Source organism: Frankia sp. CgMI4 (genome assembly GCF_001756285.1).
Lineage (GTDB): Bacteria > Actinomycetota > Actinomycetes > Frankiales > Frankiaceae > Frankia > Frankia casuarinae.
The window spans coordinates 57672-111000 of sequence record NZ_MAQZ01000061.1; the positions used below are offsets into that span (position 1 = coordinate 57672).

Genomic DNA, 53329 nt, shown 5'->3' on the forward strand with positions numbered 1-53329 from the left:
ATAGCCGCGATCGACCCGCATCGACGCGTGTTCGCGCTGGCGAACGGGACCCGTCCGCGGATCCCAGCGGCAGCCTGCTCGTGTTCGTCCAGGTTAGCGACCTGCGCCACTCTGCCGAGGAGCGTCCAAGCAGTGACGGCAAAGCAGAACCTGGCCATCGCCTGTGCCGACCATCTGCTAGGCGGAAGTCCGCGTACCCACCTGCCCCACCTGCCCCAGCTCGCCGGCCGCGGCGCACTGGTCACCGGTGCCTCCAGCGGGATCGGGCGCGCCGTCGCCCTTCGGTTGGCGCGGGCCGGCGCATTTGTCATCGCGACCGGTCGCGATGAGGAGGTGCTGGCGAGGATGGTCAAGGAGGCCGACGAGGTCGGTCTGACCATCCATCACCAGGCTGCGGACATCACCGATCCCGCGGACCGCGGCTGTCTGGTCGACATGGTCCGTGATCAGCCCACGGACCTGAAGATCCTGGTGCACTCGGCAGGGGCCTACCACCGCGGCGCGATCGCCGACGCCCCACTGACCGACCTTGACGAACAGCTGGACATCAATGTACGCGCGCCCTATGTGCTCACCCAGATGCTGATTCCGGACCTCGTCCGGACCGGTGGCGACGTGGTGTTCATCAACTCCACCCAGGGCTTGTCCGCCGGCGCCGGCGTCGGCCAGTACGCCGCGGCCAAGCACGCCCTGCGGGCGATCGCCGACAGCCTGCGGGCGGAGGTCTCGGCTGCCGGGGTGCGKGTGTGCACGGTCTTCCCGGGCCGCACGGCGACCCCCATGCAGCAAAAAATCTTCCAGGCCGAGGGGCGGGCGTGGAATGCCGACCTGCTCATCGCGCCCGACGACATCGCCGACGTCGTGACCGGGGCAGTGGCACTTCCCGACCGCGCGAGTATCACCGAGATCGTGATACGCCCCACCTATGGACCCGGACCAGTGGACTCGTTCGTAGCTCGTCCGCAGACGGGCTAGACCTCACAACGCTGTGCGGCGACTGCCGCCCAGGTCCCAGGTTCGCCCGCTAGCCGGCTGCCGGCGCCACGATGTTCACCCGATCGGGGGCGCGATGGGCAATTCAACACCTACGTTAGTGTTTGTTCCTCCGAGGTATCGCCGTGGCCTCGCCTGGGACGGCAYGCACGGCTGACGATCAAGGGGGCGCGTTGACCCGGAGGACCTCGCCAGAATCYGCCCAGCAGGAGAGCTTCCGTCCCTCGCGGCAGCTCCCAGCACCTCAGACCGGGCTGGAGCTGCCCACGTTGACCGGCTTGCGGGGAGTCGCCGCCACTCTGGTGTTCCTCCGCCACATCCACGCGGACGTCCAGGGGACCCTGCCGGTGGTCGCGGTGCTGGGCAACATCGGTTACGTGGGCGTCACGTTCTTCTTCGTGCTGTCGGGGTTCGTCCTCACCTGGGCGACCAGGCCRATCACCGCGGGGCAGTTCTACTGGCGCCGGTTCGCCCGGGTCTATCCCCTGTACTTCGCCGCCATCTGGATCTGGCTCGCGATCGCGTGGCCGCTGGGGACATTGGGGGACTTCGGCTCGAAGCCCCTCTCCATCCTGCCGAGTCTGCTCCTCGTCCAGGCATGGGTTCCAACCCAGTCGATCTATTTCGGCTGGGGTGGTGCCGTGCTGTGGTCGTTGTCCTGCGAGGCGTTCTTCTACCTGGTCTTCCCCCACGTGTACCGCAGGTTCGCGACCCGCACCAACCCCGAACGCATCCGCGCCGCGCTCCTGTTCGTTCTCCCTGCCGCGGCCGTGGCATGTGCGGCGAGCACCGCGGGCTCTCGGTTCGATCTTGCCGCGTACGCGAACCCGGCGGTGCGGCTCGGCGAGTTCGTCCTTGGCGTGGTCCTTGGGTTGCTGGCTCGTGAGGGTGCCCGCGCAACGCCGTGGCAGCGTCGGATGCTCACCGCCTTCTCCTGCGCCTGGCTGGTCGTCCCGATACTCCTGGGCTACCGCTACGGCCATCTACAGGGATTCATGGACACGCTCACACTGCCGGCGTTTGCCATCATCATCTTCCTGGCCGGCACCCGTGAGGCGGACGGCCGCCGGATTCCGGTGTTCAGCTCCCGCCCACTCGTCTATTTCGGCGAGATCTCCTACGCCTTCTATCTCATTCACCCCGCCACACTCACGATCAGCGGGGAACTCGGCTGGGTCGACGCCACCACCGCGGCCGGGACGGCGCTCRCCATCCTCGCCGACTTCGCCCTGTCCTTCGCCTTCGCCGCGGCCCTGCATCACACGGTGGAAGGCCCGGCCCGCCGATGGCTGATGGGGGTACTCCGGTCACGATCGTCCCCCCGTCATGCCTACCGGAGTCTGCTGCCCGATGTGCGACCGCGGATCCCACCGGAGTCCGCAAGCGCGGATCATGTCGTACCTGTCGCTCGTCCGTGACCACCGGCCCATCYCGCCCGGACGGAGGTCGGACGACGCATCGCCCTGTGAACGGCCATCACCCGCCCCCCGCGTGACGGAGCCGGGAAGGCCCGGTTCACGATGGTGGCCGGTCCCGACTTCGGACCGGCCCCGGACCGCGGCCATCGGTCCCGGCAGACGGAGGTGCCCATGGGCTCGCCCGTTGGTAAGTCCTCGGCCTGGCGCAACTGGGCGGGCAACGAGACCGTCCGGTCGGTGCGCCTCGCCCGCCCCCGCGACGCGGAGGAGATCTCCGCCCTGGTCGGTACCGCCATCCGGGACGGCCATCAGATCCGGGCGATCGGATCGTCCCATTCCATGAGCGCCATCGGCCGCCCGGACCCGGGCTCCGTCCAGGTCCGCCTGGACAGGTGCGCCGACCTCGTCGCTCTGGACGGCGGCAGCGGCCTGGTGACGGTGCGCGGTGGGATGACCATGCGCCGGCTGAACCGGCTGCTCGCGGAGGCCGGGCTCGCCCTGACCAACCAGGGCGACGTCGACGAGGTGACCATCGYGGGTGCCATCTCGACCGGCACCCACGGCACCGGGAGCCGCTTCGGCGGCCTGTGCACCCAGGTCCGGGCACTCGAGGTGGTACTCGGCGACGGCAGTGTGGTCACCTGTTCACGCGGCGAACGTCCCGAGTTGTTCGCCGCCGCCCGGCTGGGCCTGGGTGCCGTCGGCGTCGTCACGTCGGTCACCCTGCAGGCGGTGCCGCTGTTCGCCCTGCAGGTCCAGGAGGGTCCGATGCGCCTGGACGAGGTCCTCGACACCTACGACGAGCTCGTCGACCAGACCGACCACCTCCGCTTCTCGTGGTTTCCGCACACCACGACGGCCCTGGTCAGACGCGGGCAGCGGCGTCCGCTCGACGACGGCCTGGCGCCGCTGCCCCGGCTGCGCTGCTGGGTTGACGACGAACTGGTGTCGAACACCCTCTTCGGCGCGCTGATGACGACGGGCCGGCGGATGCCCGCGGCGGTGCGGCCCATCGCGCACGTCAGCGCGCGGGCCTCGGGCAGCCGCACGTTCCGCGACCTGTCCTACCGGGTGTTCACCTCCCACCGCCGGGTCCGGTTCAAGGAGATGGAGTACGCCCTCCCCCGTGCCGATCTCGCCGCGACGCTGCGTGAGCTGGTCTACGCCATGGGGAGCGCGGACGTGCGTGCCGTCTTCCCGGTGGAGGTCCGATGTGCCGCCGCGGACGAGATCCCGATATCGACGGCGTACGGCCGCGACACCGCCTACATCGCCGTGCACGTGGATCATCGCGGTGCGCACGGCGACTACTTCGGCCTCGCCGAGAAAATCATGTTGTCGGTCGGCGGCCGGCCGCACTGGGGCAAACTGCATTCACTGGACGCGGCGACGCTGCGTGGGCTCTATCCCCGTTTCGACGACTTCCTGGCCGTGCGCGACGCCGCCGACCCGACCGGGGTGTTCGCGAACGCGTATCTCGACCGCGTCCTCGGCTCACCGGCCTGCGCCACCAACGCTCGGTGACCCGACCGCGGCACGCCACGGCGGTTTCTCGCCGATGTGGCGACGGGCGGAGCAGCGGTCGCGGGCGGTTCAGCCTGCGGTGGTCCGGCCGCCGACGTCCTCCCCGAGGTAGGCCTGCCGGACCCGGTCGTCGGCCAGCAGACTCGCGGCGGTACCCGCCAGCACGACCTCGCCGGTCTCCAGCACGTAGCCGCGGCCCGCGATCCGCAGCGCCGAGGCCGCGTTCTGCTCGACCAGCAGTACCGCGACCCCCTCCCGGTTGATCTCCGCGATCACCTCGAAGATGGTCTGAACGATCATTGGGGCCAGCCCCATCGACGGCTCGTCGAGGAGCATCAGCCGGGGACGGCTCATCAGCGCGCGTCCGATCGCGAGCATCTGCTGCTCGCCGCCGGACAACGTGCCTCCCGGCTGCGCGATCCGCTCGGCCAGCCGGGGGAAGAGCGCGAGCACCCGGCCGAGGTCGGTCCGCACATGCCGGCGATCGTGGTAGGCGCCCATCAGGAGGTTCTCTCGGACACTCATGCTCGGGAAGATTCGCCGGCCCTCGGGCACGTGGCTCACCCCCCGGCCGACGAGTTCGTGCGCCGGAATTGACGACAATGGGCGACCGTCCAGCCACGTCTGTCCCGCCCGGGGCCGCAGCAGTCCGGAGACCGTCCGCAGCGTGGTTGTCTTGCCGGCGCCGTTGGCCCCGAGCAGGGTGACGATCTCGCCCTCGGCCACCTCCAGGCTGACGCCGCGCAGGGCGGTGACGGCGCCGTAGGCGACCTCGACATTGGCCAGGGTCAGCAGCATCAGCGCAGTTCCTTCCACCCGGYGGGGCCGGCCGCGCCGGGATCCACCACATCGGGATCCACCACATCGGGATCCACCGCGCCGGCGTCGGCCAGGCCCAGGTAYGCCTCGATGACCGCCGGGTCCCGCTGGACCTCCACCGGCGTGCCGGACGCGATGATCCGGCCGAAGTTGAGCACCACCACCGAGGTCGCCACCGACATGACCAGCCGCATGTCATGCTCGATGAGCAGGACCGACACCCCGGTGCCCGCGATCCGGATGATCAACTCTGCCAGGTCACGCTTCTCCGCCGGGTTCGTGCCGGCCGCGGGCTCGTCGAGCAGCAGCAGGCGCGGCTCGGTACCGAGCGCCCGGGCGATCTCCAACCGGCGTTGCTCGCCGTAGGGCAGCGACGAGGCGAGCTCGTGCGCCCGGTGCGGCAGGCCCACGAGCTCAAGCAGCTCCAGCGCGTGCCGCACGCCGTCACGCTCGGCCCGCCGGGCGCCCGGCAGCCCCAGCACCGCGGCCAGCGGCCCGTACCGCTGCCGCACCTCGGTCCCGATCTGGACGTTCTCCAGCGCCGACAGGGCGGGGAAGAGCCGGATGTTCTGGAAGGTCCGGGCGACGCCGAGCCGGGTGATGGCGTGCGGGCTGCGCCCCACCAGCTCGGCCTGCCGGCCGGGCCGGGGCCAGAAGGTGACCGATCCCTGCTGCGGGCGGTATGCCCCGGTGAGGCAGTTGAACAGCGAGGTCTTGCCGGCCCCGTTCGGTCCGATCACCGCCAGGATCTCGCCCCGGCGCTGGCGCAGTGAGACGCCGTCGAGGCTGGTCACACCCCCGAACCGCAGCGCCAGGTCGCGGGCCTCCACCACTAGGTCCTCCGGGCCTCCGCCGCGCCCGGCTTCCCCCGGGCCCTGGCTGTCCCCGCGGCCCTGGCTGCTCCCGCGGCCCTGGCTGCTCCCGCGCTGCCGGTCCCGGGAGCGCCGGTGTCCCGGCGGGGAGACGCGGTGCGCTCCGCCCCTGGTCACGGCTTGCCCCCCGTGGGCGCGGCGCCCAGGGAGTCCGCCGCGCCGATGCCGGCCTCCGCGAGCTGGATCTCCSGACGCCGCCGGCGCGACGGCACGAGTCCCTGCGGACGGAAGATCATCATGATCACGATGACAGCGCCGAAGTAGATGTACCGGTCCGCGGGCGGGACCTTGTCGCGCAGGTAGAAGGCGATGCCCTGGAGGACGACGGCACCGACCACCACCCCGAGCCGGGAACCCATCCCGCCGAAGATGACGACGGCGACGACGAAGAACGACGCCTGCAGGCTGAAGCTCTGCGGGTTGAAGAACTGTTTGGAGGCGAAGAGCACGCCGGCGAAGCCCGACACCGAGGCGCCGATAGCGAAGGCGAGCAGCTTCATCCGCAGGGTCGCGACCCCGGTCGCCTCGGCTGCGATCTCGTCCTCGCGGATCGCCGCCCAGGCCCGGCCGATCCTGGACCGTTCCAGCCGACCGAAGGCGATCATGACTCCGACGATGATGGCCAGGAGCAGGTAGTAATACGGCAGCGGATCGATGCCCCACTCGTAGCCGAGGCCGAGCAGGTTGATCGACAGGTGCGGAACGCCGAAGGCCCCCCGGGCACCGTTCGTGATGTTGTCGGCGTTGTTCGCGATCAAATGGATGATCTCACCGAAACCGAGCGTGACGATCGCCAGGTAGTCACCCCGCAGCCGCAGCGTCGGCGCGCCCAGGACGACGCCGGCGAGCGCGGCAAGGACCAGCGCGATCGGGAAGACGAAGAACGGGTTGAGCACGAAGGGCGCGTGCCACGGCATCGCGGTCTGTGAGGTGAAGTAGGCCGTCGCGTAGGCACCGATGGCGAAGAAGGCGATGTAGCCGAGGTCGAGCAGGCCGGCGTAGCCGACCACGACGTTCAGGCCCAGTGCGAGCAGCGCGTAGATGCCGATGTCGTTGACCATCGACTGCTGCGCGGCGGTCGAGACGACCAGCGGGGCGATGATCGCGACCGCCAGAAGCGCCAGGTTCAGCGCGATCGGGCCGCCCCGGGTGGCGTAGGCCGCGCTCACCGGCCCCCGGATGCCGGCCGTCAGCCGGCCCGCCGCGCCCCGCAGTTCGACGCCGAGCGCCAGGACGATCCACAACGCGACGGCGAGCCCCAGGTAGGGCAGGATCCGCGCGTCCAGCACCGAATCCTGAAATGCCTTCAGCGGTTTGTCGGAGCCCCCGGCCGGACCGGTCACCACCGCGGCGAGCACACCCACCAGCAGCAGCACCCCGAGCTGGCGCAGCCGGGCCGGGGAGAACAGCACGGCCGGACGCAGCGATGCGCCCGCCGGGTCGCCACCAGACCCGCCACCCGGCCCGGCGGGTGGGAGCGGCGCCCCGGCCCTCGGCGGGCGGGCGGACGACGTCGCAGCGCTCACGCTGCCCTCCCTAGACGTTCCCCGAGCAGGCCGGACGGTCGGATCATCAGGATGCCGACCAGGACCAGGAAAGCGATCACGTCCTTGTAGGACGCCTGGAAGATATATCCGCCATAGCTTTCCACCAATCCGAGGAGCAGGCCGCCGAGCATCGCCCCGCGCACGTTGCCGATGCCGCCGAGGACCGCGGCGGTGAACGCCTTCACCCCGGGGACGAACCCCATGCTGTACGAGGCGTTGAACGTCATCGCGTACAGGAAGCCACCGGCCCCGGCCAACAGGCCGCCGAGCACGAACGTGACGATGATGATGCGTTCGACGTTCACGCCCATGAGAACCGCGGTGTCGGCGTCCTGGGCCACCGCGCGGATGCCCTGCCCGAGCCGGGTCCCCGCGACCAGCCGGTCCAGTCCGACCAATATCGCGATCGCGACCGCGAAGATGACCAGCGACTGGGTGGAGACGTCCGCTCCGAACAGCGTGAACACCGTTCCGTCGGTGAACAGGTCGGGCAGGGCCACATTCTGCCGGCCGAACTCCTTGCCGGCAAGGTTCACCGCGAACAGCGAGGCCCCGATGGCGCTGATGAGATAGGCCAGCCGGGGGGCGGAACGGCGCCGCAGCGGCCGGTACGCCACCCGTTCGAGCGTGAAGGCGGCGAGCCCGCCGCAGATCGCGCCGGCGCCGAGGCCCATGGTCACCAGGCCCACCGATTCGAGGCCGCCCGGGACCGAGCCGTCCCCGGGCAGCAGGGCGCGGGCGGCGAACAGCCCGCCGAAGGATCCCAGCATGAAGACCTCGCTGTGCGCGAAGTTGATGAGCTGGAGGACCCCGTAGACGAGGGTGTACCCGAGCGCGATGACCGCGTACAGGGAGCCGACCGTCAGACCGTCGACGGTCAGCTGCCAGAACTGGTCGAGGAAACCCATCCGTGTGCCTCGTTCACCACCAGGCGAAGCGGTGGCCGGACGTCCCACCCCCGGCCACCGCCCGCACCGACATCAGGCCTTGACCAGGTTCGCGATGTTGCCGAGAACGGTGATCTGTCCACCCTTCACCTGGTAGACGAACACGTTGGAGCCCTTGACCTCGCCGTTGGGCTCGAACACCACGGTCTTGGTGATGCCGGGGAAGTTCACGGAACCGAACGCGCCGGTCACGGACTCCCGGGTGACGTCCTTGCCGAGCTTCTTGAAGACGTCCGCGAGGGCGAGCGTGGCGTCGTAGGCCTCACCGGAGTAGGTGCCGGGCTTCGTCCCGTTGTTGACCTTCTTGTAGGACGCGACGAAGGACGCGGCCTTCGGGTCGGTGTTGGCGTCGCCGCAGGGGCAGGTGAGGTAGRCACCCTCGGCCGCGGCGGCCCCGGCCTGCGCGACGTACTGCGGGTCGAGCGAGCCGTCACCGCTGATGATCTTTCCGGTGAAGCCCTTGCCCTTCAGCGCCTTCGACAGCAGCGCGAACTCGGGGTAGTAGCCGGAGTAGTAGAGGACCTCGGGCGCGGCAGCGATGATCTTCGTTGCCTCGGAGGTGTAGTCCTTGGTCGGGTTGATGCCGTCGTGGGTCGCGTTGACACCCTTGGCCTTGAGCTCGGCCTCCAGCGCACCCGACAGGCCCGTGCCGTACTCGCTCTTGTCGTCCAGCGAGTACACCTTCGTCGCCTTGAGCACCGTGGCGATGTAGTCGGCCGCGGCCTTGCCCTGCACGGTGTCCGGGGCGATGACCCGGTAGAAGGTCTTGAAGCCCAGGGTGGTGAGCGCGGGGTTCGTCGCCGACGGGCTCACCGACAGCAGCCCGGCCTGGGTGTAGGCCGGCTCGCTCGCCTTGGTGGCGCCGGAGAACATCGGGCCGACCACCGCGACGACCTTGGAGTCATCGATCAGCTTCTGGGCTGCCGTCGGGCCCTGATCCGGCGAGCCGCCATCGTCGGATTCGACGAGCTTGAGCTGGAACGGCGCGCTCGCATCCGCGTTGACCTCGGCGATCGCCGTCCGGACGCCGTAGAGGGCGTTCAGACCGAGCTGCTGGCTGTCGCCCGAGAGAACTCCCTGGAAGCCGATCGTGATGGTCTGCTTCCCGTTCGAGGACGAACCACTGTCACTTCCACAGGCCGCCGCGGTCAACGCCACGGTCGCGGCAAGGGCTATCGCTCCCAGGAGYGGGCGCCTACCCATGCAATTCCTCCTCCGGTCCCGCCAGACCCGACTCCGATGCCATGGCCCGGCCCAGTCACCCCGACGCGCCCGGCCCGCGAGCCGGTGCGCCACCGCCTAGAGAATGACGTGCTAACCAGCATCAATTCGCACCACCCCCCGGATGGACGGGGCGGCGCACGGTTACACACCGGCACGATCCCGCGGAACCCGGCACCTCAGCATGGCTATGCCCAGACCGCCGGGCTGGTGCCCAGCTGTGCCGGCGGGGAGCTCCAGCTCGGCGCGACGCCGGCCACGGTGGCGGCCGGGCGGATGTACGACAGGGGTCCGAACTCGCTGTTCATCGTGGCGCAGAACTCCTCGGCCTCCTCCCGGGTCGGGTCGGGGAGCGCGAGCGTGTCGTGGTGTCCCAGCCCCTGCAGCCAACGACCGGTCCGGGTCAGGGACACACCGACGTGCCAGCTGCCCCCCTCGGTCGCCCGGCGCGCCAGCGCGTCCAGCACCCCGTAGACGGTGAGGTAGCCAGTCGAATGATCAAGGGCCTGTGCCGGCAGCGGCACGGGGCGGTCGGACCGGGTCACCGCCGCGGCGGCGGTCGCGATGCCGGACGCGGTCTGGACCAGACTGTCGAACCCGCGCAGACCGCTCCAGGGGCCCTGCCGTCCATACGCGGTGATGGTCGCGCAGACGATGCCCGGCCGGATCCTGGCGACCGCCTCCGGGCCGAAGCCGAGCCGGTCGAGGGCCATCGGCCGGTAAGCCTGGAGCACCACGTCCGCCGAGGCGATCAGCTCGCGCAGCCGGCGGGCGTCCGCGGTCACCCGCAGGTTGAGGAAGGCGTTGCGCTTGCCGAACCCGGTGTCGACGAGCACCGTGTGCACCTCCGGCAGGTGGGCGGCGCCGACCCGCAGGACGTCGGCTCCGTAGGCGGCCAGCGTGCGACCGGCGACGGGACCGGCAATGACCCGGGTCAGGTCGAGCACCCGCAGACCCGCGGCCGGCGTCTCGGCCGGGGGCGCGGCGAGCGCCGGGCCGTCGCCGAGCCGGCGCACCTCGACGAGGGGAAGCTCGTCAACCGCCCGGGCCTGCCGGTGCTCGCGCCACTCCCGCTCGCTACGGGCCATGCTGGCGCACAGACCCATGGCGTGCAGCTCGAGTTCCAGCGGCTCGGCCTCGAAACGGCGGATGACCCGTTCGACGGCGGCGCGCTCGCCCGGCGTCCCAAGAAGATCCAGGATCCCGTTGCGGTGGTGCGGGAAGTTGCAGTGCAGCTGGATCCACCGGTCGTCCCCGGTGCGGTAGTACCCGGAGATCGGGTCCCACGGGCTCGGCGGTGGCTTGCCGGCCACTCGCAGGTACCGTTCGCTGCGGAAGACCGCACTCGCGTGACGAGTGTCCACGGTGACCTCCGGCGGGGCCCCGCCGCCGCGGGCCGCGAGCAGGCGGCTAGCCCCGACGGCCGCGGCCGCCACCGACGCGGTCGCCACCGTCGTCACCCGGTAGAGGCTGGGCAGGACGTCGGCGGGTCCGGTCACGGTCAGCCGCTCGGCGATGTCCGGATCCTGTACCAGCGACGCGACCTCGGTGACAATCTCCGAGTTCTGCCGTTGCCCCATCCACCCATCCTGTCCCACCCTGGTGTGCACGCGGCGCCCCGAGCGCGCCGTCGGCCGAACCGGAATGAGGCCGGCACGCCCGATAAGACGATCCTGAGAGCCAAGAGCCACAACGCACAGAAAATCCTATTTTGCCGCTGTCCCGGCCTCCCGACTCGCGCTCGCCCCGGGCCGTCCAAGGCCCATTCTGGTCATGTGTAGGTACTTTCGCCATGACACCGGGCTCGCGGCCGCCCGGTCGGGTGGTCGGCAATGGCAGGAGACACCCCGATGCGCGTGCAACGCTCGCTGTACGAGGTGCTGGACGTACCGCCCAGCGCCACCGCCGAGCAGATCCGGYATGCCTACCGCGTGGCCGCCCGCCRCACCCATCCCGACGCCGGTGGTTCGTCACCGGCCTTCGATCGGGTCACCCTCGCCTACCGCGTTCTCGGCGACCCCGACCGGCGGCGCCGCTACGACCTGCGCCTCGCCGCCGGCACGCCTCACCCGTCCGCGCCGCGCCGATCATCACCGGGCCCGTCCGCGCCGCGCCGATCATCACCGGGCCCATCCGCGCCGGGCCCATCCGCACCGGGCCCGGGTGCACCGGGCCCGGGTGCCGATCCGATGGTCCGTCGCCGCTACCTCGCCCTGATGCTGGTGGCGCTGACCCTGTTCATCTCGGCAGRCACCGTGGTGCGGCTGTACTCCGTGACCGCCGCCATGATCATGATGGTGGTCGCGGCGATGATCCCGCCCGTCGCGGTCACCGTGGCGAGCCGTCCCCGTCGGGCKCCTTCCGACCCCCGTCCCCGAGCAGGCGAGGACCGGGGCGTCCGCGCCGACCGCACTCCCCCGCCCGGATCAGACCGGTAGCCGCACGCGTAGGGAACCGGCCGGGCGCCCGCCGCCGAGCACCGTGGGCGCCCCGAGCACGGCGAGCTGGGCGAAGTCGAGCTCCTGGTGCCCGGGGGCGTCCGGACCGGGAAGAGCACCCAGGCGGGTCAGCACGGCCAGCGCGACCGGGACGCCGGGCCGCCCGCTCCCATCCGCGATCTTGACCGCGACCGCGTGACCCTCGGACGTCGCCACCACCGTGACACCCTCGGCGCCGTTCTTCGCGACGACGCCGGGTACCGCCCGCATCAGGTCGGTGTCGGACCGGCCAACACCCCCGATCAGCTCGGGATGCGCCCGCATGGCGTTGATGACCCGCCGCTCGGGGCCGCCCGGCGCGGCCCGGACCATCGCCCGCAGCCCGCGAGCCAGGCCCGTGAGCGAGAACGCGAACAACGGGGCCCCGCACCCGTCCACGCTGGTCGCGACGATCTCCTCGCCGATCAGCTCCTCGATCGTGCGCCGGATCACCTGCTGCAACGGATGATCGGGGTCGGTGTAGTTCTCGATCGGCCAGCCGGCCGCCACGCAGCAGGCGATCATCCCCGCATGCTTGCCGGAGCAGTTCATCAGCACCGGCTCCGCGCGGCCCCCGGCGCGAAGGTGCGCCTGGGCCGCGGCCGGGCCCAACGGAAGATCGGCGGGACAGCGCAGGGTGTCGACGGAGACGCCCGCTACCGAGAGGATCTCCAGCACCCGCGCGAGATGCACCGGCTCGCCGCTGTGGGAACTGGACACGATGGCAAGCAGGTCACCGGGGATCTCCCGGCTCAGGAAGATGCCGTCCAGCCCGGCACGAAGMATCGCGGCGGCCTGAAGGGGCTTGACCGCCGATCGGGGGAAGATCGGGTGGTCGGGCACGCCGACGGTGAGCGCGCTGTCCCCATCCCGACCGAGGCCGATGACGGTGCCGTGATGGCAACTCTCCACGAACGGCGCACCGCCGCGCAGCCCCCGGACAACCTCGGCGACCACCTGCGGGCCCTCCGGCGGCTGCATACAGCCAGCGTACGTCGGGCCTTCTCCCGCTCACCCGTTCTCGCCATCCGCCGAATCCGACGCTCGCCTCACGGCGGCCGCATATCCTGGTGCCGTGCCTGCCTACGACTACCGCTGCCGGGTATGTGACGCATCGTTCGAGGTTCGCCGCAGCATGCACGAGTCCGTGCCGGACAGCGCGGTGAGCTGCCCCTCCGGACACACCGAGACCTCGCGGATCTTCTCTGCGATCGCCGTCAGCCGCGGCTCGGCCACGCCGGCTCCGGCTATGGCCTCGCCGTCCGCCGGCGGGGGCGCGTGCTGCGGCGGCGGCTGCTGCGGCTGACGCCACCGTTCATCCTGACGCCACCGTTCATCCGCGGTGACGATGGATGCCCGCGGCCTGCGATTTCGTCGGCCCACGCGCCGCCCGGGTCCGCGGGCCGACATCCACCTGACGGTCCCGCTGGCCGCCGCACGCGGCGGCCMGGTCCTCCACCAGCCGCCGTCGCAACAGCCGCAGGGTATCTTCCCGCTCCGTCTGATCCAGACCGGCTACGAGGGTCTGCAGCAGATCACCTGATCCGGGTCGTTGGTCGCCATAGCCGAACCCACTCGTACCCATGGGCGTGTCCTACCCAGGCCACCGGCGTGTCACGCAGTCCCGGGCCCACGGGAACAAGGCACCGGGCCACCGGAGTCTCCGCCGCACCCCCCGCAGCGCCTCCCGCAGCCGAGCGCGGACGACCCGGCGATCGATGGCCCGCGGGCCGAGCACCATGATCCATGCGATACCCAACGCCCACAGGCCGGCGAGGGCACCGAAGGCAAAAACGTTGAACGCTCCGATCATCGCGAAGCCGACGAGCAGCAGAACGCTCGCGGCGAGCCCGCCACCCACGGGTGTTTCCGTACCCCGCCGGCTACGGCGTCATACCGACTACTTCATGATGTTGGTCATATTATGGATCATCGGACGGATTCAGTGACGCCGTGACTCCACGTGAGGAGGGCCGGGTCGCAGTACCCGCCACAGCGCGCCCAACGAGGTGAACTGGATGTCGGGCGGCGCACCGGCGACCTCGTCAACCACCCGGTCCGGGGCGTGCTGATGACGCAGATGATCCATGATCTCGTCACGGTTGGCGGGGAAGACCGCCCGGCCGAGCCAGCGGGCGAGCTCGGAGCGTTCCTCGACGTCCACCGGCGTCATCCCAGCCGGCACACCGACCCGCGACCCAGYGGCATCCAGGTTCTGCGGGCCACCGGTCGCTTCCTCGGGGAACGGTTCAGCGGAGCGCCATTCCTCCGCCCGCGTGTCCCGCCCGGCCCGCACAAGCCCCTCGACCTCGTGCGYCAAGATGTCGTCGCGCACAGGGCCGTGCTTGGTGCTTCCGCGATCCACTGCCATGTTCTCGTTCCTTTCCGCTGTTTCAGTGGTGCGCGCTGACGGACGAAGYAAACCCGCGATCGGGCCACCCGGCTTCTCCGGTCAGCAGATGTTCACGGYCAGCGATGGGCGGGAACACCGGCATCCATGGTGCGGATACCCCACAACGTGTTGGTCAGACCCGCCGAACGCCTGGAGCGGGCCGAAGCTCTCGACCCGGTGGCAGTGAAGATCCGTGACATGGTCCGCCGCTCCCTGCACGACGGGACCATCCGGGACACCCTGCACGGCGTGCCGCTCGGTCACCCGCTGCATCCGGCGCTCGCTGCGCTCCCCATCGGAACCTGGATCTCCGCGGGAATCGTGGACCTGCTCGCGGGACGTCACGAGGGGTCCGAACGGGCGGCCCGGGTACTGATCGCCACGGGGTTGCTCGCGGCGGTCTCGGCCGCCGCCAGCGGCCTCGCCGACTACTCCGAGCTGCATGAGCGCCAACTGCGGGTCGGGGTGGCGCACGCCGCGACGAACAGTCTGGCGGCCTGCTGCTACGCCGCCTCGCTCGGCATCCGATGGCGTGGCAACGGCCGCCTCGGCCGTCGTCTCGCGCTGCTCGGCCTCGCCACGGCCAGCACGTCGGCCTACCTCGGCGGTCATCTGGCCCACCGGCAGGCGTCGGGAGCCAACCACACCGAGGAGGTACCCCACCTGCTGCCGCCCGGTTGGCATCCGCTCGCCCTTCTGGACGAACTGGCGGACGGCCGACCMGAGGCGCGGCTGTTGCGGGATGTGCCGGTCGTCCTCCTCCGGAAGGGAGACCACGTCGACGTACTGGCCGGCCGGTGCAGCCACCTGTCCGGACCACTGCACAAGGGAGAGATCATCCGAAGGGACGGCTTCACCTGCCTGCGCTGCCCCTGGCACGGCAGCACCTTCCGGGTGACGGACGGYGCGGTGGTGCATGGTCCCGCGACCGCGCCCCAGCCGCGGTTCGATGTGTGGATCTCCGATGGTGAGGTCCGGGTACGGCTGCCTGGGGCGGGATAGCTACCGCGGAATAGCTAACTGGGGCGGGACAGCGTCGAGGGGCTGTCCGCCGCGGAGCGGGGCGTCCCGGCTGCCGGACCGGTTGGCGGGACGGCTGGCGGGACGACGGCCGGGCTGGCGGCGCCAGCCGAGCRCTGTAGGCCCGCGCGGTCCGAGCCCGGGCGCCCGGTGGTGGCCATCTCGCCCACCCCGTAAAGCGCATAGGCTTTCCTGATCACCGGCCGGGCCACGTTACGGACCGGCACCCCACCGGCCGTCATCCCGTGCTCCGAACCGGCATGGGCGTGACCGTGCAGCGCAAGGCAGGCGGCCCCCGCGTCCACCGCCTCGGCAAGGTGGTAGCTGCCGAGAAACGGGAAGATCTCGGTTCGCTCGCCGATGAGCGTGTCCGGTACCGGAGCATAGTGCATCAAAGCCACACGGATTTCGCAATCCAGACTTTCCAGCGCACCGCGCAGCCGGGATCCGGCGTCCTTCGTGTGCCGGATGAACGCCTTCATCAGTGGTTCGCCGAAGTCGCTTCCGCTGGCCCCGGCGAACCCCCCGCCAAATCCCTTGACGCCGGCGATTCCGAGACGGCGGCCGTCGATGTCGAGGACCGTGCCGCCGCCTTCGAGGACGGTCACGCCAGCATCGGCCAGCATTTCGATGATCTCGTTCTCGGCACCGCCGTGGTAGTCGTGATTACCCAGGACGGCGACGACGGGCACCTCGGCGTCCGCCACCTCGGCCGCGACGATCTCGGCCTCGGCCGGCAGCCCCCGCTGGGTGAGATCACCGGCCAGCAGCAGCACGTCCGCCCGACCGGCGAGTCCACGCAGCAGCGGTGCGAAGGTTCCGCGGCTGTCCACGCCCAGGTGGATGTCGCCGACGGCGGCAATTCTGATCATGAGATGGTCTCCACGTTCGGCGGCGCCTCGGTCGGCATCCCCCGATCCGCGATGGTGACCTCGTTACTCACCAGGCGTCCGGGAAGCGCCTCGGCGAGCACATCCGCGACGGCCCGGCGGCGGGCGTCCGTGGCGACCTCGCCCTCGACCAGGATCTGCTGGCCATCCACCACCACCTCCAGCCCGAGCTCGGCCACCCTTGGATCCTCGGCGAGGCGTTCGTGCAGGTCACCGGCAAGATACTCATYGGCCTCGGTGAGGTTCAGTGCCCCGTACCCGGCGGTGTCGGCGATCCGCTTCGCGGTCCCGGCCTGCTCCGCCGCACCCGCTGGCACCGCCCCACCCGCTGGCACCGCCCCACCCGCTGGCACCGCCCCACCCGCTGGCACCAACGGGCCGTGCGGACGTGAACCCGTGGGGGTGCCCCCGGCCGACGGAGCACCTTCGGTAGACGGAGCACCTTCGGCCGACACTGCACGACCGGCGGCCGGGATCAGGTTGAGCCGGGTGGCCACGAGCAGGGCCGCCTCGGCGAAGGGGGAGGTGGCCGTCGCGCGACGTACCTGATCCCAGTCSACCTGCTCCCGCATCGCTCTGATCATCGGTATCACGCGAGCGAGGTCACAGTACCGTTCCTCCAGGGCCAACAGGGTCATCTCGAACCAGTCGGTGGCATCCAGCACGGGCATGCGCACCGAGTCCACCGACATCTCACTGGACCGCTCCAGCGTTTGCTGGGTCACCGCCCGACCCACCGGATGGTGGATGAGATCGACCAGCACCTCGCCGTCGAACACCTTGGTGAGCCAGTCCTCGGGTGAGTCGACCGGGCGCAGGCCGKCGTTCGCAAGCACCTCGACCGCCCGCGGCACGTCGTCCTCGCGCAGCATGAAATCGACGTCGTGGACCGGCTCGGGGCCGCCCCGGGCCCAGCAGGCGTAGCTGCCCCCGAGAGCGAACGGGATGCCCGCCTCCTTCAGGGTCACAGCCACGCGTTTCAGACTCTCCCGCAGGCCTCTGGGCGCATCCTCCATACCGCTGCCCGTACCCGCGGGAACCATGTGATGCACCTCGCGTACCCCACCGGAGTCGGGCGGCAGGTGGCTGTCGCGATTGCGACACCTCTAAATGACTACCTCGAAGCGGTGACAGGACTACTACAGAAGCATGGCGCCGTCCGGCTATCCGTAGTTATAATTTCACTACATGCCACAAGAGTTACCACTTCGACGCCTGATAGACACCTGAATCTCACGGCTTGACRACACCGAGCGTCGACATGAGCGATGATGACCTTCGCGGCAAACCTGTCGCCCGCCTACTTCGACACCGGATTGGAAGCGAACCCTGAACACGCGCACACGATCCGACCAGTTGGCCAGGGCCCTCGGAGGGGAAACAGCCGCACCGGAGAACTCCGGCGAACGCCTCCCTGAACAACGCGCCACTGGRCCGGCCACCCTGACCTCGCGGCCGGCCGCCCCGGGCGGCCACGGCGTGGTCGACCYGTCCAGCCATCCCGGCCAGCTGGCCCGCCGGCTCCAGCAGGTGACCTATCAGCTCTGGACCACCACCGTCTCGACCGAGACGACACCTCCGCAGTTCGTGGTCCTCAACAGCCTGCTCGCTGATCCCGATATTGATCAGCGCACGCTCGGAGAACGAGCCTCCCTGGATCGGTCGACGGTGGCCGATGTGGTGGCGAGGCTCGTGCAGCGTGGGCTCATCCGCCGRGTCCGTGACCCGCGTGATGGCCGGCGCAACGTCCTGCGGCTGACCAAGCGGGGAGAGTCGACCCACGGTCAGGTGGCGGACCGCATCGACCAGATGAACGACAAGCTGCTGGCGCCGCTGTCCGAGGAGGAACAGACCGCCCTGTTGTCGATGTTGGCCCGCATCGTCGACCAGGATAGGCCCCATTAACACGATGCGGGGTCGCTACGTATCGCCCGAGGTCGATGACGGTCGGCATCTTCGGTATCGCCGCCTCTTGACGTCCTCTCCGCCCTGAAGGGTGGAGATTCCCGCCTGCTACGCCGCTGTTCGCATCCCGGTCGTGGACGACCCCGCAGGCCGGGCACGTCCACGGCCGGACGGTCAGTGGTTTCGGCCCGTCCTTCACCCCGCACGCCGAACAGACCTGCGACAACGCAAACCACCGGTCGACCTTCACCACGGTCCGGCCGTACCGGGCGGCCTTGTACTCCAGCATCCCGACGAACCGCGACCAGCCAGCGTGGGACGGCTCCGCCTAGCATGGCCAGGCATCACCGACCAGAAGCAGCCCGATGCCTGTCCAGATCACGAAGGTGAAAATGTGACTTCACGAATCTCTCGTGGGGCATCCACGCCGCGAATCCGGTGAACGTCGCCGGTCTGCTGCTCGCTGCCGGGGCAGGACGGCGGATGGGACGCCCCAAGGCTCTGGTCGAGTTGGGCGGTGTGACGCTGGTCGAGCGGGGTGTCCGCCTGCTCACGGCGGGGGGCTGCCGGCCGGTCGTGGTCGTCACCGGCGCCGCCGCGGACGAGGTGGGCATCGTCGTGCGACGCCTCGCCACCCGCCGGGTCGCCGGGCCGGCGCCCGCGGGCTGGGATGCGCCCGAGATCGGCCTGGAACCCACGGCCGGCCTGATACCGGAGGTTCGCCTGGTATCGGCCGCGCGGTGGACCGAGGGTGTCGGCGCGTCGCTGCGGGCCGGTCTCGCCGCCCTGGTCGGCACCGACACCGACGCCGTGGTTGTCACCCTGGTGGACCAACCTTCCCTCGGCGCGGCGGCGGTGCAACGTCTGATCTCCGCCGCGGCCGACCCGGGGTCGGCCCATCCGGCGATGACCGCCACCTACGGAGGCCGGCCRGCCCATCCCGTCCTGCTACGCCGCTCGGTCTGGCCCGAGGTGGCGGCTCTCGCGCGCGGCGAGGCCGGCGCCCGGGCGTGGCTGCGGGCCCACCCGGGAGAGGTCACCGGCGTGCCCTGCGACGGCACCGGCTCACCCGCCGACGTCAACACCCCCGCCGACCTCGAAACCCCCGCCGACCTCGAAACCCCCGCCGACCTCGCCAGCGGCGACACGCACACCCAGCCCGGGTAGAACGCTAAGGACCCATGAGTAGGAACACCGCCGCAACGACGTGAGAAACGGAAGAACAACAGCGAACCCCGGTATTCCAAGAAAGGATGACGCCCAACCGGGCCACCGGCAGTATCGGCGGCACGGGAACCGGCGCGGGGCACCATACCATCACCATCTGAGGCTGGCCGGACACCCGGGGATGGTGTCGGGCGCTGCGCGATGGGCTCGGCGGGAAACGTTACGCAGACCATCGTGCTGGTGGCGGGTCAGGGACGGACACGACGCTCGCTCGCGGAAAGGACGTCTCCGTGTCCGACGCCCGCCATCGATCCCGCCGCAACAGATTTCGTGGTGGCGCGTCCCATCACGGCGCGTCCCGGTATGGCGGGTCCCGGGCCGGTGGCCGCGGCCGTGCCGTCACCGTCGGCCTGGGCATCGTCAGCGGCGCGGCGCTGCTTGTACTGGGCGCGTTGACCGCCACCGGGATCGGGTTCGCGGCCCGCGCCGCCTGGGATGCCGGATCGGCCGGGGAATGCGCGGACGGCGGCGAACGGGCCACCCTGACCATCACCACCGCGCCGGCACTCGCGGCGCCGATCAGCCGGCTCGCCGCCGACTTCGATCGTCAGCGCGCCGGTGCCGAGGGCTCGGCGGGCCCGTGCGTGACCCTCGCCGTGTCGGTGGTCGCCTCCGACCGGGTGCTCGACACGCTGTCCCGGCCRGAGTCGCCGGACTCCCCCGGGCCGCCCGACGTCTGGATCCCGGAGTCGGCCGACTGGCTGGAGCTGGGCCAGGAATCGGACCCGGTCACGGCGAAACTGCCGGCGAAGGCCACGACGATCGCGGGATCGCCCGTCGTCATCGCCATGCCGAGACTCATGGCACAGCGCCTCGGTTGGCCCGAACATCATGTGACCTGGGCCGAACTGGCCGCGGCCGCGGGCGAGGCCGATTTCTGGACCCACCGGGGCGAGCCCCAGTGGGGGGACTTCCGGTTCGCCATGGCCAATCCGGAGCACTCGGCCGCCGCGCTGCGGGCCGTCATCGCAACGGTGGGCGCCGCCCGCGGACTCACCGCGGCCGAGATGACCACCGGCACGTTCGACCAGGATCGCGCGGCCCAGCTCACCGTGCTCCGGCAGGAACGCTCCATCGACTGGCTGCCAGAGTATGACCAGCAACTCTTCGACTCGGTGCGCACCGGCGGCACGGAGAACGGCGCGGCCGGATCCGCTCCCTCGGCCTTCCCGGCTCTGGAGGCCGATGTCATCGCCTACAACCGGTCCCTGACAAGCCAGAACGGTAACCCCCCGGCCACGACGCTGGTGGCGTCCTACCCCTCGGACGGGATGTTCACGGCGACGGTGCCGTACATCGTCCTGAAGAAGACGGCGAGCTCGTCGTCCCGGCGGGCCGCGGCGGACGCCTTCGCCGCGTTCCTGCGCGGGGACGCGGGCCGCGCGGCTCTCAGCGGAGCCGGTTTCCGCACACCCACCGAGCTGGCGGGCCACGATGACCCAGGCGGGCTGGCCGGGACGCTCAACGCGACCGACGGGGTGCGCTCCGTCCCGCCGAAGCTGGCGAGCACGGACGCCTCCGACAGCACGCTCGGCACGGCTCGGCGGTTCTTCCGCCATGCCCGTCAGCGTGGTGCCACCCTCGTGGCGCTCGACAGCTCCGGATCGATGGCCGAACCGGTCCCGGGCACCGACCCGTCAAGAACTCGGCTGCAGGCGGCCGTCGAGACCTCCCTGGCCGGCCTGCGCCTGTTCGCACCCGACAGCCAGGTCGGTCTCTGGCGGTTCTCCGGCGAGCAGGGCGCCCAGGGAGTCCAGGGCTACCGGGATCTCGTGCCGATGGCTGCGCTCAACGCACCCGGACGAGGCGGCACCCATCGGGACGAGCTGATCGCCGCGCAGGCCGGGATCGTCCCCGGCGGAGCCACCGATCTGTATGCCACCACGCTCGCGGCCTTCCGCTTCCTGACCCAGCACTACGTCCCCGGCCGGCTCAACCAGGTCGTCATCCTCACCGACGGTCGCGACACGAACCGGGGTGCGGCCGCGCCGAGCCTGGACAGCCTGATCGAACAGCTGCACGCCGAGTACGACCCGAAGCGGCCGGTCGCCATAATCATGATCGCCTACAGCAACGACGCCGACCTCACCGCGCTGTCGCGCATCGCCGCGGCGACCGCAGGACGCTCCTACCTCCGGCCGGACCCGAGCCAGGTGGTCGACATCTACCTCGACGCGCTCACCCGCGTCCGCCCCTGAAGCCACGCGCCCCTGAAACCGCGCCCCTGAAACCGCTCAGACGGGAACTCCGGCGGCACGCCGTCTGCCGGCTCGGGTCCGGCGCGGATCGGGACTCGCGGCGTCCGGGAACCTCCGCAGGTATTCGCGTTCGAGCTCCAGCATCCGTGCGGTGTGGGTCTCGAAGGCGTCCTCGCTCCCCGCGATGAAGGCATCGTGCCGGGTACGATGCAGGTGCCGCAGCTCTCGGACGAGATCGACGTCGGTCAGCTCCTGCGCGGGAATTCCAGCTGGTCGGTGCATCATGCCCTCGGTCTACCCATTCCGGCGGCGCGATTCCCGGCTGGCGGGAGGACCAGCAGGTTCGGCGGGATCGGAACATCCGGCCCCGGGCCGGGCGGTGGTACCGGATCCGGCGCGGGCTCGGGTGGCGTCGGCTCGGGACCGGGCAGAACAGGATCGGGGATCGGCGAGGGCGGCGAGGGCTCGGGTGGCGTCGGGCCGGGACCCGGCGGCGCGACCGTGACGATGACGGGATACGTGGTCTGCATCTGATTGCGGTGCCCGGATGGCCCTCTTCACACACCGGGACGACCAGATGCCCGCTCCTTCTGGTCAGGCGCTGGCAGACGCTGGTCGATCTGTGGCTGGCTCRCTACCGTTGCGCACTATGACCGGGCTGGTTGGATCGGCGGCTTCTTCCTGCGACGTCATCCAACGTACCGAGCAACGCATGTCCCGGATGGTCGGCTACACCCGAGCAGCCTGTGCGACGTTCGTGATCATCCCGCTCTTCGGCTGGGCTCGCCTGCGCCACCCGTGGATCGCCGTGCTGATCGTGGCTGCCGCGGCCGTCGAGGCATCCTGGTTCACCTGGCGGGTCTGGCGGCGGCCGGGCCGGCTGTCCCCCCGGTTGGTCCTGGCGGACGTCGCCTTCTGCGTGGCGCTGATGCTCGTCGGGTCCAGAGCCGCGCAACCCGACGAACGCAACAAGATCATGACTGAGCTCGTGCCGTTCAGCCTCGTCGCACCCGCGGGCATCGGCTTCGGCCTCGGGCTGACGCTGCTCGCGGTCGGTGCGGTGGCCGTCCTGATGGCGGCATGGAGCCTGGCCGTGCTGCCGGATGTCTCCCTCAAGCTCGGTTCGGACCTGCTGGGCTTCGCCCTGTGGTACGTCGTCGCCATGCTCATCGCCCGCGAGCTGCGCGCGCTCTGCGCGGCGACCGCGGCCGCCCAGGACGAGGCCGCGGCGGCCGGGCGGCTCGCGATCGAGCAGGAGAAGGAGGCCGAAAGCCTGCGCCAGCGTGAGATCACCCATCGGGAGATCCACGACTACCTGCTCCCCGTCGTCGATCATGTTGCCGCCGGTGGAGTGCCCTCACCGGCACTCGTCCGGGAGGCCCGGCGCGGGGCACAGCGGGCGCGTCGGATCATCATGGATCCACGCGGGATGGACCCGCGGGCCCTGGCCGTCGACGGCACGGCTTCACCGGACTCCACCCAGAACGGCCTCGAGGAGATGATGTCCGCGGTCGTGGACGCCTTGGCCGACGAGGGGCTCGCCCTGGTGCCCTTCGTGTCGATCAAGGGCGAACCGCCCGCGGAGGTCCGCGAGGCACTGGTGGCCGCGACGAGGGAGGCCCTGCGCAACGTGGTCCGACACTCCGCCAGCACCGACGAGGTCCACCTCTTCGTCGAGGGCGACGCGGATTCGGTGCTGGTGGTCGTCCGGGACAGGGGCGTGGGGTTCGATCCCGGCTCCGTCCGAGCGGGCGGGGGCATGACCGGAAGCTATTCCGCCCTGCGCCGGTATGGCGGGGAGACCCTGGTGACCGCCTGGCCGGGCGATGGGACGAAGGTGACCTTCCGCTGGCCCGCCGCCGAGCCGACCGGAGCCGGCGCGCCCGGGACCGGCCGATGAGCGTCGATCGCCGGCCGGTCTCGGTGGCGATCATCGACGATCATCCGATCGCCACCGAATCGCTGGCCGCCAGGTTCGCCGGCGCGGGGTTCTCCGTGCTGGCGCCGGCCCCGAGCCTGGAGACCTTCGACCGGGACACCACGCCCGGGATCGTGGTGTGCGACCTGCACCTGCCCGGGGTGTCCGGGGCCGCCGCCGTGGCCGACCTGCATCGACGCGGTCTTCGGGTGCTGGYGACCTCCGGGGTTGCGACACCGGACGAGGTCCTCGACGCGGTCGCCGCGCAGGCTCGCGGCTTCGTCGAGAAGACCGCCCCGGCCCAGCAGTTCGTGGCGGYGGTGACCGCCGTCGCCGGGGGTAGCTTCCACGTCTCCGCCCGCCTCGCCGGGTTTCTGCTGGAGGATGCGCACCGGCGACCGCTGTCCCGGGGCGAGATCGGCCCCGGGGAACGGAACCTGCTGCGCGGACTCGCCCAGGGCGACCTCATTGACGAGCTGCGCGGCGAGTGGGGAATGACCGCCGCCGCCGTGCACGACCTGCTCGATCGAATCTTCGACGCCGCCCGCCGACGGCGCCGCCTGCACCGGCCCTCCCCGCGGGAGGCCGAGGTGATGGTCCTCGTCGGTTGCCGGGGTATGTCCCACCGGGAAGCGGCGCGGGCGATGAACGTCAAGGCCAGTGTCGTCRCCGACTATCTGCGCACGGCGAAGGCGAAGTACGTGGCGAGCCATCCCGACGCCCCGGCGACGATCCCGCCCAGCACCGCGGCCGCCCTCTGGGCCCGCGAGCTCGGATTCGGCTGAGCCCCCTCGATTGAGGCCCCTTGATTTCGAGGGATTGCCCTGCGCCGGCTTCGGTCACACCCTCGTCAGGATGGGCGGGGGAGGCGGCGAGGATGAGGGTCATCCGCGGTCCTGTCGTCTCTGGGCGGCCTTCCGCGGGTCGTTCCTGGGACCGGAGGCGCTCCCCGTCGGCATGTGGCGGATCAGATCTCCCGACGTCGCGACGGCCCATCCGGCTGACCAACCGATCCCCGGTGACGGCACGAATCCCGAGGCGGACGGCCGTGAGATCCAGGCGGTGCACCGTGGGCACGCGATCTGGCTGGGTACCCCGGACGCGGATCTGTACCGGCTGGACGACTCGCGGTGGCTGCTGCGCAACAACCGGCGGGCCGCCGCACTCACCCGACGCCTGGTCGCCCGGGCCAGGCCCGTCACGGACGGCACGGCCGGGTCCGCCCACCTGCATCTCGTCACCGGCGATTCGCTCGCGGGCTACCTTCAGATCATCCGGCTCGGACCGGTGGTCGCCCGGCTGCGCACGATCCCGGGCGAGGGGTCCTCGCTACCGCGCACCGTGGCCGTTGATCTCGGCAAGCAGGCCGCCGAGCAGGTAGCCGGGCTGGCGGCAGCCATGGGCGACCTGCGTCGCGCGCCCTGGCGCCCCAGCCGATGGATTACCCGGACGGATCGGTAACGGCCGGGGATCATCCGCTTTCCCCCGATGATTGAGGGATGGTGTCGGCCCATCGGAACTACCAGGATCGAGGGTAGGGACCGCGCCGGTGCGACGGGTTCGGGCCGGATCGTCGGGGGGAGCGAGATGGCTTGGTGCCGAATCGGGGGCGCACCGGCGTGATTCCGCGGACTGTCGGTCGTCGGGGAAGGTCGGCAGTCCGCCTGTTCATACCGGCAAGCGCCGGCCGCCRCTGTCCGCACCGGTGAAAGCCGCCACGGGGGGCAACCGGTCACAAACATTCGGTCCCGGCGTTCGCCCCACTGATGAGGGTGTCGCTGGTKGCTTTGTCGACATCGCTACGATCTGCCCACTGGAAACGTGGACAGGGGGTGCTGTGGGCGAGCCGATCCTCGCCATCGACTACGGCACCTGCAGTGCCTCGGCCGCCTTGGCCGTCGACGGTCGCATCGAACCGGTGAAGGAGCCCGCGAGCGGCTCGGCGAGCTGGCCCGCGTCGGTCTTCGTGGATGGCGGCAGCCTGATCGTCGGCACGCTCGCCGAGCGGCGCAAGCGGATCTGGCCCGCGGCGTACCGCGGCGAGGTCAAGCGCGATCTGGCCCGGGACAGCGCCGTGTCACTCGACGGCCGCGGCTATCCGGCGCACGTGCTGGTGACCGCGGTGCTGTCCGCGCTGAAGGCCGAGGCCGAACAGCAGCTCGGTGGTGCGGCGCTGTCGCGGGCCGTCGTCACGATACCGGCGAGCTACGATCCCGCCGGCCCGCTGCGCCGGACGATGATCGCCGCAGCGGAGGCCGCCGGGTTCGTCGACGTGGACCTGCTCGCCGAGCCGGTCGCGGCGGCCTGGTCGCCGGTGGTCGGCGTCGCGCCCGAGCCCGGCTCGCTCATGCTCGTGTACGACCTGGGCGGCGGGACGTTCGAGGGGGCGCTGGTCGCGGTCGGTGAGGACGGCCGGCACGAGATGCTCTCCCACTCGGCTCTGCACGACTGCGGCGGCCGCGAACTCGACCAGATTCTGTTCGACGAGATCCTGGGGTTGTACGGGCCGGGGCTGGAACCGCTACTGAATCCGCCCGGGATCGGCGAGACGTTCCAGACCACGGCCAACCGGACCCGCCACGAGCTGCTCGACTTCGCCCGGGCAGTGAAACATCAACTCTCCGACATCGCCGTGGTGGAGGATGTTTTCAGCCCGGCCGGYCTGCTGGTCAGCATGCAGCGTGACCGGTTCGCCCAGCTCGCCTCCCCCATCCTGGCCCGCACGATGGCCTGCTGCCAGCACTTGCTGAAGTCCTCCGGTTACGGACCGGACAAGCTGAGTGGGGTGCTCCTCGTCGGTGGCAGCTCCCGGATCCCGGTCGTCACCGACATCCTCGAAGGTCGGCTCGGGGTCGGCACCGACTGGCCGGGGCAGCAGATCTACCTCCCCGCCGATCCCGAGCTCGCCGTGGTGCTCGGCGCCGCCGCCTGGGCAAGCTCGGTCTCCACCCGCCGGACCACCGCGGCGCGCCCGAATCCGGTCCTGCAACCGGCTCGCTGGGACATCCCCGGCGGGCGGGCGACGATGGTGCGCTGGCTCGTCGAGCCCGGGGAGCGCTTCGACGCGAGCGCCGTGCTGGCGCGGGTCCGCCTCACCGACGGTTCCCTGTTCGACCTGGCCGCCGAGGCGCCGGGTAGCCTCATCCACACCCACGCRGCACCCGGCACTCCGGTCCGCGACGCCGACTGGTTGGCGACCACACTTCCGTCCGGGCCGGTGCCGATGGGGTCGGCGGTGCCGGCGGACCTGCGCGGCTTCGAGCGCAGCAGCCGCCCGTCCCACCACGTCGAGGTCACCGCGCGGGCCACCCTCAAGGGACACGAACGCGACGTCACCTCGGCGGCCTTCTCCCCGGACGGCAAGCTGCTCGCCACCACCAGCAAGGACGGCACCCGGCTGTGGGACGTCGCCACCGGCCGAACGTCGGTCACACTCAGCGGACGCAAGAGCCTGGTCGTGCACGGCTGCGCCTTTTCCCCGGACGGCAAGCTGCTCGCCACCACCGGCAGCGACAAGACGGCCCGCATCTGGGACGTTGACGCCGCCCGCCAGACGGTGACCCTGACCGGGCACCGGGGACCCGTGTACGGCTGCGCCTTCTCCCCGGACGGCAGCCTGCTCGCCACGACCAGTACCGACCGCACCGTCCGGCTGTGGGGTTCGTCGACCGGGAAAAACCTTGCCACCCTCAACGGCCATCGCGGCTCGGTCTACGGCTGCGCCTTCTCCCCCGACGGCCGGCTGCTGGTCACCGCCGGCGCGGAGTCCACCCTGCTGTGGGACGTCACGGTTGGCGAGATCATCATGAGCCTGCCGGGGCACACGAACTTCGCCGGCGGATGCGCCTTCTCCCCCGACGGCCGGCTRCTCGCGACGAGCGGCAACGAGGGCACCCGGCTCACCGACGCCTCCAGCGGCACCACCGTGCTCACTCTGCCGGGTTCGGCGCAGAGCTGCGCCTTCTCCCCGGACGGCCACCTGCTGGCGACGGCGAGCACCGACGACACYGCGCAACTGTGGGACGTCGCGAYCGGGTCCGCSATCGCCACCCTCACCGGGCACAGCAGCACGGTGATGAGCTGCGCGTTCGCCCCCTACGGCCTCCTGCTCGCCACCACCAGTACCGACATGACCGCTCGGCTCTGGGACATCATCTACACCCCCTGACGCTCCGGCCGTCCCGGCAGGCACAGCCGCCGCCCGGAGATCCCGGAACTCCCGGAGATCCCGGAACTCCCGGAGATCAGGTCGGAAAGACCGCRCCGTCCCGTGGCGGGCACTGCAGGCCGAGGTCGTCCAGCACCGCCTCGGGCGCGACGCCACACCCGACCTCGTAGGTACCGAGCTGGACCAGTTCCCACCCGGAGCCCGTGTGATGCAGTACACCCTCGGCCCGGTCGAGATCGGCCACGGTCGGGCGCAGCTCGGTCAGTGCCCAGCTCGGGTCGCTGGYGGCCAGGGTGGTTCCGGTGACCTCGTAGTTCTGCGGCGGAACATTCGCGGTGAACGAGCTCGTCCGGACCGCCTCGGCAATCGCGTCCGCAYCCCCGGCCGACGGCGGGAAGGTGCCGGCGCCGCGAGCCACGGCAGCGACGACGCGGCTGGTTTCCCCGGGAACCGACGCCACTGAGGACGACCTGGAACAGGCAAACGCCGTACCCACGGTCACGACTCCCGCGGTGACCAGAGTTGCGGTGGGCAGTACCACCCGGCGCACGATACGGGGACGGTTACCGCGGACGGCGGACCGAGGACGACTGTGGCGAGCCATGCTGTGCACCTACCCAGTTTGCGCAGGTGAACCCCCTGAAGGGGGATACTCCGACGGTCAACCCGACGACAGATCACATCGTGATCTCGTTGAGATTCACCCATCCCTCACTACTCTCGCCCTCATTGGTCTCACCAAGATAAAATCTTGGCAAAATGTGGTGCAATACTTGATCGAGCGTGGTGTCCATCCCATCCAAGCCGTCGGGCCCGCCACCCCGGGAGAGGCTGCCATTCGAGGGGGTCCCGGTCGTCTCGTCGATGGACATCGCGGCGAGTGRCACGCCTACGATTCCGCGGCCCCGCCGGGCATTCACAGACCCGGCATTCACAGCAGGCTCACAGCAAGACCTCAGGTAACAGCCAGYCAAGGAGGCGAAGCTGACACCATGCAACCGGTGCGGGTCCTCGTGGTGGACGACGAGACAACACTGGCGGAGCTGCTGTCGATGGCGCTGCGCTACGAGGGGTGGGAAGTGCGCAGCGCCGCGGATGGTCGCGGAGCGCTGCGGCTCGCCCGCGACTTCCGGCCGGACGCGGTGGTTCTCGATATCATGCTGCCCGACATGGACGGCTTGGAGGTGCTTCGGCGCCTGCGGGCGGAGAGCCCGGACGTACCGGTGCTGTTTCTGACCGCCCGGGACGCCGTCGAGGACCGGGTGGCGGGGCTCACCGCCGGCGGCGACGACTACGTCACGAAGCCGTTCAGTCTCGAGGAGCTCGTCGCGCGGCTGCGCGGACTGATGCGCCGCGCCGCGCGCACCACCGAGGCGTTGCAGGGCGCCCGGCTCGTCGTCGGCGATCTCACGATGGACGAGGAGAGCCGGGAGGTGCAGCGCGCCGGCCAGCCGGTGCACCTCACCGCCACCGAGTTCGAGCTGCTGCGCTTCTTCATGCGCAACCCACGCCGGGTGCTCAGCAAGGCCCAGATCCTCGACCGGGTCTGGAACTACGACTTCGGCGGCCAGGCGAACGTCGTCGAGCTCTACGTCTCGTACCTGCGCAAGAAGATCGACGCCGGCCGCCCCCCGATGATCCACACGATGCGCGGGGCCGGGTACGTCCTGCGGCCGGCCGATCCGGCGCTGGCACCGAGGACCTCCGCCACCCCGTCATCGAGGGGCACCTCGCCGGGCCCGGCATGAGCTCCCCGGCTCACCGGGTCCGGATCGTGCCGGTCGCGCCCTCGCGCTGGTCACTGCGCACCCGGCTGCTCGCCCTACTGATGCTCCTGCTGGCGACCGTCTCGCTGGTGATCGTGTTCGTCACCGCCGTCGCGCTGCGAGGAGTCCTCGTCGACCAGCTCGACAGGCGGCTGCGGGAGGCCAGCGGGCGATGGGACCGGCCGGAACCCACCTTTCTCCAGAACCTCCCGTCCTTCCCGGCCCTGCCGGCCCTCCCGGCCCCGGCCGCCGCCGACTCCGCTGCCACCGCTGCCGCCGACTCCGCTGCCACCGACTCCGCTGCCACCGCTGCCGCCGACCAGCCGTCCAGCCTCAGCCCGCAGCAGCTGCGGGTCCGCCGGTTCTTCCGTGGACCGGTCGATCCGGGAACGCTGGGAGCCGTCGTGGGCGAGGATGGAACCTACGGGGCCTTCATCGATACCGCCGGCGAGGGGAAGGAGCTGACCACCGCCGAGACCGCCGTCGTCGCGGGCATTCCCGCCTACCTGCGGCCGTATACCCGGGCGTTCGGCGATCAGGGTGACTATCGGCTCCTCGCGAGGACCACCCATGACGATATGATCGTCGTCACCGGGCTGCCGATGAAACAGGTGAACGCGACCCTCACCAGGATGACAATGATCGCTGGGGTGGTGGCGCTGGTGGGGGTCGCGGCCGCCGCGATCGCCGGCACGGCGATCGTCCGCGTCACGCTGCGACCGCTGCGGCGGGTCGCAGCGACGGCCTCCCGGGTCGCCGAGCTACCCCTCGACCGGGGTGAGGTGGCCCTGTCGGTGCGGGTGCCGCAGGTAGACACCGACCCGCGCACAGAGGTCGGCCAGGTCGGGGCGGCGCTCAACCGGATGCTCGGCCACATCGGTGCCGCGCTGGCCGCCCGCCACGCGAGCGAGATGCGGATGCGCCAGTTCCTCGCCGACGTCAGCCACGAACTGCGCACTCCGCTCGCGGCGATCAGCGGGTACGCCGAGCTGACCCGCCGGACCCGCGAGCACGTCCCCGCGGACGTCACCTACGCGATGAGCCGGGTCGAGTCCGAAAGCGCGCGGATGAYGGCGCTGGTCTCCGACCTGCTGCTGCTCGCCCGGCTCGACTCCGGTCGGGACCTGGTCCGGGAACCGGTGGACGTCTCCCGGCTGATCGTCAACGCGGTCAACGACGCGCACGTGGCTGCCCCGGGCCACCGCTTCGCTCTCGACCTGCCCGAGGAGCCGGTCACGGTCACCGGGGACCCGGCCCGCCTGCACCAGGTTCTCGCGAACCTGCTGGCCAACGCCCGCACCCACACGCCGCCTGGCACCCAGGTCACGGCGAGCCTGACCGTGAGCGGCCCCACGGCGATCCTCGCGGTCGTGGACGACGGCCCGGGCATCCCTCCGGATCTGCTCCCCGAGGTCTTCCAACGCTTCGCGCGCGGCGACAGCTCGCGGTCCCGCGCCGCCGGTAGCACCGGGCTGGGGCTCGCCATCGTCGCCGCCGTCGTCGAGGCACATCACGGGCACGTGCGGGCCACGAGCGAGCCGGGACGCACCGCCTTCATGGTCGAGCTGCCCCGATGCCTCCCCCCCTCGGAGACGGTCCCGTCCGAGCCTGCMCGCCTGACCGGCCCGACGCACCCCGACCGAGCTTCACAGCCTGCGCACAGGTAGATCACAAGAAGCCGAAAGGTCCGCGGTCGACAGTGATCCCCATGTCGCCCATACTCACCGACCCGGTGCCCCTCTCCGGAGGCGGTCGGGCCCCTGGACATCGGCGGCGCATGCCGTGGACCAGGGACCAGCCCCACCACGTGCCCTCCCCCGACGCCCCCACCGAGACCGGGCTCCCGGTCGGCGGCTCCGGTGGCCTCGTATCCGCCGAAGACGTATCCGCCGAGGACGCCCGCTGGGTCCGACCTGCACTGGTCACCCTGCTGGTGGGCACGGGTRTGCTCTACCTGTGGGGCCTCGGCGCGTCGGGATGGGCGAACGCGTTCTACTCGGCCGCGGTCCAGGCCGGCTCGGTGAGCTGGAAGGCGTTCTTCTACGGTTCCTCGGACGCCGCCAACTCAATCACGGTCGACAAGCCGCCGGCCTCCCTGTGGGTCATGGCGCTGTCCGTCCGGATCTTCGGCCTCAGCGCCTGGAGCATCCTCGTGCCCCAGGCGCTGATGGGTGTCGCCACCGTCGGCCTGCTTTACCAGACCGTGCGGCRGCAGTTCTCCGCCGGTGCGGGCCTGCTCGCCGGCGCGGTGCTGGCCCTGACCCCGGTCGCGGCCCTGATGTTCCGGTTCAACAACCCGGACGCCCTGCTCGTGCTGCTCCTGGTCGCCGCGGCCTACGCGACGTTGCGGGCGATCGAGCAGGCGAGCACCCGCTGGCTGGTGTTCGCCGGGGTCCTGGTCAGCTTCGCCTTCCTGACGAAGCTGCTGCAGGCACTGCTCGTCGTCCCCGTCTTCGCGCTGGTGTACCTGGTGACCGCGCCGACCTCGTTCTGGCGGCGCGTCCGGCAGACCCTGGCCGCGGGGCTCGGACTGCTGATCCCCGCCGGCCTCTTCATCGCGATCGTGGAGCTCGTTCCGGCGTCCTCCCGCCCCTACATCGGGGGTTCACAGCACAACAGCCTGCTGGAGCTCACCCTCGGCTACAACGGACTCGGCCGACTTACCGGCAACGAGACCGGCAGCGTTGGCGGTGGCCGGGGCGGCCGGATGGGCGGCCTGCCGGAATCCATCGGGAACGGCGCGGCAGGCGCCGCTCCCGGCGGCGGCACGGTCATCTTCGGCCCCGGGGGTCCGGGCGGCCACGGGGGCGGCATGTGGGGCCAGGCCGGTTGGACCCGCATGTTCGGCTCGGAAGTCGGCGGTCAGATCTCCTGGCTGCTCCCGACGGCACTGATCCTGCTCGTCGCCGGCCTGTGGATCACCCGGCGCGCCCCGCGGACGAACCGCGCCCGCGCCGCCTTCCTTCTCTGGGGCGGCTGGCTGCTCGTCACCGGCATCGTCTTCAGCCAGATGAAGGGCATCTTCCACGCCTACTACACGGTGGCGCTCGCCCCGGCGGTCGGTGCCCTGGTGGGGATGGGCTGCGCGCTGCTCTGGCGTCATCGCCGGCATCCCGCCGCCGCCGTGGTCTCGGCTGCCACGATGGCCGCCACCGCCGCCTGGTGCTACACCCTGTTGAACCGCACCCCCCAGTGGCATCCATGGATCCGGTACGCCGTGCTCGTCGCCGGGATCATCGCGGCGCTCGGGTTCCTCGCGGCCATCCGACTGCCGCGGCGGGCCACGCTCGGTGTCGCCACCGTGGCGCTGGTCGCCGGGCTCCTCGGACCCGGCTCGTATGCCATCGCCACCGCGGCGACCCCGCACACCGGCTCGATCCCGGCGGCGGGTCCCGCCGGCGCCGGCTTCGGCGGGCCGGGTGGCGGCCGCTTCTTCCGCATGGGCCAGGGCGGCCTGCAGGCCGGCCGTCAGCGGGGCTTCCCGCCGCGGGGGATGGGCCGCGGGGCACAGGGCGGCCCACAGGGTGGTGGAATCTTCCCCGGCGGGGCCTTCCCCGGCGGTGGGCAGCAGATGCCCGGCGGCCAGGGCGGCATGCCCGGCCAGGCCGGTGGTGGTGCCGGGACCGGAACCACCACGCCGGGGAACGGGATCCTCGGCGGGCGGGAGAGCCGGGGCGGTGGCCCAGGCGGTCTACTCAGCGCCGTCACTCCCAGCAACACGATCGTGAAGCTGCTCAGGCAGAACGCGGACTCCTACACCTGGGTCGCCGCCGCGGTCGGTTCGAACAGCGCGGCCGGATACCAGCTCGCGACCCAGGACCCGGTCATGCCGGTCGGCGGGTTCAACGGGAGCGACCCCTCGCCCACCCTGGCGCAGTTCAAGCAGTACGTCGCCGAAGGAAAGATCCACTACTTCATCGGCSGCGGCGGCTTCGGTCAGGCCAACGGCGGTAGCTCGTCCTCACGGGAGATCTCCAGCTGGGTGACGGAGAACTTCACCTCGAAGACGGTCGACGGCGTGACCCTCTACGACCTGACCGCACCGAAGACCGGCGCCACCACCGGCTCCACGACGGGCACCGGCGTCACTGCCTGACGCTGCGGTGGCCTGACGCGGACGGGCGTCCAGCCCGTGGGCCACGGGTGAACGCGACGCCCACCAGGATGCCGCGATCGCCGTCGCGATCCTCCTGGTGGGCGTCACCGCGTTGGCGCGATGCCTCACCGACGCGATGCCTCACAGTTATGGTTCCAATCCGCTCCGCACCACAACCACAACCACCGAGACGGTCCTCAGCCCGGCCGGCGCTCACAGCAGGCGCACAGCATCGGCACACGAGCGGCACAGCTCCCGAACCGAGGGTGGAGAGCATGACGATGACACGGATGCCTTCCTCGACGACCGTGATCTCCGGGACGACCGAGACCTCCGGGACGACCGTGAYCTCCGGGATGACCGTGATGACCGGGACCTTCGAGACGACCGGGAGCACCGGAGAGAGCATTCCCGTTCAACATCATCAGCCCGGGTGGCTCGGGCCGGACGGCGGCCGTCCGCGCCCGGTGCTGGACGTCGTCATCCCCGTGTACAACGAGGAGAACGACCTCGCCCCCTGCGTCCGACGGCTGTACGCCCACCTGACCGGGACGTTCCCGTACCCCTTTCAGATCACGATCGCCGACAACGCCAGCACCGACGGCACCCTGGCCATCGCCCAGGCGTTGGAGAAGGAGCTCCCCGAGGTCGCCGCGATCCACCTCGAGGCCAAGGGCCGCGGCCGGGCACTGCGGGCGGCCTGGGGCCTCTCGCCCGCACCGGTGCTCGCCTACATGGACGTCGACCTGTCGACCGACCTCGCCGCGCTGCTGCCCCTGGTGGCTCCGCTCATCAGCGGCCACTCGGATCTCGCTATCGGCACCCGGCTCTCCCCCGCCTCCCGGGTCGTGCGGGGACCGCGCCGGGAGGTGATCTCCCGCTGCTACAACCTGATCCTCCGCAGGACCCTGGCGGCCCGGTTCTCCGACGCGCAGTGCGGCTTCAAGGCGATCCGCGCCGACGCCGCGGCGGGCCTGCTACCCCTGGTGGAGGATAGCGGCTGGTTCTTCGACACCGAACTGCTCGTCCTGGCCGAACGGGCCGGGATGCGCATCCACGAGGTCCCGGTCGACTGGATCGATGATCCGGACAGCCGCGTCGACGTCCTCGCCACGGCCATCGCCGACCTGAAGGGTGTGGTCCGCCTCTTGCGGGCGTTCGGCAGCGGAAAGCTGCCGCTCGCCAAGCTGCACCAGGAGTTCGGCCGAGGTCCGCTCACCGCCGGCCACGCCGAGGAGGGCAAGGTCGTCGAGGTCCCGGGGGTACCGAAGGGACTCGCCGGTCAGCTCCTGCGATTCGCCGCGATCGGGGTCGCCAGCACGCTGTCCTATCTGGTGCTCTTCGTCCTGCTGCGGACAGTCACCGGGGCGCAGATCGCGAACCYGCTGTCGCTGCTTCTCACGGCGGTCGCGAACACCGCGGCGAACCGGCGGCTGACCTTCGGTCTCACCGGTCCGCGGCGCGCCGGTCGCCACCATCTGCAGGGCCTGGTGGTGTTCGCCGTCGGCCTCGGCCTGACCAGCGGTTCGCTCGCGCTCCTGCACGCGGCGAGCACGAACCCCGGCCGCGGCCTCGAACTCTCCGTGCTGGTGCTGGCGAACCTGGCCTCCACGGTCATCCGGTTCCTTCTGCTACGCGCCTGGGTTTTCCGCCCGGACCGGGAGGCGAGGAACGTGGCCGGGATGCCCCCGGCCACGACACCCCCGCGGAGGCGGGCCCCGACCGGCGAGATCAGGAACGCAGAGTAAGCAGCAGGTCGCCGACCTCGACGGAGTCGCCGCTGGAGCGGACGAGCTCCACGACGGTCCCGCCCACCGGGCTGGTCACCGCGGCCTCCATCTTCATCGCCTCCACCACCGCCAGCCGCTGGCCCTTCGTCACCGTGTCGCCCACCGCGACGCTGAACGTGACGATGCCCGGCAGCCCGGCGCCCACCTGGTTCGGATCGGCGGCGTCCGCCCGACGGGCCGCCGTGGTGGTGGCCGTGATGGACGCGTCCCGGACCCGCACCGGCCGGKGCTGGCCGTTGACCCGCAGGTACAGGGTGCGCATCGCGGAGTCGTCCGGTTCGGAGAGCGTCTCCAGCTCCACGATGATCTCTACCCCGGGCTCCAGGGTGACGGTGAGCGGAACGCCAGGCCGCAGCCCGTACAAAAAGCCGTCGGTCGGGACCACGGAGGAGTCCCCGTAGGCGTCCACCGCCCGCAGATAGTCCTTCCACGGGCCGGGGAAGAGCAGCCTGGACAGGGCCACCCGCCGGGCCCCCGGGAAGGAGAGCTCGTCGGCGTCCGCCGCGTCGAGGTCGACGGACGGCGGCGACGGACGGCGCCCGGCCAGCGCCCGTTCCCGGAACGGTTCGGCGAAGCCTGCCGGCGGCGTGCCGAGTTCACCCGCGAGGTAGCCGAGCACGCTGGCCGGCAGGTCGAACTCCTCGGGATGCGCACGCAACCGGTCCACGTCGACGGATCCGCCGGCGATGAACAGAGCCAGGTCACCGACGACCTTGYTGGTCGGCGTCACCTTGATGGGCTTGYCGAGCAGCTCGTTGGCGATCGCGTAGCACTCGGTGACCTCGGCCCACCGGTCCCCCAGTCCCAGCGCGATCGCCTGCTGACGCAGGTTCGTCAGCTGGCCGCCGGGAATCTCGTGCCGGTACACGGCCCCGGTCGGGGCCCGCAGCCCCGCCTCGAACGGGGCGTAGAGGTCGCGCACAGCCTCCCAGTACGGCTCCATCGCGGACAGCGCGGACAGCGCGATGCCGGTCGCCCGGGGAGTGTGGTCGGTCGCCGCCACCAGCGCGGACATGTTGACCTGGCTGGTGCCGCCGGACATCGGCGCGGCGGCGGCGTCCACCGCGTCCACCCCGGCCGCGGACGCCGCGAGCAGGGTGGCGAGCTGGCCGCCCGCGGTGTCGTGGGTATGCAGGTGGACGGGCCGGTCGAAACGCTCCCGCAGGGCCGTCACCAGCGTGGCCRCCGCCGCCGGGCGCAGCAGTCCCGCCATGTCCTTCACGGCAAGCACATGCACACCCGTCTCGACGAGCTCTTCGGCGAGGCGCAGGTAGTAGTCGAGGGTGTAGATCCGCTCCGCCGGGTCGGAGAGGTCACCGGTGTAGCAGAGCGTCCCTTCGGCGATCGCCCCGGTACCGAGCACCGCCTCGATCGCCGGGCGCATCTGCTCGATGTCGTTCAGCGCATCGAAGATCCGGAAGATGTCGACGCCGGTCGCCGCGGCCTCGGCGACGAACGCCCGGACGACGTCGTCCGGGTAGGGGGTGTACCCGACCGCGTTGCGCCCCCGCAGCAGCATCTGCAGGCAGATGTTCGGCGCGGCCTGGCGCAGCGCGGCGAGCCGCTCCCACGGATCCTCCGCGAGAAAGCGCAGCGCGACATCGTAGGTCGCCCCGCCCCAGGCCTCCAGGCTCAGCAGGTTCGGCGTCAGCGCGGCGTACGACGGGGCGGCCGCCAGGATGTCGAAGCTGCGCAGCCTCGTGGCCAGCAGCGACTGGTGGGCGTCACGCAGGGTGGTGTCGGTGACGGCCAGCGCCTCCTGGGCGCGCAGCCACGCCGCCCAGCCCGCCGGCCCGAGCTCCGTCAGCAGCTGCCGGGATCCCGCCGGCGGCTGCGTGCCGCCGGACGCCGTGCCGCCGGACGCCGCCACCTGCGCGGGCGCGGGCGGCAGCAACTCCCGGGGGTCGGTCAGGGCGACCGCCGGGCGCGGRAATCCGTTCACCGTGCTCTCGGCGAGGCGAGCCAGCAGCCGGYTGGTCGGGTCCGCCCCCTTGCCGGGAGCGAGCAGCTCCGGCCGTTCATCGATGAACGACGTGCTCACCCCGCCGGCGAGGAAGCCGGGGTCAGCGAGGAGCCGCACCAGGAAGTCGATGTTCGTGCGCACCCCGCGGACCCGGAACTCGTTCAGCGCCCGCCGGGCGCGCCGCGCCGCCTTCTCCAGCGTGTTACCCCGGGTCGTCAGCTTCACCAGCAACGAGTCGAAGTACGGGCTGACTTCGGCCCCCGGGTACGTGGCGCCGTCGAGGCGCACCCCCGGACCGCCGGGTGACTGGTAGAAGCTGATCGTCCCGATGTCGGGCCGGAAGCCATCCGAGGGATCCTCGGTGGTGACCCGGCACTGGATGGCGGTGCTGCGCAGGACGATCTGCTCCTGGGTGAGGTTGAGGCCGGCCAGGCTCTCCCCATCAGCGATCCGCAGCTGCGCCGCGACCAGATCAACCCCGGTGACCTCCTCGGTGACCGTGTGCTCGACCTGGATCCGGGGATTCATCTCCATGAACGTGTACCGGTCGTCGGCGCCGAGAAGAAACTCGACCGTGCCCGCATTGACATAGCCGACATGCCGGGCGAACCGCACCGCGTCGGCGCAGATGCTCGCCCGGACCGCCTCGTCGAGCTGCGGCGCCGGGGCGATCTCCACGACCTTCTGGTGCCGGCGCTGCACCGAGCAGTCCCGCTCGTACAGATGGATGATGTTGCCGTAGGCGTCGGCCAGGATCTGGACCTCGATGTGGCGCGGCCGGTCCACCGCCTGCTCCAGGAAGATCGTGCCGTCCCCGAAGGCGGCGGCGGCCTCCCGGGACGCGCTCGCCACCGCGTCGGCGAGGTCGGCGGGGCGTTCCACCCGCCGCAGGCCGCGCCCCCCACCACCGGCGGAGGCCTTGACGAACAGCGGGAAGCCGACCTCCTCGGCGGCGGCGAGCGCCCCGGCGCCCTCCGGCAGCGGCACCGAGGCGCGCAGCACCGGCAGCCCGGCGGCCAGCGCGGCGTCCCGGGCGGCGACCTTGTCTCCGGTCAGCCGCAGGACCGCCGGGGGCGGTCCGACGAAGGTGACGCCGGCGGTGGCGCACGCATCGGCGAGCACCGCCGACTCCGACAGGAAGCCGTAGCCGGGGTGCAGCGCGTCGGCCTCCGCCTGCTTGGCCACGGTGAGCAGGGCATCGATGTCCAGGTATCCGCGCACCGGGTGCCCGGGGCCACCGATCTCGTAGGCCTCGGACGCCTTTGTCCGGTGCAGCGCGGAAACGTCTTCGGGCRTGTAGACCGCCACCGTGCGCAGGCCCAGTTCCTGAGCGGCTCGGAAAACACGGACGGCGATCTCGCTACGATTTGCAACCAGTACCTTACGCACACGCRCCTCCTCGGACGGGTGCGCATCATTGTGGGGTGTGCAGGCCCCTACGTGCCAAAGTAACGTCTCAAGGGCCACCTTCGACAGATGGGCATAACGTCGGGACCCATGACGGCCCGTATCGTAGTGTTCGGCGCGACCGGTTACACCGGCCGGCTGGTGACCGCGGAACTCGTGGCTGCCGGGCACCGACCTGTCCTCGCCGGCCGCACGGAGACCAGGGTCCGTGCCCTCGCCGCCGCCTACGACGGCCTGGAGACCACCGTGGCTGACGCGGCCGACGTGGTTGACGCGGCCGACGTGGTTGACGCGGCCGACGTGGTTGACGCGGCCGACGGCGCGTCGCTGGCCCGCCTGCTCGGGCTCGGCACCGGGGACGTGCTCGTCTCCACGGTGGGCCCGTTCCGCCGGTTCGGGCGACCGGTCGTGGCGGCGGCGGCCGCGGTCGGCGCGCACTACCTGGACTGTTCCGGGGAGGGCGCGTTCCTGCGGCACGTCTTCACCGAGGTCGGCCCGCGAGCGGCGGCGTCCGGGGCGGCGTTGATCCCCGGCGCCGGCTTCGACTTCGTCCCCGGCAACCTCGCCGGAGCACTGGCCCTGCAGGCGGCCGGCGGCGAAGCCCGCCGCCTCGACGTCGGCTACCTCGTCATGGGCGCTCTCGGGATGAGCAGCGGAACGCGGGCGACCCTGCTGGCCGCGCTGACCGAGCCCGTCATCGTGCTGCGCGGCGGCGTCCTGGTCGAGCGCCCGCTCGCCCGCGAGGTGCGGTCCTTCCGGTCGTCCGGCAAGGTCACCGGCGGGTCGGGCGGCAGGCGGGGACACCCGGCGGTGCTGTGGTCGGGAGGGGAGCCGTTCACCCTGCCCCGGCTCGCACCGGCGCTGACCGACGTCGCGACGTACATCGGCGGCGTCGACCGCGGCATCCGCGTGGGGCAGGCACTGTCGTTCCCCCTGTCCGGGCTGCGTCGTTTCCCGCCGAGCCGGGCGCTGCTGGCCGCCGCCGCCCGGTCCGCCCTGCGGACGACCGGCCGCGGACCGGACCGGGCGGCGCGGGCCCGCGCCGGGGCGCAGGTGTTCGCGCTCGCCCGGGACGCCGCCGGCCGGGAACTCGCCACCGTGCGGCTGGAAGGTCGCGACCCCTATGCCTTCACCGCTCGGATCATGGCATGGATGGCGGGACATCTCGCCGCGGGCACCGTCGCCCGCGCCGGCGCGCTTGGCCCGGTCGACGCCTTCGGCGTCGAGGACCTGGAGCGGGCCGCCGCCGCGGCCGGACTGCGCCGGGTGGGCTGATACCCGGTCAGCACCGCCGGCAGGTCAGTACCGCCAGCGGGTCGCCGCGACGACGGCGGCCGGGGCGGCCTCGGCGAACCGGTCAATCTCCGCGCGCCGGACGGCGGCGACCGTGTCGTGCAGCTCCCGTCCCAGGGCGCGGTGCAACACCTCGTCGACCTCGAAGGCGGCGACCGCCTCGCCCAGGCTGGTGGGCAGGCGCCGGATGCCGCGGCGGGCCCGTTCGGCGGGGTCGAGCGAGGCCGGGTCAACGTCCACCGGCTCCGGCAACGTGGCCGCCGCCGCTAGCCCCGCCTGCCCGGCGGCCAGCAGACCGGCCACCAGAAGGTAAGGATTCGCGGTGAGGTCGAAGGATTTCACCTCCAGGTTCGCCGCCTGGCCGACCGCGGCCGGCGGCCCGGGGATCATACGCAATGCGGCCTCCCGGTTCTCCCGACCCCAGCAGGCGTGGACACCCGCCCACGTCGATGGCACCAGTCGCAGGTAGGAGGCGACGCTCGGGGCGCCGAGAGCCATCAGCGCCGGCAGCCGGCCGAGGATCCCGGCGGCGAATGCCTCCCCGGCAGCGGTCAGTCCGAGCGGCCCGTTGCCACCCGCCATGAGGTTGATCCGGCCCGGGCGGGCGGAGCCCCCACCGGTCCGGGCCAGGCCACCTGGGTACGGGCCGTCCGGGTACGGGCCGTCCGGGTACGGGCCGCCGGAGTTCGCCCCGCCCGGGCCTCCGCCCGAGGCCGTGGGCCGGGGCGGGGCCGGCGGCCGGTCGGGATCGTCGCTCCACAGGCTCAGATGCACGTGGCCGCCGTTGCCCACGTTGTCGACGAGAACCTTGGGGGCGAACGAGACGCGCAGGCCATGGCGCCTGCTGACGCCGCGCACCGTCTCCTTGACCAGCACGCATGTGTCGGCGGCGCCGAGGGGATCCTGCGCGGCGACGGACACCTCGAACTGACCGGCCGCGTACTCGGGATGGATCTGCTCGACGACCAGCCCCTCCTCGGTGAGCGCGGTGACCACATCCCGCAGGTAGTCACCGAGTTCGGCCACCCTGATCATCCCGTACGCCGGCCCGGAAGCGGCCGGGGCGAACTCGTCGGAACCGGCCGGGGAAACGGCCCATTCGACCTCGAACGCCATCATCGCCGTCAGGCCGTGCTCGGCGAGCAGGGCCGTCTGGAGGCGGACGAGTTCCCGGCCGTCCTGCGGGTGCGGTCGGCCGTCCTGGTCGCGACGGTCGGCGGGGGCCCAGGCCCAGCCGGGCTGGGCGGCGAGGGGTGTCAGCCGGTCCAGGTCGGGATGCAGCCGCAGATCCCCGACGGGACCCCCGGCGTAGCGCCCTGTCGTGATCGAGTCATCGGCGCCGAACACGTCGAACACCGGCGACACGCCGACGCCCCACACCGCCGCCGCGTCGAGTCGGCCGATCGGCACCCCCTTCATCCGAGTGATGCCGCTGTTGTCGACGTAGGTCACCGCAACACAGACGACGCCGCGTACCTCCAGGTTCGTCGCCGCATGCCGGGCCGCCGAGGCGAGCCGATCACGCCTACGATCCTCTCCGGCGATGATCCGAGGGGCGAACTCGTCCAACGCAGGCTCGTTCATCCTCACCTTCCCCACGGGTCTCCCCTGTCCCCATGGTCGCGCGTACGCCTGCCGGACGCCGGGCGGGGCGCACGGCACGGCGGCGCCTCACTCTCCCGCGATGTTACGGAGAGCGACAAAATTCGGCCGGATCGAAGGAGAAGCCAGCTGTTCATAACAAGCGCTCCGAGCGTTGTCCACAGTTGCCGCCGACGCAAGAAGAGATGAAAACACGGCAACATCATCGACTTTCGGAACGACTGTCCCCAGGAAGCCAGGAGTAATCCACAAGTTATCCACAGGGCCGCCGTGGACTTGGGGATGACCGAGTGTGTCCAGTACGGTCAGGCATGACCCCACCTTCCAGGGGGGATCATCGATGGGTGGGCCGCCCGGTGGAACCGTTCGTAGATCACGAGCTCGTCGACCATCACTGCCATGGTCTGGTCGGCCGCGATCTGACTCGCCCGGAATTCGAAAGCATGATCACTGAGGCGGAACACCCCGGACCACCGGGGACGACGCTGTTCGACAGCCAGATCGGCTTCGCCCTGCGGCGCTGGTGCGYGCCGGTGCTCGACCTGCCGGCGCATGCCGCGCCGGAAGACTACCTCGAACGCCGGGCGGAGCTTGGCCACGCCGAGGTGCACCGGCGGCTGCTGCGTGCCTGCGGGATCACCACGTTCTGCGTTGACGCCGGATTCCAACCGGAGCCGCTGACCAGCGCCGCGGAGCTGGCCGAGCTCGCCGGCGGACGCGGCGTGGACGTGGTGCGGTTGGAGCGGGTCGCCGAGCAGGCCGCGGTCGACGTCATCACCGGGCAGATCGGCATGACCCACCTCGCCGACACCGTGCGGGCCCGGCTCGAGTCCACCCGCCCCACCATGGTCGCGGTGAAGTCGGTCGCGGCCTACCGCGGCGGCCTGGAGCTGCCCGCACAGCGACCGACCGACCGCGAGGTCGCCGCCGCCGCTCGCGGCTGGATCCACGAGATCCGCGCCGGCGCCCCGATCCGGCTGACCGACCCCACCCTGCATGCCTTCCTCATCTGGTGCGGGGTCGACGCGCGGCTCCCCATCCAGATCCACGTCGGATACGGGGACAGCGACATCGACCTGCGCCGGGGCAACCCACTGCTACTCACCGGCCTGCTGCGGGCGATAGCACCGACCGAGGTCAGTGTGCTGCTGCTGCATTGCTACCCGTTCCACCGGGAGGCTGGCTACCTGGCCCAGGTGTTCCCGAACATCTACCTTGACCTCGGGCTCGCCATCCACAAYTGCGGCCGCGGCTCGGCCGGCCTGCTCGCGCAGGCACTCGAACTCGCCCCGTTCGGCAAGTTCCTCTTCTCCACCGACGCCTTCGCGCTCGGCGAGCTGTACCTGCTCGGGGCCGTCCTGTTCCGGCGTGGGCTGTCGGCGTTCCTCGCGGCGGGCGTCGCCGACGACGCCTGGACCGCGGCGGACGCCAAGCGGGTCGCCCGGCTCATCTGCGCGGACAACGCCCGCCGCGTCTACAACCTGTACAACCCGCCCTGACCAGCACGGGCGGCTAGGCGGTCAGCCTGCGGCGGCCGGCGGGCAGAGGCAGAACGGGTGACCGACCGGGTCGAGAAGCACCCGCCACCGGTCCCCGCCCGGCTGGAACTCGGCCTGCCTCGCCCCGAGGCCTTCCGCCAGGGCGATGGCGGCCGTCAGGCCGGCGACCCGGAAATCCAGGTGGAACTGCTGCGGGGCGTCCTGGTCCGGCCAGCGCGGCGGCTGGTAGCCCGCCACCCGCTGGAAACCGATCATGATCTCGGTCCCCGGTGGGGTGAGGTATGCCCAGGCCCCCTCGTCGTCGGCGCCGGCGAYGCCCCAGCCGGTCAACGTGCCGTAGAAGGTCGCGAGCTCCTTCGCGTCCGGACAGTCGAGCATCAGTCCGGCCCAGGTCACCGCCGCGTCACTCGCGAAGCCAGCACTTGCGGACCCAGCCGCCGCACCGGTAGCGGCCGTGTCCCCGGTCCTGTCCACACCCGTCTCCCGAGCCGGGTCCGTTCCCGCCATGGCGATCTCCTTCGCGTTCCGGTGTCGATGCGTCGGATCCCATCCTCGAAGCCATACCTGACTTCTCCTGGCAGGTATGGCCCGGGGAGAATCGGGCATGCGTGCCAGCCGGCTCCTCTCCGTCCTGCTGCTGTTGCAGACCCGTGGGCGGCTCACGGCGCGTGAGATCGCCGACGAGCTCGAGGTCTCCGTGCGGACGGTCTACCGGGATCTGGAGTCCCTCGCCGAGGCCGGGGTTCCGGTGCTGGCAGACCGCGGTGCCACCGGCGGGTACCGGCTGCTCGACGGCTTCCGCACCCGGCTGACCGGGTTGACCTCCGGCGAGGCCGACTCCCTGTTCCTCGCCGGCATGCCGGCGGCCGCCGGCGAGCTGGGGCTCGGCACGATGCTCGCGGCGGCGGAACTGAAGCTGATGGCGGCGCTGCCCGAGCAGCTGCGCGAACGGGCCGGCCGGGTGCGGGAGCGCTTCCATCTCGACGCGCCCGGCTGGTTCCGGGCCACCGAGGACACGCCGCTGCTGACCGAGGTGGCAGCGGCGGTGTGGGAGCAGCGCCGCGTCCGGGTCACCTACCGGCGTTGGCGGGCCCCCCGCGAGATCATCCGCCACCTCGAACCGCTCGGCGTGGTCCTCAAAGGCGGCACCTGGTACCTGGTCGCCAACGTCGCACACGGCACCCAGGGCGTAGGCCTGGCCGAGGACGCTGGCAGCACCCGAGACCCTGACGGCACCCGAGCCGCAGGCGCCACCGAGAGTGCGGACGGCAGCGGAGGCACGGAACCGGCGGGCGGGCCGGCCACTCTGCCCCGGGTGTACCGGGTCGCGAAGATCCTCAGCCTTGAGACGACCACCGAGACGTTCGAACGGCCGCATAGCTTCGACCTCGGCGCCTACTGGGCCGGCTGGACGGCCCGCTACGAATCCGAGGTCTACCGGACGCGGGCGACCGTGCGGCTTTCCCCGACCGGCGTGACGATGGCCCCCTTCCGGCTACCCCCGGCGGTCGCCCGCGCCGTCCGGGAGACGGCGAGCGCACCGGAGGAGGACGGCTGGGTACGCGCGGTCGTGCCGATCGAGTCCGTCCGGCACGCCGAGCGCGAGCTGCTCGTACTCGGCCCGGATCTGGAGGTGCTCCACCCCCCGGAGCTACGCGAGGCGGTGACGCGCGCCGTGGGCGCGCTCGCCGCGCTATACGGCGCACCGGCGCCGGGCAACGACGGAAGTCGCAGGCCCGTCGCCGGGAACCACAACCTGCCGGCACCCTGACTGTACGCTCTGTACGCGACAGCATGCCCTCCAGATAGGCGCGGGCCTGCTCCCTGGCCGTATCAGTGCTGAAGACCGATTCGCCGGAAAGAGACCACATAGAGATCACTACGACTGTAGTACTACGGCACACGAAGATGATGTCCGTTACCGGCTCCACGATGCCGCCTCCGGCACCGGCACCGGCAGCAGGAACCGGAAGACCGTGCCGGCGCCGACGGCACTGGACACCTCGACCCGGCCGCCGTGGGCGGCGGCGGTCGCCGCGACGATGGACAGCCCCAATCCGTTGCCACCATGCCCCCGGGCCCGGCTGTCCGCGGCCCGGTAGAAGCGGTCGAACACGTGCTCGGCGACCTCCGGTGGCATGCCCGGCCCGTGGTCGATGACGTGAAGCTCCGCGCCCCCGGGGGTCCCGGGGCCGGCGGGGCCGGTCGGCGCGGCGTCCGCTGGCAGCGCCTGCAGCCACACCTCGATCGGCGTCTCGGGCGGGGTGTGGACGCGGGCGTTGGTCAGGAGGTTGCCGGCGAGCTGGCGCAGCGCGTTCTCGTCGCCGAGGACGACGCAGCTCGCCGGGAGCTCGGCGCTCACCGGGCGCTCGGGGGCCGCGACCCGCAGGTCGGCGACGGCGTCGCGGACGAGCCCGGCGAGGTCGATCCCGGCCCGCCGCATCGGTCGCTGCTCGTCGAGGTGGGCCAGGTACAGCAGGTCGTCGACAAGGGTGCTCATTCGGGCGGCCTCCTCCTGGACCCGGCGTAGCGCGTCATCCGCGTCGACCGCCGTCACCATTCCGCCGCGCAGCAGATCGGCGTAGCCGCGGATCGAGGTCAACGGCGTCCGCAGCTCGTGGGAGGCGTCGGCGGCGAAGCGGCGGAGCTGCTCCTGGGATGTGACCCGGGCGGCGAACGCGGCCTGGATCTGGCCGAGCATCGTGTTGAGGGCCGTGGCGAGCTGACCGGTCTCCGAACGGGCCGACCCCGCCGGCACCCGCCGGTCGAGATCCCCCCCGGCGATCGCCGACGCGGTGGAGATCATCTGACGCAGTGGGCGCAGGCCACGGGTCAGCCACACCCAGGCGAGYACGGCGATCGCGGCAAGCACCGTGAGACCCACCGCAACTTCGATCATCACCAGTCGGTGGACCGTCTCCGTGACCGGCTTCAGCGACAGCGCGACGAGGACCCGCGGCCCGCGCGGACTGTCCCGGACGACCGCTCGGTACCGCTCCCGGTCGGCGATGACGGTGAACGGTGTGGCACCCCGGTCCCCGGCGGCGTCCAGCAGGGGCGTGGCCGGCGGCGTGGGAGTCACCGAACCCGCGATGCGCAGCACCGTCCCGTCCGTCCGCCGGATCTCCACCAGGTAGTCGGTCGGYGCCACGGCCCGCTCCACCCCGGCCCGGCCCAGCGCCTCCCACCGGGACAGATAGACAGCGGCCGGCAGGCCGCCCAGCACCCGCGCGCGGGTGAGCTGCTGGTCGATCCGGTCGTCCAGGTAGGCACGCAGCGCGAACACGCTCGCCCCACCCACGATGACCAGTCCCAGTGCGGTCAGCGCGATCAGGCCGGACATCAGCTTCAGGCGGAGCGTCACCGGTTGGACCCCRCCACCGGAAGGCGCARCACGTAGCCAAAACCGTGCTGGGTGTGGATGAGGGACGGGCCGTGCCGGCCGAGCTTGCGCCGCAGGTAGCTGACGTACTGGTCCACGATGGTCGACTCGCCCCCGTAGTCGTAGCTCCACACCGCGTCGAGGATCTGGGTCCTGGACAGCACCCGGTTAGGGTTGGTCAGGAAGTACCGCAGCAGGGAGAACTCCGTCGGCGACAGGTCGATCGGCTCCCCGGCGCGGCGGACGAGATGGGCGTCCGGGTCAAGTTCCACGTCGGCGAACCGCAGCGGGGACGGCGGCGCGGGTGCCGGTTCGGCCGGCGGAGGTGACGTCCGGCGCAGCACGGCCCGGACCCGGGCGAGGAGCTCGTCGACGGCAAACGGCTTGGTGACGTAGTCGTCGCCGCCGTAGGTGAGGCCGGCGATCTTGTCCCGGTGAGCGTTGCGCGCGCTCAGGTAGACGACGGGTACCGGGTGCCCGTCCGCGCGCAACCTCCGGCAGATCTCGAAGCCGTCGATGTCGGGCAGCATCACATCAAGGATCATCAGATCCGGCCGGGCCGCGACGGCCAACTCAAGCGCCGCCCGACCGGTGGTCGCGGTCAGGACGTCGAAACCATGGAAACGTAACGCCATCCGCAGCAGATCGACGATGTTCGGCTCATCGTCGACGACCAGCACACGCGGGGCAGTGGACATGTCCGGCTCCCTGGACGCGACCTCGATGCGGCGGGTGGACGGCGATGCGAACGGCGATGCCGGCATCGTCCGCATCGAGTTCATCCGAGCATCATGAGAGTTCGGTGTGAGCCGGATGCCGACCGGGCGCGCCGGGACTGTCCGCCCGGGCCTCCTCGCCGGGCCTGGCGAGGAGGCCCGGTCCCGCAGCGGGACTGCCTCGGCGGAACAGTTCCACGCTCGGTAATCCACACCCGCGGGACATGGTTAACACATGATCCCTCTGGAACAGTTCCCCAATGAAATCACTCACGGACATCGACCTGATACGCGATCTGGAGCCCGTCGCCGAGGCCAACCTGAACCGGCATCTCGGCGTCGCTGCCGAATGGATGCCGCACGAGTACGTACCCTGGGGCGAGGGCMGCGACTTCGACAGCCTCCCCTGGGAGCCCGGGYAGTCGAAGCTTTCGCAGATCGCGCAGATCGCGTTCGAGGTCAACCTGCTGACCKAGGACAACCTGCCCAGCTACCACCGAGAGATCGCGGACGCGTTCGGCCAGGACGGCGCCTGGGGAAGCTGGGTGCACCGGTGGACCGCCGAAGAGGGGCGCCACTCCATAGCAATGCGCGACTACCTCCTGGTCACCCGGGCGGTGGACCCGATCGCCCTCGAACGCAACCGCATGTACCAGATGGGCAAGGGCTACGACAGCCGGAACAAGTCCCCGCTGGAGGCAACGGTGTACGTCTCCTTCCAGGAACTGGCGACCCGGGTGAGCCACCGCAACACCGGCCGTTTCTGCGGGGAACCGATCGCCGAGAAGCTGCTCACGCGGGTGGCGACGGACGAGAACCTGCACATGATCTTCTATCGKAACGTGATCGCGGGGGCGCTGGAGCTCGACCCCTCGCGTACTGTGGTGGCCATCCGCGACGAGCTCGTCAACTTCCAGATGCCCGGCACCGGCATCCGTGACTTCGGCCGCAAGGCGATCCAGATCGCCCGGGCCGGCATCTACAACCTGCGCATCCACCACGACGACGTGGTGTTGCCGGTCCTGCGTCACTGGCGGTTCTTCGACCTGGAGGGCCTGAATGGCGAGGCTGAGAAGGCCCGCGAGGAGGTCTCCGCCTTCGTCACCGGGCTCGACGCCCTCGCGACGCAGCAGGAAGCGAAGCTGGCGCGGACCACGGAACGTGCCACCCGGCGAGCCAAGGCGCTGGCCTCGGCCTAACGCATAACCTGCATAACCTGCATAACCCGGAAAACCCGGAAAACCCGGGATGGTCTCACTGTCCGTAGCGTCCCTACCGGGTGGCGAGGTGTTCGCAGATCGTGTCGACACCAGTCTCCCGGTCCACCACCAGCCACGGGGAGACCCAACTCCGGGCCGCCAGCTCCTCGTACATCCGCGCGCACCGCTCCTGCAGCCCGTCGTCGGATTCGAAGGTGTCCAGCGCCCGCCCCCGGTCGGCCCCGGCGCGGGCGAGCGTACCCGCCCGCGCCGTCCCCACCGGGATCCGCAGCAGGACCTGGAGATCGGGCACCGGCAGCGCGAGCGCGCCGAGTTCCAGCTCGGCGATCCAGGCGGGAAAGCTCTCCCGCTCGGTGGCCGGCAGCCGCGCCGCGCCGTACGCCGCGTTCGACGCCACGTAACGATCGATGATCATCAGATCGTGCGTACGGACGAGAGCGTCGAGTTCGGGACGGGAGTTGGCCCGGTCGAGCGCGAACATCATCGCGCTCGCCCGGGGGGAGGCCGCGAGCGGCGCAAGCCGCGGATCGCCGGCCAGCAGGCCACGCACCGCCGGGCCGAGGGGCTCGGTCGCATAGCGGGGATAGGCGAGCGTCGCGACGCTGCGGCCGGCGGCGGTGAGGCGGGCGACCAGCCGCCCGGTCAGCGTGTTCTTGCCCGCGCCGTCAACGCCTTCGATCGCGAGGATCATCCTCCTGGCACCTCCCCGCCACCGGCCGTCGTGAGCCCTCGGGCCGCGACGGCCACCCTCAGGCCGCAGCGTAACCGTAACAAGGAGACAATCCGTAACAAGGGCATCGCAAGGACACGTCGAAACCGGTCGACCACCGGCCGGGCGCTTCCTCCTCCCGGCTGCGTCCCGGCTCCCGGCTGCGTCCCGGCCCGTACGCCGGATACGTCCAGTGGCGGATGTCGGCACGACGGCGGCTCGCTACCGTCGGAGAGATGGTAGAGGCCAGGCGCGGCATCTTCCCGGTGATCGGTGACCTCCTGTTCACCGCGTTCACCGCGGCGGCGTTGCTCCGCGGTTCCGGGGAGGTTGGTGCCGACCAGGTGCCCCCCTCCCGGCCGTTGGATGCCTTCGCCTACGTGCTGCTCGCCCTGCTGGCCGCCGCCATCCCCCTGCGCCGCCGGGCTCCGTTGGCCATGCTGATGGCCACGAGCCTGCTCCTCGGCGGCTACCTCGGCACCGGCTACCCGCACGGCCCCGCCTTCTTTCCCGTGATCGTGTCCRGGCTCGCGGTCGGGCTGCGCCACGACCAGCGGACGACGAGCCGAGCCGTGGGGGTCTGCGTTCTGCTGATCTTCCTCGGCTCGGTCGTCGCGCTACTGCGGGGATATGCCGACGGCGGCTGGAAGTTCGGCATCACGATGATCGGGACGGTCGCGTCCTGCACCGTCCCCGCCTTCGTGGGCGCCCTGATCAGACTCAACCGCATCGCCTCTGCGCAGGCCAAGGAGGAGGCGACCCGCCGCCGGATCGAACAGGAACGGCTGCGGATGGCTCGCGAGGTCCACGACGTCGTGGGCCACAGCCGGTCCATTATCTCCCTACAGGCCGCGGTGGCGCTGCATGTGCTGGACCGGCGTCCCGAGCAGGCCCAGGTGGCCCTGGAGGCCATCCGCCGGACGAGCGTCGACGCGCTGGACGAGCTGCGGGCCACCCTGGCGCTCACCCGGGCCGGCCGGCGGGCGGACCCGGCGGCGGCCGCGGACTCCGTCACCGCCGCCGCCAGCGCCGCCACCACCAGCGCCGCCGCCGCGTCCTCGACGGATACCCGGGAGGGGGGACCGGCAGGGCCCGCGAGGCGCCTGACGAGCCGCCCAGGACCCCGTTGACGGGACTCGGCCGACTCCCGAGCCTGCTGCGCGAGGTCCGGCTCTGCGGGGTGCCCGTCGAGCTCGTCACGCAGGGAGACTCCCAGGATCTCACGGGCCTGCCGGCGGACCTCGATCTGGCGGCCTACCGCATCATTCAGGAGTCGCTGACCAACGTGCTCCGGCACGGGGAGCCGAACGGAGTACGGGTGCGCGTCACCATGGGGATCATCGACGGCCGGCTCGTCGTCGACGTCACCGACCAGCCGGGCACGGCCGCGGAGCTCGGCGGAAGCCTCACCGCCGGACCGGTCCGGGCCGGCGGTTGGCAGGTCCGGGCCGAGCTTCCGGTGCATACCGGCGGCGGCCGGACGTTCCCCAGCTGGGTGACCCGCTCGTGATCCGGGTGGCGGTGGCCGACGACCAGCCGCTGGTGCGGCTCGGGCTGCGGGTACTCATCGAGACCGAGGACGATCTGGAGCTCGTCGGCGAGGCCGAGGACGGTCGGGCCGCGGTCGAACTCGTCCGCGCCACCCGACCCGACGTCGTGCTGCTCGACATCCGCATGCCGGTCCTCGACGGGCTGGCGGCGCTGCGGACGATCGTCGAGGATCCCGACCTGGCCGCTACCCGGGTCGTCATGGTCACCACCTTTGAGCTGGACGAATACGTCTTCGAGGCGTTGCGGGGCGGCGCCTCGGGCTTCGTGCTCAAGGACACCGAGGCCGCCGACCTGCTGCGAGCGATCCGGGTCGTCGCCGCGGGCGAGTCTCTGCTCTCCCCGACGGTGACCCGACTCGTCATCGAGACCTTCGCCCGCCGGCCAGCCGCCGTCGCCGCCCCGGACCTGCGCGGGCTGACCGTGCGGGAACGCGAGGTGATGAGCCTCGTCGGCCACGGGCTGTCCAACGACGAGATCGCCGCCCGACTGGTGATCAGTCCGGCGACGGCCCGCACCCACGTGAGCCGGGTGATGGTGAAACTGGCGGCGCGGGACCGGGCCCAGCTCGCCGTCCTGGCCCACCAGGCCGGCCTCGTCTGAGCCGGCTGGGCGTACCCGGTGCTGCGTCACATTGCGTACGACGATGCCGCCGCTGGACGGACGACGTGAGGGGGCGGCCACACCAGTCTGATTCCCATGATGACAACCACTGGCGGGCCCGGTTCGCCATCACCCGGCGCCACCCGGCCCGGCACCACCCGGCCGGTACCTGAGACAGACCGGCCGGCCGCCGTCGACGTCCAGGGTCTGACCAAGCGTTACGGGCGCCGGACCGTCGTCACCGGTCTCGACCTCACGATTCCCGAGGGGGTCGTCGCCGGATTCGTCGGGCCCAACGGGGCCGGCAAGCCCGCAACTGAAGTAGCTGATTGCTCTATTTGATCTACCGCCGGGCGGTCCCCTACGCGCGGAGCACCGGGAGTCAGCCTCCAGTGGATCTAGCCCGTCAGCATGACGGGAGCCGGGGGCCATGTGTCGTGTCTCTCGCGCGGCTCCGAAAGTCGTCATGGGGTCTGGCCGATTTCGGGCCTCAGAAAGTCAATCCCGGGCCTACGAACTTGCGGGACGTCCTGAGCAGTCGGTGGGAATTCTTGCGGGCCTCTGCTACGCTCCGCATCGGAGGTGACGGCATGCCCGACATAATGCCTGGTGACAGGATTGCCCAGATACGGCGTAGGCGCTCTCTCTCACAGGAAGAGCTAGCCGCACGCTCTGGTGTCAGCGTCGCCGTAATCAGAAAGCTAGAGCAGAATCGACGGGCGGGGGCTCGAATAGAAACGCTTCATGCGTTGGCCCGTGGTCTGAACGTTAAGACCTCTGAGCTTTTCGATAACGGCGAATCTGTGGCGCCGCGGGACTCTCTTCAGGAACCTAGTCTCTGGGCACTGCGGAAGACGCTAATGCCTTCGTCGGATAGCCTGAATTCTGCCCCCGCCAGCGAACCACCCGCGCTAGACGAAATTGGCAAAACCTTGGCTCGGGCGGGGCGCGCTTACAACAGTTCTCGCTATCAGCTCGCCGCTACAGAGCTGCCMGGGATACTCGATGCGGCACAAGTAGCAGTGTCGCACTATGACGGCGACGATGAACTAACCGCATTGCGCTATCTGGCTCAGGCGTACCGCCTTGCAGGGGCCGTACTCATCTACCTTCGACACGAAGACCTCGGCTATTGGTCTGTGATGAAGGCAAAGGAGACGTCATCCCGTGCGGGTAGCGAAATCCTAGATGCGACCRCCACCGGCGTGCTGTCATGGTATCTACTAAGACAAAGGCGCTTCGATGAAGCGGAAGAAATCGCGGTACGCGCTGCCGAAAACATCGAACCTTCGATGACCAAGGCCACACCTCAGCATCTCTCGGTGTGGGGAACATTGCTTCTTCGAGGTAGTAGCGCGGCATCCCGAAATAACCGGCCTGATACATCGCACGAACTGATCCAACTTGCTCGCATGGCGGCTGTTCGGGTCGAGACCGACAGGATAGATTACGGGCCGCATGCATGGATCTCTTTCGGGCCGACTGTGGTCGAGACGGCATCCGTTGAAAACACTCTTATAGGTGGCGATCCGTCTCTAGCACTCCACCTGGCTCGGTCCGTCCGACCATCGAAGAAGATGTCTTCGGGTAGGTGGTCTCGCCATCTACTGACCGTGGCCGAAGCGCAGGTCTCTAYGCATAATTACCCKKGTGCAACGAGAACTCTGGTGAGCATCCGAAAGTCTGCTCCCGAATGGCTGAGAAATCAACGGACGGCGCATTCATTGGTCGGCACATTGTTGGATGCTACCGGCGTCCGCACCGCAAAGAGTAGTGGCCTTAGCGAGATGGCCGACTTCATGGACCTCCGACCATGACAATATCCCTGGTCGCAACGATTCGAGATCAGCCGTCCCACACTTTCGAGAGTCTTCACCGGTTGTAAGCATCCTGCAACTGGACAACGCCGTACCTCCGCCCGAAGTCCTCAAGGTTCCGGGCGGGTACGGCGAGAACGGTCGACGTCGCGGCCAGTCGGACGCGCAGCGAAGCTAGATCGGAAACGGCGCGATTGTTACGAATCCGGATTGACTAGTTGTCGCACGAGGGAGGGTCCGGGAAATTCTGCCGGTATAGCGTCCATGAGGGTCTCATCGGCAGACTGGCCGTACGTATTCGGAAGTCCCGTTGTTGATCTTTTGGGGTGACGGCCTTCGGGGCTGGGTGTGGCCTGATGGTCGTGGTGGGTGATGTTCTGCC

43 protein-coding genes and 2 pseudogenes are annotated in these 53329 nt (G+C 70.8%); 25 read left to right on the top strand and 20 right to left on the bottom strand.

Features of this window, described 5'->3' with window-relative positions:
• Positions 1-132: 132 nt before the first annotated feature.
• The 3 genes from Manayef4_RS09270 (at position 133) to Manayef4_RS09280 (ending at position 3935) form a co-directional block, all read left to right on the top strand.
• Complete coding sequence (locus tag Manayef4_RS09270) at positions 133-975, top strand: SDR family NAD(P)-dependent oxidoreductase (RefSeq protein ID WP_011434813.1); 843 nt, start codon at positions 133-135, stop codon at positions 973-975.
• A gap of 287 nt (positions 976-1262) precedes the next feature.
• Positions 1263-2411, top strand: coding sequence for an acyltransferase (locus tag Manayef4_RS09275; protein ID WP_254665553.1), 1149 nt, complete (start codon positions 1263-1265; stop codon positions 2409-2411).
• Between the two features lie 171 nt (positions 2412-2582).
• Entirely contained in the window at positions 2583-3935 is a 1353-nt protein-coding gene (locus Manayef4_RS09280; RefSeq protein WP_070131351.1) for a D-arabinono-1,4-lactone oxidase, read from the top strand.
• A gap of 69 nt (positions 3936-4004) precedes the next feature.
• On the opposite strand, the gene Manayef4_RS09285 is transcribed toward Manayef4_RS09280, so the two are convergent.
• From Manayef4_RS09285 to Manayef4_RS09310, 6 genes are all read right to left on the bottom strand, one after another.
• Positions 4005-4733, bottom strand: a complete 729-nt coding sequence (locus Manayef4_RS09285; RefSeq protein ID WP_011434810.1) for an ABC transporter ATP-binding protein — start codon at positions 4731-4733, stop codon at positions 4005-4007.
• Positions 4733-5587: an ABC transporter ATP-binding protein gene (locus Manayef4_RS09290; protein WP_175443356.1), complete on the bottom strand. Its 855-nt coding sequence runs from the start codon at positions 5585-5587 to the stop codon at positions 4733-4735. Before Manayef4_RS09290 ends, Manayef4_RS09285 begins: the two co-directional genes overlap by 1 nt.
• 152 nt (positions 5588-5739) lie before the next feature.
• A complete protein-coding gene (locus Manayef4_RS09295) occupies positions 5740-7152 on the bottom strand; it encodes a branched-chain amino acid ABC transporter permease (RefSeq protein ID WP_070131326.1) in 1413 nt (470 codons plus the stop codon).
• A complete protein-coding gene (locus Manayef4_RS09300) occupies positions 7149-8081 on the bottom strand; it encodes a branched-chain amino acid ABC transporter permease (RefSeq protein ID WP_011434807.1) in 933 nt (310 codons plus the stop codon). The genes Manayef4_RS09295 and Manayef4_RS09300 overlap by 4 nt, the downstream gene beginning before the upstream one ends.
• Before the next feature lie 72 nt (positions 8082-8153).
• Positions 8154-9323 carry a branched-chain amino acid ABC transporter substrate-binding protein gene (locus Manayef4_RS09305; protein WP_070131327.1) on the bottom strand — a complete coding sequence of 390 codons (1170 nt, stop codon included), beginning with the start codon at positions 9321-9323 and terminating at the stop codon, positions 8154-8156.
• A gap of 206 nt (positions 9324-9529) precedes the next feature.
• Positions 9530-10921, bottom strand: a complete 1392-nt coding sequence (locus tag Manayef4_RS09310) for a CoA transferase (RefSeq protein WP_011434805.1) — start codon at positions 10919-10921, stop codon at positions 9530-9532.
• Positions 10922-11191: 270 nt separating this feature from the next.
• Here Manayef4_RS09310 and Manayef4_RS09315 point away from each other — a divergent pair, with 270 nt between their 5' ends.
• Complete coding sequence (locus tag Manayef4_RS09315) at positions 11192-11779, top strand: J domain-containing protein (RefSeq protein WP_254665554.1); 588 nt, start codon at positions 11192-11194, stop codon at positions 11777-11779.
• Here the strand turns inward: Manayef4_RS09315 and Manayef4_RS09320 are convergent.
• The gene (locus tag Manayef4_RS09320; protein WP_070131329.1) at positions 11768-12799 is read right to left on the bottom strand and encodes an asparaginase; all 1032 of its coding nucleotides are present in this window, start codon (positions 12797-12799) and stop codon (positions 11768-11770) included. The two genes, Manayef4_RS09315 and Manayef4_RS09320, sit on opposite strands and share 12 nt — an antisense overlap.
• A gap of 94 nt (positions 12800-12893) precedes the next feature.
• Here Manayef4_RS09320 and Manayef4_RS22750 point away from each other — a divergent pair, with 94 nt between their 5' ends.
• On the top strand, positions 12894-13124 hold the full coding sequence (locus tag Manayef4_RS22750) for a zinc ribbon domain-containing protein (protein WP_011434802.1): 231 nt from the start codon (positions 12894-12896) through the stop codon (positions 13122-13124).
• Between the two features lie 288 nt (positions 13125-13412).
• Here the strand turns inward: Manayef4_RS22750 and Manayef4_RS09330 are convergent, their stop codons facing one another.
• Both Manayef4_RS09330 and Manayef4_RS09335 read right to left on the bottom strand, forming a co-directional pair.
• Positions 13413-13679, bottom strand: a complete 267-nt coding sequence (locus tag Manayef4_RS09330; RefSeq protein WP_023840865.1) for a hypothetical protein — start codon at positions 13677-13679, stop codon at positions 13413-13415.
• A gap of 81 nt (positions 13680-13760) precedes the next feature.
• Complete coding sequence (locus tag Manayef4_RS09335) at positions 13761-14189, bottom strand: DUF2795 domain-containing protein (RefSeq protein WP_070131331.1); 429 nt, start codon at positions 14187-14189, stop codon at positions 13761-13763.
• 147 nt (positions 14190-14336) lie between these two features.
• Between Manayef4_RS09335 and Manayef4_RS09340 the strand changes: the two genes are divergently transcribed.
• A complete protein-coding gene (locus Manayef4_RS09340) occupies positions 14337-15212 on the top strand; it encodes a Rieske (2Fe-2S) protein (protein WP_236707297.1) in 876 nt (291 codons plus the stop codon).
• Between the two features lie 14 nt (positions 15213-15226).
• Here Manayef4_RS09340 and Manayef4_RS09345 read toward each other — a convergent pair whose 3' ends face one another.
• Positions 15227-16102 carry a metallophosphoesterase gene (locus Manayef4_RS09345; RefSeq protein ID WP_070131332.1) on the bottom strand — a complete coding sequence of 292 codons (876 nt, stop codon included), beginning with the start codon at positions 16100-16102 and terminating at the stop codon, positions 15227-15229.
• A complete protein-coding gene (locus Manayef4_RS09350) occupies positions 16099-17094 on the bottom strand; it encodes a phospholipid-binding protein (RefSeq protein WP_349257435.1) in 996 nt (331 codons plus the stop codon). The genes Manayef4_RS09345 and Manayef4_RS09350 overlap by 4 nt, the downstream gene beginning before the upstream one ends.
• 505 nt (positions 17095-17599) lie before the next feature.
• Here Manayef4_RS09350 and Manayef4_RS09355 point away from each other — a divergent pair.
• Positions 17600-18025 carry a MarR family transcriptional regulator gene (locus Manayef4_RS09355; RefSeq protein ID WP_139140052.1) on the top strand — a complete coding sequence of 142 codons (426 nt, stop codon included), beginning with the start codon at positions 17600-17602 and terminating at the stop codon, positions 18023-18025.
• Positions 18026-18140: 115 nt separating this feature from the next.
• Here Manayef4_RS09355 and Manayef4_RS22760 read toward each other — a convergent pair.
• Positions 18141-18353 (bottom strand): annotated as a pseudogene (locus Manayef4_RS22760) (zinc ribbon domain-containing protein); the annotation flags it as partial.
• Between the two features lie 110 nt (positions 18354-18463).
• Between Manayef4_RS22760 and Manayef4_RS09360 the strand changes: the two are divergent.
• Positions 18464-19192, top strand: a complete 729-nt coding sequence (locus tag Manayef4_RS09360; RefSeq protein ID WP_082456696.1) for a nucleotidyltransferase family protein — start codon at positions 18464-18466, stop codon at positions 19190-19192.
• Between the two features lie 290 nt (positions 19193-19482).
• The gene (locus Manayef4_RS09365; protein ID WP_070131334.1) at positions 19483-21450 is read left to right on the top strand and encodes a substrate-binding and VWA domain-containing protein; all 1968 of its coding nucleotides are present in this window, start codon (positions 19483-19485) and stop codon (positions 21448-21450) included.
• A 36-nt stretch (positions 21451-21486) separates the two neighbouring features.
• On the opposite strand, the gene Manayef4_RS09370 is transcribed toward Manayef4_RS09365, so the two are convergent.
• Complete coding sequence (locus Manayef4_RS09370; protein ID WP_011434791.1) at positions 21487-21735, bottom strand: DUF6158 family protein; 249 nt, start codon at positions 21733-21735, stop codon at positions 21487-21489.
• A gap of 364 nt (positions 21736-22099) precedes the next feature.
• Here Manayef4_RS09370 and Manayef4_RS09375 point away from each other — a divergent pair, with 364 nt between their 5' ends.
• The 4 genes from Manayef4_RS09375 to Manayef4_RS09390 all read left to right on the top strand — a co-directional run bounded on the left by Manayef4_RS09375 (position 22100) and on the right by Manayef4_RS09390 (position 27536).
• Positions 22100-23350, top strand: a complete 1251-nt coding sequence (locus Manayef4_RS09375) for an ATP-binding protein (RefSeq protein ID WP_175443354.1) — start codon at positions 22100-22102, stop codon at positions 23348-23350.
• A complete protein-coding gene (locus tag Manayef4_RS09380) occupies positions 23347-24153 on the top strand; it encodes a response regulator (RefSeq protein WP_070131335.1) in 807 nt (268 codons plus the stop codon). Before Manayef4_RS09375 ends, Manayef4_RS09380 begins: the two co-directional genes overlap by 4 nt.
• A gap of 172 nt (positions 24154-24325) precedes the next feature.
• The gene (locus tag Manayef4_RS09385) at positions 24326-24829 is read left to right on the top strand and encodes a hypothetical protein (RefSeq protein WP_235462984.1); all 504 of its coding nucleotides are present in this window, start codon (positions 24326-24328) and stop codon (positions 24827-24829) included.
• Between the two features lie 376 nt (positions 24830-25205).
• Entirely contained in the window at positions 25206-27536 is a 2331-nt protein-coding gene (locus Manayef4_RS09390; RefSeq protein ID WP_070131336.1) for an Hsp70 family protein, read from the top strand.
• 76 nt (positions 27537-27612) lie between these two features.
• Here the strand turns inward: Manayef4_RS09390 and Manayef4_RS09395 are convergent, their stop codons facing one another.
• Positions 27613-28140 carry a hypothetical protein gene (locus Manayef4_RS09395; protein WP_254665555.1) on the bottom strand — a complete coding sequence of 176 codons (528 nt, stop codon included), beginning with the start codon at positions 28138-28140 and terminating at the stop codon, positions 27613-27615.
• Positions 28141-28528: 388 nt separating this feature from the next.
• Here Manayef4_RS09395 and Manayef4_RS09405 point away from each other — a divergent pair, with 388 nt between their 5' ends.
• From Manayef4_RS09405 to Manayef4_RS09425, 4 genes are all read left to right on the top strand, one after another.
• Positions 28529-29284, top strand: a complete 756-nt coding sequence (locus tag Manayef4_RS09405; protein WP_023840873.1) for a response regulator transcription factor — start codon at positions 28529-28531, stop codon at positions 29282-29284.
• Positions 29281-30969 carry a HAMP domain-containing sensor histidine kinase gene (locus Manayef4_RS09410; RefSeq protein ID WP_254665556.1) on the top strand — a complete coding sequence of 563 codons (1689 nt, stop codon included), beginning with the start codon at positions 29281-29283 and terminating at the stop codon, positions 30967-30969. The genes Manayef4_RS09405 and Manayef4_RS09410 overlap by 4 nt, the downstream gene beginning before the upstream one ends.
• A 41-nt stretch (positions 30970-31010) precedes the next feature.
• Entirely contained in the window at positions 31011-33398 is a 2388-nt protein-coding gene (locus tag Manayef4_RS09415; RefSeq protein ID WP_070131338.1) for a glycosyltransferase family 39 protein, read from the top strand.
• A 365-nt stretch (positions 33399-33763) separates the two neighbouring features.
• Positions 33764-35146, top strand: a complete 1383-nt coding sequence (locus Manayef4_RS09425; RefSeq protein ID WP_070131355.1) for a bifunctional glycosyltransferase family 2/GtrA family protein — start codon at positions 33764-33766, stop codon at positions 35144-35146.
• Here the strand turns inward: Manayef4_RS09425 and Manayef4_RS09430 are convergent.
• Positions 35130-38540 (bottom strand): pyruvate carboxylase, encoded by a 3411-nt coding sequence (locus Manayef4_RS09430; RefSeq protein WP_070131340.1) that lies wholly within the window; start codon positions 38538-38540, stop codon positions 35130-35132. The two genes, Manayef4_RS09425 and Manayef4_RS09430, sit on opposite strands and share 17 nt — an antisense overlap.
• A 108-nt stretch (positions 38541-38648) precedes the next feature.
• Between Manayef4_RS09430 and Manayef4_RS09435 the strand changes: the two genes are divergently transcribed.
• The gene (locus Manayef4_RS09435; protein WP_240724159.1) at positions 38649-39833 is read left to right on the top strand and encodes a saccharopine dehydrogenase NADP-binding domain-containing protein; all 1185 of its coding nucleotides are present in this window, start codon (positions 38649-38651) and stop codon (positions 39831-39833) included.
• Positions 39834-39857: 24 nt separating this feature from the next.
• Here the strand turns inward: Manayef4_RS09435 and Manayef4_RS09440 are convergent, their stop codons facing one another.
• Positions 39858-41435 carry a glutamine synthetase family protein gene (locus Manayef4_RS09440; protein WP_011434780.1) on the bottom strand — a complete coding sequence of 526 codons (1578 nt, stop codon included), beginning with the start codon at positions 41433-41435 and terminating at the stop codon, positions 39858-39860.
• 362 nt (positions 41436-41797) lie between these two features.
• Here Manayef4_RS09440 and Manayef4_RS09445 point away from each other — a divergent pair, with 362 nt between their 5' ends.
• Positions 41798-42952 (top strand): amidohydrolase family protein, encoded by a 1155-nt coding sequence (locus tag Manayef4_RS09445; RefSeq protein WP_083282370.1) that lies wholly within the window; start codon positions 41798-41800, stop codon positions 42950-42952.
• 21 nt (positions 42953-42973) lie between these two features.
• Here the strand turns inward: Manayef4_RS09445 and Manayef4_RS09450 are convergent, their stop codons facing one another.
• Positions 42974-43459: a VOC family protein gene (locus Manayef4_RS09450; RefSeq protein ID WP_070131343.1), complete on the bottom strand. Its 486-nt coding sequence runs from the start codon at positions 43457-43459 to the stop codon at positions 42974-42976.
• Positions 43460-43556: 97 nt separating this feature from the next.
• Here Manayef4_RS09450 and Manayef4_RS09455 point away from each other — a divergent pair, with 97 nt between their 5' ends.
• Complete coding sequence (locus Manayef4_RS09455) at positions 43557-44723, top strand: WYL domain-containing protein (protein WP_011434777.1); 1167 nt, start codon at positions 43557-43559, stop codon at positions 44721-44723.
• Positions 44724-44870: 147 nt separating this feature from the next.
• Here the strand turns inward: Manayef4_RS09455 and Manayef4_RS09460 are convergent, their stop codons facing one another.
• Positions 44871-46316, bottom strand: coding sequence for a HAMP domain-containing sensor histidine kinase (locus Manayef4_RS09460; RefSeq protein WP_070131344.1), 1446 nt, complete (start codon positions 46314-46316; stop codon positions 44871-44873).
• Positions 46313-47032 (bottom strand): response regulator transcription factor, encoded by a 720-nt coding sequence (locus tag Manayef4_RS09465; protein ID WP_070131356.1) that lies wholly within the window; start codon positions 47030-47032, stop codon positions 46313-46315. Before Manayef4_RS09465 ends, Manayef4_RS09460 begins: the two co-directional genes overlap by 4 nt.
• Before the next feature lie 278 nt (positions 47033-47310).
• Between Manayef4_RS09465 and Manayef4_RS09470 the strand changes: the two genes are divergently transcribed.
• Positions 47311-48249: an acyl-ACP desaturase gene (locus tag Manayef4_RS09470; RefSeq protein ID WP_070131345.1), complete on the top strand. Its 939-nt coding sequence runs from the start codon at positions 47311-47313 to the stop codon at positions 48247-48249.
• Positions 48250-48322: 73 nt separating this feature from the next.
• Here Manayef4_RS09470 and Manayef4_RS09475 read toward each other — a convergent pair whose 3' ends face one another.
• Entirely contained in the window at positions 48323-48961 is a 639-nt protein-coding gene (locus tag Manayef4_RS09475) for a dTMP kinase (protein ID WP_011434771.1), read from the bottom strand.
• A gap of 254 nt (positions 48962-49215) precedes the next feature.
• Between Manayef4_RS09475 and Manayef4_RS09480 the strand changes: the two genes are divergently transcribed.
• From Manayef4_RS09480 to Manayef4_RS24115, 4 genes and pseudogenes are all read left to right on the top strand, one after another.
• Positions 49216-50109 carry a histidine kinase gene (locus tag Manayef4_RS09480; RefSeq protein WP_070131346.1) on the top strand — a complete coding sequence of 298 codons (894 nt, stop codon included), beginning with the start codon at positions 49216-49218 and terminating at the stop codon, positions 50107-50109.
• Positions 50106-50489, top strand: coding sequence for a signal transduction histidine kinase (locus Manayef4_RS09485; RefSeq protein WP_011434769.1), 384 nt, complete (start codon positions 50106-50108; stop codon positions 50487-50489). The genes Manayef4_RS09480 and Manayef4_RS09485 overlap by 4 nt, the downstream gene beginning before the upstream one ends.
• Entirely contained in the window at positions 50486-51130 is a 645-nt protein-coding gene (locus Manayef4_RS09490) for a response regulator transcription factor (protein WP_011434768.1), read from the top strand. The genes Manayef4_RS09485 and Manayef4_RS09490 overlap by 4 nt, the downstream gene beginning before the upstream one ends.
• A 207-nt stretch (positions 51131-51337) precedes the next feature.
• A pseudogene (locus Manayef4_RS24115) lies at positions 51338-51439 on the top strand (ABC transporter ATP-binding protein); the annotation flags it as partial.
• Between the last annotated feature and the right edge of the window lie 1890 nt (positions 51440-53329).

Excerpts from the sequence above, each read along its gene's own strand:
- Manayef4_RS09370 (WP_011434791.1), bottom strand. The coding sequence starts at position 21,735 with ATGATGCACCGACCAGCTGGAATTCCCGCGCAGGAGCTGACCGACGTC.
- Manayef4_RS09435 (WP_240724159.1), top strand. The coding sequence starts at position 38,649 with ATGACGGCCCGTATCGTAGTGTTCGGCGCGACCGGTTACACCGGCCGG.
- Manayef4_RS09385 (WP_235462984.1), top strand. The coding sequence starts at position 24,326 with ATGTGGCGGATCAGATCTCCCGACGTCGCGACGGCCCATCCGGCTGAC.
- Manayef4_RS09375 (WP_175443354.1), top strand. The coding sequence starts at position 22,100 with ATGACCGGGCTGGTTGGATCGGCGGCTTCTTCCTGCGACGTCATCCAA.
- Manayef4_RS09310 (WP_011434805.1), bottom strand. The coding sequence starts at position 10,921 with ATGGGGCAACGGCAGAACTCGGAGATTGTCACCGAGGTCGCGTCGCTG.
- Manayef4_RS09440 (WP_011434780.1), bottom strand. The coding sequence starts at position 41,435 with ATGAACGAGCCTGCGTTGGACGAGTTCGCCCCTCGGATCATCGCCGGA.
- Manayef4_RS09300 (WP_011434807.1), bottom strand. The coding sequence starts at position 8,081 with ATGGGTTTCCTCGACCAGTTCTGGCAGCTGACCGTCGACGGTCTGACG.
- Manayef4_RS09455 (WP_011434777.1), top strand. The coding sequence starts at position 43,557 with ATGCGTGCCAGCCGGCTCCTCTCCGTCCTGCTGCTGTTGCAGACCCGT.
- Manayef4_RS09285 (WP_011434810.1), bottom strand. The coding sequence starts at position 4,733 with ATGCTGCTGACCCTGGCCAATGTCGAGGTCGCCTACGGCGCCGTCACC.
- Manayef4_RS09475 (WP_011434771.1), bottom strand. The coding sequence starts at position 48,961 with ATGATCCTCGCGATCGAAGGCGTTGACGGCGCGGGCAAGAACACGCTG.
- Manayef4_RS09405 (WP_023840873.1), top strand. The coding sequence starts at position 28,529 with ATGCAACCGGTGCGGGTCCTCGTGGTGGACGACGAGACAACACTGGCG.